Annotated in this window: 60 protein-coding genes, 1 pseudogene and 1 riboswitch (1 of these 62 cut by a window edge); of the genes and pseudogenes, 16 read left to right on the top strand and 45 right to left on the bottom strand. The window is 74.6% G+C overall.

Annotation, left to right across the window (positions count from 1 at the left end):
* The 4 genes in view from LWC35_RS26855 to LWC35_RS26840 are tightly spaced (at most 31 nt apart) and all read right to left on the bottom strand, a layout consistent with a single transcriptional unit that may run on beyond the window.
* Window positions 1-111, bottom strand: partial view of a hypothetical protein gene (locus tag LWC35_RS26855; protein ID WP_232873043.1) — the 5' portion only. Its footprint begins 54 nt before the window's first position; the window shows 111 of its 165 coding nt (coding positions 1-111); it begins with the start codon at window positions 109-111; the stop codon falls past the left edge of the window.
* Window positions 108-593, bottom strand: coding sequence for a hypothetical protein (locus LWC35_RS26850; protein ID WP_232873042.1), 486 nt, complete (start codon window positions 591-593; stop codon window positions 108-110). Before LWC35_RS26850 ends, LWC35_RS26855 begins: the two co-directional genes overlap by 4 nt.
* Entirely contained in the window at window positions 590-1,378 is a 789-nt protein-coding gene (locus LWC35_RS26845) for an ABC transporter ATP-binding protein (protein WP_232873041.1), read from the bottom strand. The genes LWC35_RS26850 and LWC35_RS26845 overlap by 4 nt, the downstream gene beginning before the upstream one ends.
* A 31-nt stretch (window positions 1,379-1,409) precedes the next feature.
* Entirely contained in the window at window positions 1,410-2,054 is a 645-nt protein-coding gene (locus LWC35_RS26840; protein WP_232873040.1) for an FMN-dependent NADH-azoreductase, read from the bottom strand.
* A gap of 91 nt (window positions 2,055-2,145) precedes the next feature.
* On the opposite strand from LWC35_RS26840, the gene LWC35_RS26835 reads away from it, so the two are divergent.
* Complete coding sequence (locus tag LWC35_RS26835; RefSeq protein WP_232873039.1) at window positions 2,146-2,634, top strand: MarR family winged helix-turn-helix transcriptional regulator; 489 nt, start codon at window positions 2,146-2,148, stop codon at window positions 2,632-2,634.
* Window positions 2,635-2,645: 11 nt separating this feature from the next.
* Here the strand turns inward: LWC35_RS26835 and LWC35_RS26830 are convergent, their stop codons facing one another.
* On the bottom strand, window positions 2,646-3,104 hold the full coding sequence (locus tag LWC35_RS26830; RefSeq protein ID WP_232873038.1) for a nuclear transport factor 2 family protein: 459 nt from the start codon (window positions 3,102-3,104) through the stop codon (window positions 2,646-2,648).
* A gap of 114 nt (window positions 3,105-3,218) precedes the next feature.
* Window positions 3,219-3,785: a TetR/AcrR family transcriptional regulator gene (locus LWC35_RS26825; RefSeq protein WP_232873037.1), complete on the bottom strand. Its 567-nt coding sequence runs from the start codon at window positions 3,783-3,785 to the stop codon at window positions 3,219-3,221.
* An 86-nt stretch (window positions 3,786-3,871) separates the two neighbouring features.
* On the opposite strand from LWC35_RS26825, the gene LWC35_RS26820 reads away from it, so the two are divergent.
* The gene (locus LWC35_RS26820; protein WP_232873036.1) at window positions 3,872-4,777 is read left to right on the top strand and encodes a cation diffusion facilitator family transporter; all 906 of its coding nucleotides are present in this window, start codon (window positions 3,872-3,874) and stop codon (window positions 4,775-4,777) included.
* 27 nt (window positions 4,778-4,804) lie between these two features.
* Here the strand turns inward: LWC35_RS26820 and LWC35_RS26815 are convergent, their stop codons facing one another.
* Together LWC35_RS26815 and LWC35_RS26810 are read right to left on the bottom strand one after the other, a co-directional pair.
* A complete protein-coding gene (locus LWC35_RS26815) occupies window positions 4,805-5,209 on the bottom strand; it encodes a VOC family protein (protein WP_232873035.1) in 405 nt (134 codons plus the stop codon).
* A 293-nt stretch (window positions 5,210-5,502) separates the two neighbouring features.
* Entirely contained in the window at window positions 5,503-5,976 is a 474-nt protein-coding gene (locus LWC35_RS26810; protein WP_232873034.1) for a group II truncated hemoglobin, read from the bottom strand.
* A 137-nt stretch (window positions 5,977-6,113) separates the two neighbouring features.
* On the opposite strand from LWC35_RS26810, the gene ctaD reads away from it, so the two are divergent.
* Together ctaD and LWC35_RS26800 are read left to right on the top strand one after the other, a co-directional pair.
* Window positions 6,114-7,868, top strand: a complete 1,755-nt coding sequence (gene ctaD / locus LWC35_RS26805; RefSeq protein ID WP_232873033.1) for an aa3-type cytochrome oxidase subunit I — start codon at window positions 6,114-6,116, stop codon at window positions 7,866-7,868.
* A gap of 58 nt (window positions 7,869-7,926) precedes the next feature.
* Entirely contained in the window at window positions 7,927-8,244 is a 318-nt protein-coding gene (locus LWC35_RS26800; RefSeq protein ID WP_232873032.1) for a hypothetical protein, read from the top strand.
* A 222-nt stretch (window positions 8,245-8,466) separates the two neighbouring features.
* Here the strand turns inward: LWC35_RS26800 and LWC35_RS26795 are convergent, their stop codons facing one another.
* From LWC35_RS26795 to LWC35_RS26765, 9 genes and pseudogenes are all read right to left on the bottom strand, one after another.
* Window positions 8,467-9,543, bottom strand: coding sequence for an aromatic acid exporter family protein (locus LWC35_RS26795; RefSeq protein ID WP_232873031.1), 1,077 nt, complete (start codon window positions 9,541-9,543; stop codon window positions 8,467-8,469).
* A 206-nt stretch (window positions 9,544-9,749) separates the two neighbouring features.
* Window positions 9,750-10,814: an LLM class flavin-dependent oxidoreductase gene (locus tag LWC35_RS26790; protein WP_232873030.1), complete on the bottom strand. Its 1,065-nt coding sequence runs from the start codon at window positions 10,812-10,814 to the stop codon at window positions 9,750-9,752.
* Between the two features lie 82 nt (window positions 10,815-10,896).
* A complete protein-coding gene (locus LWC35_RS39610; RefSeq protein ID WP_269804856.1) occupies window positions 10,897-11,136 on the bottom strand; it encodes a nitroreductase family protein in 240 nt (79 codons plus the stop codon).
* Window positions 11,137-11,261: 125 nt separating this feature from the next.
* Window positions 11,262-11,411, bottom strand: a pseudogene (locus LWC35_RS41065) (nitroreductase family protein); the annotation flags it as partial.
* A 23-nt stretch (window positions 11,412-11,434) separates the two neighbouring features.
* On the bottom strand, window positions 11,435-11,737 hold the full coding sequence (locus LWC35_RS26785) for a DUF6092 family protein (protein ID WP_232873029.1): 303 nt from the start codon (window positions 11,735-11,737) through the stop codon (window positions 11,435-11,437).
* Between the two features lie 431 nt (window positions 11,738-12,168).
* On the bottom strand, window positions 12,169-12,372 hold the full coding sequence (locus LWC35_RS26780; RefSeq protein WP_232873028.1) for a hypothetical protein: 204 nt from the start codon (window positions 12,370-12,372) through the stop codon (window positions 12,169-12,171).
* A complete protein-coding gene (locus tag LWC35_RS26775) occupies window positions 12,369-12,848 on the bottom strand; it encodes a DUF1707 SHOCT-like domain-containing protein (protein WP_232873027.1) in 480 nt (159 codons plus the stop codon). Before LWC35_RS26775 ends, LWC35_RS26780 begins: the two co-directional genes overlap by 4 nt.
* Window positions 12,849-12,868: 20 nt before the next feature.
* Window positions 12,869-14,326 (bottom strand): HAMP domain-containing sensor histidine kinase, encoded by a 1,458-nt coding sequence (locus tag LWC35_RS26770; protein ID WP_232873026.1) that lies wholly within the window; start codon window positions 14,324-14,326, stop codon window positions 12,869-12,871.
* The gene (locus tag LWC35_RS26765; RefSeq protein WP_232873025.1) at window positions 14,323-15,015 is read right to left on the bottom strand and encodes a response regulator transcription factor; all 693 of its coding nucleotides are present in this window, start codon (window positions 15,013-15,015) and stop codon (window positions 14,323-14,325) included. Before LWC35_RS26765 ends, LWC35_RS26770 begins: the two co-directional genes overlap by 4 nt.
* Before the next feature lie 292 nt (window positions 15,016-15,307).
* Here LWC35_RS26765 and LWC35_RS26760 point away from each other — a divergent pair, with 292 nt between their 5' ends.
* Window positions 15,308-16,246 (top strand): chitosanase, encoded by a 939-nt coding sequence (locus LWC35_RS26760; protein ID WP_232873024.1) that lies wholly within the window; start codon window positions 15,308-15,310, stop codon window positions 16,244-16,246.
* Window positions 16,247-16,266: 20 nt separating this feature from the next.
* Here the strand turns inward: LWC35_RS26760 and LWC35_RS26755 are convergent, their stop codons facing one another.
* The 3 genes from LWC35_RS26755 to LWC35_RS26745 form a co-directional block, all read right to left on the bottom strand.
* Complete coding sequence (locus tag LWC35_RS26755; protein ID WP_232873023.1) at window positions 16,267-17,559, bottom strand: FAD-dependent monooxygenase; 1,293 nt, start codon at window positions 17,557-17,559, stop codon at window positions 16,267-16,269.
* Window positions 17,556-19,457, bottom strand: a complete 1,902-nt coding sequence (locus LWC35_RS26750; protein WP_232873022.1) for an ABC transporter ATP-binding protein — start codon at window positions 19,455-19,457, stop codon at window positions 17,556-17,558. Before LWC35_RS26750 ends, LWC35_RS26755 begins: the two co-directional genes overlap by 4 nt.
* 138 nt (window positions 19,458-19,595) lie before the next feature.
* Window positions 19,596-19,760, bottom strand: a complete 165-nt coding sequence (locus LWC35_RS26745; protein ID WP_232873021.1) for a hypothetical protein — start codon at window positions 19,758-19,760, stop codon at window positions 19,596-19,598.
* A 529-nt stretch (window positions 19,761-20,289) separates the two neighbouring features.
* Between LWC35_RS26745 and LWC35_RS26740 the strand changes: the two genes are divergently transcribed.
* Entirely contained in the window at window positions 20,290-21,234 is a 945-nt protein-coding gene (locus tag LWC35_RS26740) for a M56 family metallopeptidase (RefSeq protein WP_232873020.1), read from the top strand.
* A 97-nt stretch (window positions 21,235-21,331) separates the two neighbouring features.
* Window positions 21,332-21,691: a BlaI/MecI/CopY family transcriptional regulator gene (locus LWC35_RS26735; RefSeq protein WP_232873019.1), complete on the top strand. Its 360-nt coding sequence runs from the start codon at window positions 21,332-21,334 to the stop codon at window positions 21,689-21,691.
* A 44-nt stretch (window positions 21,692-21,735) separates the two neighbouring features.
* Here the strand turns inward: LWC35_RS26735 and LWC35_RS26730 are convergent, their stop codons facing one another.
* From LWC35_RS26730 to LWC35_RS26720, 3 genes are all read right to left on the bottom strand, one after another.
* Window positions 21,736-23,076: a sensor histidine kinase gene (locus LWC35_RS26730; RefSeq protein WP_232873018.1), complete on the bottom strand. Its 1,341-nt coding sequence runs from the start codon at window positions 23,074-23,076 to the stop codon at window positions 21,736-21,738.
* Window positions 23,077-23,095: 19 nt separating this feature from the next.
* Window positions 23,096-23,845, bottom strand: coding sequence for a response regulator transcription factor (locus LWC35_RS26725; RefSeq protein ID WP_232873017.1), 750 nt, complete (start codon window positions 23,843-23,845; stop codon window positions 23,096-23,098).
* A gap of 72 nt (window positions 23,846-23,917) precedes the next feature.
* Window positions 23,918-24,796, bottom strand: a complete 879-nt coding sequence (locus tag LWC35_RS26720) for a MerR family transcriptional regulator (RefSeq protein ID WP_232873016.1) — start codon at window positions 24,794-24,796, stop codon at window positions 23,918-23,920.
* Window positions 24,797-25,192: 396 nt separating this feature from the next.
* On the opposite strand from LWC35_RS26720, the gene LWC35_RS40495 reads away from it, so the two are divergent.
* From LWC35_RS40495 to hypF, 4 genes are all read left to right on the top strand, one after another.
* On the top strand, window positions 25,193-26,038 hold the full coding sequence (locus LWC35_RS40495) for a phosphatase PAP2 family protein (RefSeq protein ID WP_232873015.1): 846 nt from the start codon (window positions 25,193-25,195) through the stop codon (window positions 26,036-26,038).
* A gap of 87 nt (window positions 26,039-26,125) precedes the next feature.
* Window positions 26,126-26,545 (top strand): helix-turn-helix transcriptional regulator, encoded by a 420-nt coding sequence (locus LWC35_RS26710; protein WP_232873014.1) that lies wholly within the window; start codon window positions 26,126-26,128, stop codon window positions 26,543-26,545.
* A complete protein-coding gene (locus tag LWC35_RS26705; protein WP_372463107.1) occupies window positions 26,484-26,759 on the top strand; it encodes a HypC/HybG/HupF family hydrogenase formation chaperone in 276 nt (91 codons plus the stop codon). The genes LWC35_RS26710 and LWC35_RS26705 overlap by 62 nt, the downstream gene beginning before the upstream one ends.
* Window positions 26,760-26,833: 74 nt before the next feature.
* Window positions 26,834-29,095, top strand: a complete 2,262-nt coding sequence (gene hypF / locus LWC35_RS26700) for a carbamoyltransferase HypF (RefSeq protein ID WP_232873013.1) — start codon at window positions 26,834-26,836, stop codon at window positions 29,093-29,095.
* Here the strand turns inward: hypF and hypB are convergent.
* The 12 genes from hypB to LWC35_RS26640 all read right to left on the bottom strand — a co-directional run bounded on the left by hypB (window position 29,052) and on the right by LWC35_RS26640 (window position 39,535).
* On the bottom strand, window positions 29,052-29,894 hold the full coding sequence (gene hypB, locus LWC35_RS26695; RefSeq protein ID WP_269804842.1) for a hydrogenase nickel incorporation protein HypB: 843 nt from the start codon (window positions 29,892-29,894) through the stop codon (window positions 29,052-29,054). The genes hypF and hypB overlap by 44 nt on opposite strands.
* Window positions 29,894-30,268, bottom strand: coding sequence for a hydrogenase maturation nickel metallochaperone HypA/HybF (locus LWC35_RS26690; protein ID WP_232873012.1), 375 nt, complete (start codon window positions 30,266-30,268; stop codon window positions 29,894-29,896). The genes hypB and LWC35_RS26690 overlap by 1 nt, the downstream gene beginning before the upstream one ends.
* A gap of 5 nt (window positions 30,269-30,273) precedes the next feature.
* Window positions 30,274-31,344, bottom strand: coding sequence for a hydrogenase expression/formation protein HypE (gene hypE, locus LWC35_RS26685; RefSeq protein ID WP_308194677.1), 1,071 nt, complete (start codon window positions 31,342-31,344; stop codon window positions 30,274-30,276).
* Window positions 31,345-31,457: 113 nt separating this feature from the next.
* Window positions 31,458-32,585: a hydrogenase formation protein HypD gene (gene hypD / locus LWC35_RS26680; protein ID WP_232873011.1), complete on the bottom strand. Its 1,128-nt coding sequence runs from the start codon at window positions 32,583-32,585 to the stop codon at window positions 31,458-31,460.
* Window positions 32,586-32,597: 12 nt separating this feature from the next.
* A complete protein-coding gene (locus LWC35_RS26675) occupies window positions 32,598-32,885 on the bottom strand; it encodes a HypC/HybG/HupF family hydrogenase formation chaperone (protein ID WP_232873010.1) in 288 nt (95 codons plus the stop codon).
* Between the two features lie 129 nt (window positions 32,886-33,014).
* Window positions 33,015-33,527, bottom strand: a complete 513-nt coding sequence (locus LWC35_RS26670; RefSeq protein WP_232873009.1) for a hydrogenase maturation protease — start codon at window positions 33,525-33,527, stop codon at window positions 33,015-33,017.
* Window positions 33,524-34,891, bottom strand: a complete 1,368-nt coding sequence (locus tag LWC35_RS26665; protein ID WP_232873008.1) for a hypothetical protein — start codon at window positions 34,889-34,891, stop codon at window positions 33,524-33,526. The genes LWC35_RS26670 and LWC35_RS26665 overlap by 4 nt, the downstream gene beginning before the upstream one ends.
* Window positions 34,884-35,513: a DUF6084 family protein gene (locus tag LWC35_RS26660; RefSeq protein ID WP_232873007.1), complete on the bottom strand. Its 630-nt coding sequence runs from the start codon at window positions 35,511-35,513 to the stop codon at window positions 34,884-34,886. Before LWC35_RS26660 ends, LWC35_RS26665 begins: the two co-directional genes overlap by 8 nt.
* 1 nt (window position 35,514) lies before the next feature.
* On the bottom strand, window positions 35,515-36,120 hold the full coding sequence (locus tag LWC35_RS26655) for a DUF5947 family protein (RefSeq protein WP_232873006.1): 606 nt from the start codon (window positions 36,118-36,120) through the stop codon (window positions 35,515-35,517).
* 21 nt (window positions 36,121-36,141) lie between these two features.
* Complete coding sequence (locus tag LWC35_RS26650; protein ID WP_232873005.1) at window positions 36,142-36,645, bottom strand: NifU-related iron-sulfur-binding protein; 504 nt, start codon at window positions 36,643-36,645, stop codon at window positions 36,142-36,144.
* Between the two features lie 11 nt (window positions 36,646-36,656).
* On the bottom strand, window positions 36,657-38,405 hold the full coding sequence (locus LWC35_RS26645; RefSeq protein WP_232873049.1) for a nickel-dependent hydrogenase large subunit: 1,749 nt from the start codon (window positions 38,403-38,405) through the stop codon (window positions 36,657-36,659).
* A gap of 59 nt (window positions 38,406-38,464) precedes the next feature.
* Window positions 38,465-39,535, bottom strand: coding sequence for an NADH-quinone oxidoreductase subunit B family protein (locus tag LWC35_RS26640; RefSeq protein ID WP_232873004.1), 1,071 nt, complete (start codon window positions 39,533-39,535; stop codon window positions 38,465-38,467).
* A 203-nt stretch (window positions 39,536-39,738) separates the two neighbouring features.
* Here LWC35_RS26640 and LWC35_RS39600 point away from each other — a divergent pair, with 203 nt between their 5' ends.
* Together LWC35_RS39600 and LWC35_RS26635 are read left to right on the top strand one after the other, a co-directional pair.
* Complete coding sequence (locus LWC35_RS39600; RefSeq protein WP_269804841.1) at window positions 39,739-39,867, top strand: hypothetical protein; 129 nt, start codon at window positions 39,739-39,741, stop codon at window positions 39,865-39,867.
* Window positions 39,868-39,906: 39 nt separating this feature from the next.
* Window positions 39,907-40,608, top strand: a complete 702-nt coding sequence (locus LWC35_RS26635; protein ID WP_232873003.1) for a YoaK family protein — start codon at window positions 39,907-39,909, stop codon at window positions 40,606-40,608.
* 3 nt (window positions 40,609-40,611) lie between these two features.
* Here LWC35_RS26635 and LWC35_RS26630 read toward each other — a convergent pair whose 3' ends face one another.
* The 6 genes from LWC35_RS26630 to LWC35_RS26605 all read right to left on the bottom strand — a co-directional run bounded on the left by LWC35_RS26630 (window position 40,612) and on the right by LWC35_RS26605 (window position 48,209).
* Entirely contained in the window at window positions 40,612-40,992 is a 381-nt protein-coding gene (locus tag LWC35_RS26630; RefSeq protein ID WP_232873048.1) for a hypothetical protein, read from the bottom strand.
* Between the two features lie 207 nt (window positions 40,993-41,199).
* On the bottom strand, window positions 41,200-41,355 hold the full coding sequence (locus LWC35_RS26625; RefSeq protein ID WP_197040831.1) for a DUF6131 family protein: 156 nt from the start codon (window positions 41,353-41,355) through the stop codon (window positions 41,200-41,202).
* Window positions 41,356-41,450: 95 nt separating this feature from the next.
* The gene (locus LWC35_RS40490; protein WP_232873002.1) at window positions 41,451-43,622 is read right to left on the bottom strand and encodes an FUSC family protein; all 2,172 of its coding nucleotides are present in this window, start codon (window positions 43,620-43,622) and stop codon (window positions 41,451-41,453) included.
* Complete coding sequence (gene zwf, locus LWC35_RS26615) at window positions 43,619-45,094, bottom strand: glucose-6-phosphate dehydrogenase (RefSeq protein ID WP_232873001.1); 1,476 nt, start codon at window positions 45,092-45,094, stop codon at window positions 43,619-43,621. The genes LWC35_RS40490 and zwf overlap by 4 nt, the downstream gene beginning before the upstream one ends.
* Complete coding sequence (gnd, locus tag LWC35_RS26610) at window positions 45,091-46,110, bottom strand: phosphogluconate dehydrogenase (NAD(+)-dependent, decarboxylating) (RefSeq protein ID WP_232873000.1); 1,020 nt, start codon at window positions 46,108-46,110, stop codon at window positions 45,091-45,093. Before gnd ends, zwf begins: the two co-directional genes overlap by 4 nt.
* A 35-nt stretch (window positions 46,111-46,145) precedes the next feature.
* On the bottom strand, window positions 46,146-48,209 hold the full coding sequence (locus LWC35_RS26605; protein ID WP_269804846.1) for a glycoside hydrolase family 15 protein: 2,064 nt from the start codon (window positions 48,207-48,209) through the stop codon (window positions 46,146-46,148).
* Here LWC35_RS26605 and LWC35_RS26600 point away from each other — a divergent pair.
* The gene (locus LWC35_RS26600) at window positions 48,135-48,548 is read left to right on the top strand and encodes an SRPBCC family protein (protein ID WP_232872998.1); all 414 of its coding nucleotides are present in this window, start codon (window positions 48,135-48,137) and stop codon (window positions 48,546-48,548) included. The genes LWC35_RS26605 and LWC35_RS26600 overlap by 75 nt on opposite strands.
* A 5-nt stretch (window positions 48,549-48,553) precedes the next feature.
* On the opposite strand, the gene LWC35_RS26595 is transcribed toward LWC35_RS26600, so the two are convergent.
* Window positions 48,554-49,150, bottom strand: a complete 597-nt coding sequence (locus tag LWC35_RS26595) for a QsdR family transcriptional regulator (RefSeq protein ID WP_232872997.1) — start codon at window positions 49,148-49,150, stop codon at window positions 48,554-48,556.
* A gap of 122 nt (window positions 49,151-49,272) precedes the next feature.
* Here LWC35_RS26595 and LWC35_RS26590 point away from each other — a divergent pair, with 122 nt between their 5' ends.
* Window positions 49,273-50,352, top strand: a complete 1,080-nt coding sequence (locus LWC35_RS26590) for an alpha/beta hydrolase (RefSeq protein ID WP_232872996.1) — start codon at window positions 49,273-49,275, stop codon at window positions 50,350-50,352.
* Between the two features lie 52 nt (window positions 50,353-50,404).
* Here LWC35_RS26590 and wrbA read toward each other — a convergent pair whose 3' ends face one another.
* The 3 genes from wrbA to LWC35_RS26575 all read right to left on the bottom strand — a co-directional run bounded on the left by wrbA (window position 50,405) and on the right by LWC35_RS26575 (window position 53,637).
* Complete coding sequence (gene wrbA, locus LWC35_RS26585) at window positions 50,405-51,028, bottom strand: NAD(P)H:quinone oxidoreductase (protein ID WP_232872995.1); 624 nt, start codon at window positions 51,026-51,028, stop codon at window positions 50,405-50,407.
* A 129-nt stretch (window positions 51,029-51,157) separates the two neighbouring features.
* Window positions 51,158-52,348: a xylose isomerase gene (xylA, locus tag LWC35_RS26580; protein ID WP_232872994.1), complete on the bottom strand. Its 1,191-nt coding sequence runs from the start codon at window positions 52,346-52,348 to the stop codon at window positions 51,158-51,160.
* A 77-nt stretch (window positions 52,349-52,425) separates the two neighbouring features.
* Window positions 52,426-53,637 (bottom strand): ROK family transcriptional regulator, encoded by a 1,212-nt coding sequence (locus LWC35_RS26575; RefSeq protein ID WP_232872993.1) that lies wholly within the window; start codon window positions 53,635-53,637, stop codon window positions 52,426-52,428.
* Between the two features lie 273 nt (window positions 53,638-53,910).
* A riboswitch (SAM riboswitch) is annotated at window positions 53,911-54,003 on the top strand.
* 121 nt (window positions 54,004-54,124) lie between these two features.
* On the opposite strand from LWC35_RS26575, the gene LWC35_RS26570 reads away from it, so the two are divergent.
* On the top strand, window positions 54,125-54,673 hold a 549-nt coding region (locus LWC35_RS26570), incomplete at its 3' end, for an LLM class flavin-dependent oxidoreductase (RefSeq protein WP_232872992.1).

The raw sequence follows: 54,673 nt of genomic DNA, 5'->3' as shown, positions 1-54,673 counted from the left end.
CAGGGCCAGTGCGGTCGGGAGGACCAGGGCGCCGGGTCCCGCCCCGTCGGCGAGCGCCTGCACCGTACGGCCGACGGGCGGCAGCCACGGCTGCACCGCCGTCGCCGTCACGACGACGGCGCCGACCAGCAGGGAACGCCCCGCCCGCCGGATCCACGGCCGCGCGCACAACAGCCCGACCGCCGTACCGGTCGCCCCGGCCGCGAGATGCGCCAGCAGGCCGTCAGGACGATCGACGGCGGCGCGGGGTAGGGGGTGACGATTACCGGCCACACCACGCTCAGCACGGCCAGTCCGAGGTCGCTGGCCAGGGCGACCAGCAGGGTCCCGGCGGCGACGGGGCCGACCCCGCCCGCCGCCGCGACGGTGACGTCGCGCTGGACGGGGTCCTCGGTGTGCGCGACGGTGAGCGCGAGCCATGCGGCGATCGGATAGAGCGTGAGCACCGAGGCGCCCCACGGCTCGGGGAGGCGTCCCGGGTCGCCGCCGAACAGCACGGCGAGCACCGCCACCTGCAGCACGACCGGGAGCACCACGCGCTGCGCGCGCACGGCGTCGGCCAGCAGGTAGCGGGCCACGGCGACCGCGGTCACGCCGGCCCCACCGACTCGACCGAACACCCCAGCCGCAGCGCGGTGAACAGCAGCGGATCGGAATCGCTGGGGACGGCGCGCAGGTGCAGCCGCCCGTCCTCGACCCGCCCCGGCACCCCGAGCCGGTGCCGCACCTGCTCGGGATCCTGGCAGCGCAGCACGATCGCGACCGCCGGCACGACGGGTGTCGGCGCGGGCGCGTCCTCGACCCGTCCGTCGCGCAGCCGCAGGTGCCGTGCGCCGGCGAGGCGCGCCGCGCGGCCCGTGTGGTCGGTGACCAGCACCGTCGTCCCCGCGGAGGCCTCGCCGAGCACGTCGGCGAGGGTGTCCGCGGCGGCCGCGTCGAGCCCGGCCCACGGCTCGTCGAGCACCACCAGGCCCGCCCCGGCGCCGAGCGCCTGCGCCAGCCCGACCTTCTGCGCGTTGCCCTTGGACAGCCCGGCCATCGGCTCACGGCGCGGCCCGGTGAAGCCGAACCGCGCGAGCAGGCCCGGATCCGGGCGCGTGCCGCGGATCCGGGCGAGGTGGCGCAGGTAGGCGTCGGCCGGCAGGCGCAGCTGGGCCGGGAAGCGGTCCGGCAGGTACCCGACGACCGCCGGCCGGCCGGTCACCCGGCCCGCGCTGGGCAGCGCGCACCCGGCCACGATCCGCAGGAGCGTGGACTTGCCGGACCCGTTGCCACCGGCGAGCACCGTCGGCCCGCCGGGCGCGAGGGCGAGATCGACCCCCGCCAGCACCGGCGGCCCGTTCCGGTACCGCTTGTGGACCCCCTCCACCCGCACCACGGGCGTCAGGTTTCCACGGCGGACGGAACGGTCAGGCGGCGGTCCGACCGAAGTCCTTCCCGACGGTCTCGGCCTGCTCGTGCGCCTGCGCCCGGACCTGCGCGGCGAGCGGGCGGAGCTCGGCCATCGCGGGCTGCACGTCGGCCAGGGTCAGCTCGGCCTCGATGAGCGTGACGTCGGCGCCCCAGACTTCGGCCAGGATGCGGACGATCCAGCCGGTGGCGTGGTCCCAGCCCTCGCGGGGCGTGCCCGGACCGTAGCCGCCGCCGCGCGCGACGACCAGGGCGACCGGCCGGCCGGCGAGCGGCGAGGTGCCGGGGGCGAAGCGCGGGTCGGTGATGAGCAGGTCGATCCAGCCCTTGAGGTGCTGGGACACGCCGAAGTTGTAGAGCGGCGTGGCGAGGACGAGGGCGTCGGCCGCCAGCACCTCGTCGGCCAGCCGCGCGGCCAGGCCGAGCGCGGCCCGCTGGGCCTCGGTGCGCTGGTCCTCGGGGGTGAACCCGGCCAGCGCGGCGGTGGGCCAGGCGTCGACCGGGATCGGGTCGGCGACCAGGTCGCGGCGCACCACCGCACCGCCGGGGTGCTGGTCGAGGTACGCCCGCTCGAGGGTGTCGGCGACCTCGCGGCTCACCGAGCCCTCGGTGCGGATGCTGCTGTCGAGGCGGAACAGGGTCACGGGGTCCTCCCATAAAGTGCGGTCGACTAGATGTTCTGCTTCACAGACTATCTTGTCAACAGAGCGGCCCGTGGCCGGTAGGCTCGTGGTCGTGACCACCCCGCAGCGCGTCGACGCCGACCTCGGCTGGGCGCTGGGCCGGGTCACCCGCGCGCACCTGCACACGGCGCAGGAGGTGCTGTCCGGGCTGCCCGGTGGCCCGCGGGGCTACCAGGTGCTGGCCGCCGCGAACGACGGCGAGGTCAGCACCCAGCTCGCGATCGCCCGCATGCTGGGCGTCGACCGGACGGTGATGACCTACCTGCTCGACGAGCTGGAGGGCGCCGGACTGGTCGAGCGCCGGCCGGACCCGGCCGACCGGCGCGCCCGGCGGATCGTGCTCACCGCCGCCGGCCGCGAGCGGCTCTGCGACCTCGACCGCCGGCTCCGCGAGGCCGAGGAGCAGCTCCTCGCCCCGCTCCTGCCCGCCGAGCGCGACACGTTGCGGGAGCTCCTGCGCCGGCTCGCCACCGGCGCGGCGCAGGACGGTGCCTCGGCCTGCCAGGTCGCCGAGGAGATCGCGGCGACGGACGGCTGCTGACGCCGTCCCTCCTACCGGAGGGGGATCTCCAGGTCGCGGTCGGCCTCGCCGCGCGGGCCGAAGATCCGCCGGTCGGACTCGTCGATCACGAGGTCGTTGATGCTGGCCTCGCGCCGGACCATCAGCCCGTGCTCGTCGAACTCCCAGTTCTCGTTGCCGTAGCTGCGGTACCAGGTCCCGGCGGCGTCGTGGCACTCGTACTGGAAGCGCACCGCGATGCGGTTGCCGGCGAAGGTCCACAGCGACTTGCGGAGCGCGTAGTCGAGCTCGCGCTCCCACTTCTCGGTGAGGAACGCGACGATCTCCGCGCGGCCGCGCACGAAACGGTCGCGGTTGCGCCACACGGAGTCCTCGCTGTAGGCGAGCGACACCCTCTCCGGGTCGCAGGTGTTCCAGGCGTCCTCGGCGGCCTGGACCTTCTTCCGGGCGGTCTCGAGGGTGAACGGGGGCAGGGGCGGTCGGTCGGCCACGGCGTCTCCTGACGGATCGAGAACGTGCGTTCTCGCGGAACGCTAGAGAAGGATCGTTCTCCGATCAACGCCGGTCACACGGTGTTGTCCGTCGGTAACCTCCCGGACATCCCGTCAGGCGCGGGCGGACCGCAGCAGGGCCGCGGCGGCGGTGCGCGCCTGGGCGGCCGGCGCGTCCGTGCCGAAGATGCCGGCCGTGACCATCGCCCCCTCGGCGAGCAGCAGGAGCTGCGGGCCGACGTCGGCGGGCAGCCCCGCCGCGGCGACCAGGCCGTCCAGGTAGTCGGCGAACGCCTGCTTGTGTGCCCGCGCCTGGCGGGCCATCACCGCCGACACCGCGCCCAGCTCGCCGAAGCCGTTGATCCACGCACAGCCGCGGAAGCCGGGCTCGCGGAACCACGCGCCGAGCCAGTCGAACACGGCGAGGATCCGCTCGTCCGGGTCCGCCACCTCCTCGACGGCGGCGGCCAGCCGGCCCCGCCACCGCACGTCGCGACGCTCCAGGTAGGCCTCGACCAGGTTCTCCTTCGCCGGGTAGAGGGCGTACACGCGCTTGAGCGGCAGGCCGGCCCCGGTGCGGATGTCGTCCATGCCGACGGACCGGATGCCGCGTGCATAGAAGAGCTCCTCCGCGACGTCGAGCAGGCGTGTGCGGGCGGCCTCGGTGTCGAACGGCGGCATGGCGTCCTCGCGGGCGGGAAACGGGCGCTCGCCACGCTACCGCGGCGTCCCTTCCGCCGAGGTCGTCCGGCTTTGTACGCTCGATCATGACCTCCTCGCCCGACCACCGCGTCCTGGCGATCTCGCTGTGGTCCTCGGCCGGGTTCGCCGTGCTCGCGCTGGTGTGGGGCGCGCTCACCGGATCCCGGCTGATCGTGTTCGACGGCCTCTACTCCTTCGCCAGTGTCGGGCTCACCCTGCTCGCCGTCCTGGCGCTGCGCACCGCGCGCCGCGGGCCGGACGAGCGCTACCCCTGGGGGCGGGAGGCGTGGGAGCCGCTCGCGGTCGTCCTCAAGGCGGCGGCGATGGCGGGGTTGTGCGTGTACGCCCTGGTCGGCGCGGTGCTCGAGCTGATCGAGGGGCCCACGGGGATCGCCGTGCGTGCCGCCCTGGTCTACGGCGTGGTGTCGACGGTCGGTGGCGTGGTGGTCACGGTCCTGCTGCGGCGGATGTCCGCGCGCGGCTCCGACCTGGCGCGCGCCGAGGCGGCGGAGTGGGCGGGGGACACGCTGCTCAGCGTGGGCGTGCTCGTCGGGTTCGGCGTCGCCTGGGCCCTGGAGGCGAGCGGGAGGGCCGCCGCGGCCGCCTCCGTCGACCCGGTCATGGTCGTGCTCGCCTCCGCGGCGTTCCTCCCGGTCCCGGTGCGGCTGATCCTGCGCAGCGGCCGCGAGATCCTCACGATGGCGCCGCCCGCGGAGGTCCTCGACCGCATCCGGGCCGAGGTCGGCGCGGTCGAGGAGGCGTACGGCTTCGCCGAGTCGTTCGTCCGGGCGGGCAAGGTCGGCGGCCGGCTCGACCTGGAGGTCGACTTCGTGGTCGACGGCGGCTCGGCGGCCCGCACGGTCGAGGACCTCGACGGCGTGCGGGCCGAGCTGGACCGCCGGCTGCGCGATCTCGACCCGCCGCCGTCGATGTCGGTGGGGTTCACCGCCGACCGCGGCTGGGTCAGCTGAGGACCCGGGGACCGAGCGCTCGCGGACTCAGCCCTGGGAGGCGTTCGGGTCCATCCACACGACCTCCCAGTGGTGGCCGTCCGGGTCGAGGAACGAGCGGCCGTACATGAACCCGTGGTCCTGCGGGTCCTGGGCCTTGGTCCCGCCGTGCGCGAGCGCGGCGTCGGCGAGCCGGTCCACCTCGTCGCGGCTGTCCACGCCGAGGGCCAGGATCGTCTCGGTGGCGCTGCCGTCGGCGATGGGCTTGACCGTGAACTCGCCGAAGTGCGAGTGGGACAACAGCATCGCGGAGATCCCCGGGCCGATCTCGAGCGCGAGGGAGTGCTCACCGGAGAAGTCGGCGTTGAACGTGTAACCCAGGGCGGTCCAGAAGGCGCGGGTGGCCGGCAGGTCCGTGATCGGCAGGTTGACGAAGATCTGGGTGGTGGCCATCGGAGTGCCTCCTCGCTGCGGTCCGGTCGGTCCGGACGGGGTGCGCGCTCGGGGTGCGCGCTCGGTCGGTGTGCCGCAGGGGAGACCCGGCGCCCACGCGGAACTCATCGCCTGCGGCTACGGCCGATCGGGTGATCGTCGATCAGGGCGGGGTCCGGCCCGACGTGCGGGCCGGGCCCCGCCCGGTCGACAGCCGACGGGAGCGACCGGGCGGGCGACGGCGCGGCGCAGGCCGACTTGTCGCCGGAGACGGGGCCGGGTCCGTAGAGACGCCGGACCTCGCCCCAGTCGGTTCAGGGCCGGTACGGCGGTGCCACCCCCCACCCCCACCGGGGCACGGGGGCGTGGGCGACGACGTCGCCGGCACCGGGTCGGGAGTTGTGCAGGGCCAGGCGCGTGCCCCACTCCACGTAGCCGACGAAGGCGGCCCGGAACTCGGGGTCGTCCGGGAGGCCGGCGTCGTCGGCGGCGAGGCTCATCAGCGAGGCGAAGCGGAAGCGCTGCTCGGGCGTGATGCCGAGGTCGCGGTGGTGCGCCAGCATGGCCTCGTACCCGCCGTGGTCGCGGGTGTAGCGCGGCTCGCCCCCGAACACCTCGATCCACCACGTGGTGACGTGGGCGCGGTGCGGTTCCGTGACCCCGCCGGGGAAGAGGGGCGCGAGCAGGTCGTCGCGCTCGACGCGGTCGTAGAAGGCGTCGATCAGCGCGCGGAAGGCGGCGTCGCCGCCGGCCCAGGCGTGCAACGTGGGGGTGTCGACCTCAGTCATCTGCAACAAGGTAATCAGTCGATCTCCTGACGGAAGGGGTTTCGGCGGGTCCCACGCCGATCGGCCCTACCCGCGCAGGTCCGGACAGCAGTACGTTGACCTCCCACCGAAACCGGCACCGCCGCCGAGGGGGAGCGATGACCGCAGTTGCGCCGCGCCCGATCGAGACCCGGCCCTATCCCGCGCGCCGTACGGGCAAGGGGTCGACGTTCCTCAAGATGCTCAAGACGACGGACCCCAAGGACATCGCGATCCTGTACCTGGTCACGTCGTTCGGCTTCTTCATGGCGGGTGGCGCGATGGCGCTGCTGATCCGCGCGGAGCTGGCCCGGCCCGGGCAGCAGTTCCTGTCGGGGGAGCAGTACAACCAGCTGTTCACCATGCACGGCACGATCATGCTGCTGCTCTACGCGACGCCGATCCTGTTCGGTTTCGCGAACTACATCGTCCCGCTGCAGATCGGCGCCCCGGACGTCGCCTTCCCGCGACTGAACGCCTTCTCCTACTGGCTGTTCCTGTTCGGCGGGCTGATCGTGCTGTCCGGGTTCCTCACCCCGGGCGGCGCGGCGGACTTCGGCTGGTTCGCCTACACCCCGCTCTCCGACGCCATCCACTCGCCGGGGGCCGGCGGCGACCTGTGGATCGGGGGCCTGATCGTGGCCGGCCTCGGGACCATCCTGGGCGGCGTCAACTTCATCACCACGATCATCTGCCTGCGGGCGCCCGGGATGACGATGTTCCGGATGCCGATCTTCACGTGGAACATCTTCGTGACGGCACTGCTGGTGCTGATCGCCTTCCCGATCCTCACCTCGGCGCTGTTCGGGCTGCTGATGGACCGGCACCTGGGCGCGCACGTGTTCGACCCGGCCAACGGCGGCGCCATTCTCTGGCAGCACCTGTTCTGGTTCTTCGGCCATCCCGAGGTCTACATCGTGGCGCTGCCGTTCTTCGGCATCGTCACGGAGATCTTCCCCGTGTTCAGCCGCAAGCCGATCTTCGGCTACAAGACGCTGGTGTTCGCCACGATCGCCATCGGGTTCCTGTCGGCAGCGGTGTGGGCGCACCACATGTATGCGACGGGTGCGGTGCTGCTGGCCTTCTTCTCCTTCACGACGTTGCTGATCGCGATCCCGACGGGCATCAAGTTCGTCAACTGGATCGGCACCATGTGGCGGGGCAAGCTGACCTTCGAGACGCCGATGCTGTTCGCCCTGGGCTTCCTGTTCACCTTCCTCTTCGGCGGGGTCACGGGTGTGCTGCTGGCCTCGCCGCCGATCGACTTCATGGTCTCGGACACGTACTTCGTGGTGGCGCACTTCCACTACGTGCTGTTCGGGACGATCGTGTTCGCGACCTACGGCGGGATCTACTTCTGGTTCCCGAAGATGACCGGCCGGATGCTCGACGAGACGCTGGGCAAGTTCCACTTCTGGCTCACCTTCATCGGCTTCCACACCACGTTCCTGGTGCAGCACTGGCTGGGCAACGAGGGCATGCCGCGCCGCTACGTCGACTACCTGCCGAGCGACGGCTTCACCACGCTCAACATGATCTCGTCGATCGGCGCGTTCGTGCTCGGCTTCTCGGTGCTGCCCTTCATCTGGAACGTCTTCCACAGCTACCGCTACGGCCGGGTCGTGACCGTCGACGACCCGTGGGGTCACGGCAACTCGCTGGAGTGGGCCACCTCCTGCCCGCCGCCGCGGCACAACTTCACCGAGCTGCCCCGGATCCGCTCCGAGCGCCCGGCGTTCGAGCTGCACTACCCGCACCTGGTGGAGCGAGCCCGGGCCGAGGCGCACAGCGGGGGCCACGCGGCGCCCTCGGAGCACGTCGCGCAGTCCGTGGGGCGCGAGCAGCAGCCGGACGAGGACCCACGCTCCCGCTGACCACCACGGCCCCGGCCACGCGGGGCCGACCCATCCACGCAGTGTCGGGGAGGCGACGATGACCCTCGACGACCGGGGCGTCCGGCCGCTGACCTCGGGGGAGCGGCGGATCCTCGCCCGCCTCGAGGAGAGCCTGACGGGGGGCGCCCGTCCCGTCCGGGACCCCGCGCCCGCCCGGAACCCCGAGCCCGCGAACCCCGAGCGTGCCGCGATGCACCGGGCGGACCGGGTGGCGGCGGTGGTCGGCCTGCTGATCCTCTGCGGGCTGACCGCGGAGGCCGCGTTCGCGGGCGGTCCGGTGCTGGCGCTCGGGGTCGGTGCCGCGTTCCTGTGCATGGTGCTGGCCTTCGTCTGGGTCGTCTGCCGCGGCCGATGACGCCAGGACCGGCCGCCCCTGCGCGAGCCGCGTCGCGACGGCCGCGCCGATGCTCTCGCCCAGCACCACGAGCCGCGACGGGCGACGCCGGGCTTCCCGGTGAGGTGCGGGTGCGCGGCGAGGGCGTCGGCCGTCCCTCCTCGCTCGGCGATCCCGGGGTGCGGACCACGGGCCCGGGGGCAGGAGGGTCTCGGCGGGGATGGCGCCGGAGGAGTGCCGGCGTCATCCCGCGCTGCCCGGCCCGTCACGTCCGGCCAGCTCCTCGAGCAGCCGGACCGTGCGGCGCAGCGGGCGCCTGACCAGGCCGCCCAGCGCCGAGTGGTCCGCCGCCGAGTGCGCCGCGACGGCCTCCGCGGCCTGCGCGAGCGCCTCGCGGTCCGGGGTGCCCCGCAGACCGGCAGCGACCGCGTCGGCGAGCGGCGTCACGACCGCCCTCGTCCGCGGGGCCGTGGCGGCCCACCATGCGCAGGTGTCCGGGCGCCGGCCGAGCTCGACGACGTCGGCGACGTGGGCGCGCACCAGCATGGTGACCTCCGGCGCGGCGGCTGCCGGCTCCACCAGCGCGGCCAGCTCGGCGGTGTGGCGCCGGCGCCAGAGCGGGTGCAGGCGGACCGCGCGGCGGGCGGTGGCGAGCTGGTCGGGGAGCCTGCGGGCGGCGTCGTCGCGGCGGTGGGTCCGGGCGGTCAGCCGGGCCGCCAGGTCCTCGCGGGCCGGGTCCGCCGGATCGGTCGGCAGGTCCGCGGCCAGGAGCAGGTCCGCGGCCGCGCCGTCGGCCACCTCGTGGAGCGCGGCGACGAAGGAGCGCGCCGGGTTCGTCGGCAGCAGCAGCGGCGAGAGGACGACGGTCACCACCGCGCCGACCGCCGTCTCCCAGAGCCGCGCCACGGCGTACGACGCGGGGTCCGCGTTGGCGAAGACGAGCAGGGCGGACACCGCGACCTGCGTGTTCAGCGTGTCGCCGATGCGCAGCACCATCCCGATCAGCAGGGCCGCGGCGAGGACCAGTGCCACCGTGAGCGCCGAGGGCTGCAGCCAGGCCAGCACCCCGATGCCCACGGCGAGCCCGGCGACCACGCCCACCAGCCGGGCCAGCGACACGTTGAGGGCGGAGCCCGGCGCGTCCCGGATGGCCACCAGTGGCACGATCACGGCGTAGACCGGGGGCTGGGTGGCGCCGAGCCACACGCAGACCTGCCAGCTCACCGCCGCGGCGACCACGATCCGCACGATCGACGGGCCCTCGCGGGGCAGTGCGGCCCGCACGGCGCTCCACGGGTGGACCTCGCGCAGCACCGGCACGTGCCGAGCAGACCAGGTGATCGGCCCGCGGTCATCCCTTCCGGCGGAGGGTTGACGCCCCGTGGCCGCCCTGATCACCCTGCGTCGCAGGGTGGCCGTGACGACCCGGGCCGTGTGGGCCGACGTCGCGCCGAGCAGGGCGGGCAGGCGGGGGACCAGCGGGAATCACCGTCTTCCGGTGACCGCTCCGGTGACGCGGCCGGTGGTCAGACCGCGATGCCGTCGGGCTGCTCGTCCTGCTCCGCGGCGAGCAGCTCGCGCACGCGCGGTGCGACGACCGTGCCGTACAGCTCGATCGACTTCATGAGCTCGGCGTGCGGCAGCGTGCCGGTCGTGTACTTGAGGTCGAAGCGCTGCAGGCCCAGCGCGCGGACCGTGCGGGCGATCTTGCGGGCCACGGTCTCCGGCGACCCGACGTGCTGGGCGCCCTCCCGGACGTCGGCCTCGAACCGGGCGCGGGTCAGCGGCGGCCAGCCGCGCTCGCGGCCGATCCGGTCGAGCGCGATCTTCGCGTGCGGGAAGAGCGTGTCGACGGCGTCCTGGTCGGTCTCGGCGACGAAGCCGGGCGCGTGCACCGCGATCGGCAGCGGGTCGCGGCCGAGCTGCTCCAGGCTGCGGCGGTACAGCTCGGCGTACGGCGCGAAGCGCGCCGGGTCGCCGCCGATCACCGCGAGGACCAGCGGGAAACCGTGGCTCGCCGCGCGCACCACGGACTGCGGGCTGCCGCCCACGCCGACCCACGCCGTGATCCGGCCGGACTCGGTCTTCGGGTACACCTGCTGGTCGCGCAGCGCGGCGCGGACCGTGCCCTCCCAGGTCACCGGGCCCTCGTCGAGCAGGTGGGCCATGAGGTCCAGCTTCTCCTCGAAGAGGGTCTCGTAGTCGGCGAGGTCGTAGCCGAACAACGGGAAGGACTCGGTGAAGGAGCCGCGCCCGAGCGTGATCTCCGCGCGGCCGTCCGACACGGCGTCGAGGGTGGCGAAGCGCTCGTAGACCCGCACCGGGTCGTCCGAACTGAGGACGGTCACGGCGGTGCCGAGCTTGATCCGCTCGGTGCGGCCGGCGATCGCGGCGAGCACGACCTCCGGCGCGGAGATCGCGTAGTCGTCGCGGTGGTGCTCGCCCACGCCGAACGCGTCGACCCCGACCTGGTCGGCGAGCACGGCCTGCTCGACGACGTCCCGGATCACCTGGGCGTAGGGCGTGCGGTCACCCTGCCCGTCGACCGTCACGTCGCCGAACGTGTCCAGCCCCAGTTCCACCCTGTCCATGCGGCCCTCCCCATCTCGTCGTCGACGGTACCGCCAACGATTGAGGGCTCAACCTTATGCCCCGGGGCCGCCGCGCGAGGGGTCAGGGCACCCAGGTCGTCAGGTCCTGCCAGGTCAGGCGCGGGCGGGCGCGCATCGGCGCCGGACCGACGGCTGCGGGGTGCCCGAGGCACACGATCATCTCCGGCACCCAGCCCGCCGGCAGCCGCAGTACCACGCCGACCGCGGCCCGGCTGAACGACGTGACGGGCCCGGCGCCGAGGCCGAGCGCGTGCGCCGCGAGCAGCAGCGTGGCCGCGGCCGTACCGACGTCGACGTGCAGGCCCGTGGCATCGGGCGGGAAGCCGAAGGCGGCGGCCCCGGGCGGTCGGTGCAGATCGTGATCGCGGCCGTCGGGCGCTGCAGCATGCCGGGCGAGACCATCCGCAACACGCGCAGCGTGGCCGGGTCCTCCGTGGCGACGAAGCGCTGCAGGTGCCGGTTGCCGGCCGTCGGGGCCCAGCGCCCGGCGTCGAGCACGGCCTCCAGGTCCTCGCGCGCGACCGGCTCGTCGGTCAGGGCCCGCACCACACGCCGGCTGCGGATCGCGTCGAGCACGGCCCTGCCCTGCGGCGTGCCGGTCACGAGGTGTCCCGGGTGAAGTGGCCGGCGAGGTGGCCGGCGAGGGCCCGGCACAGCTCGTCGAGCGCGGCGGTGTACTCCGCCCGGCCGTCGCGCGGCACCGCCAGCTCCGGCACGGCGGACAGCGGTCCGGCCACGAACTCCGCGGTCGCGGTCGACGCCTTCGGCGCGATCGCCGCGCCCAGCCGCCGGGCGGCGGTGAGCAGGCGCAGCGGCCCGTACTCCGCGGCCTCGTCGACCTGCGTGCGGGCGGCGGTGACGAGGTAGGCGAGCAGCTCCAGCGCCTGGTCCTCGTCGAGCACGGATGGACTCCCGGGGGCCGGCCCACTGCTGATCTCCACGGGCCGGGGCTCGCTCGGCGGGGCCGGGGGGTTACGGGGAGGGTGGTGCATGATCGACGGCGAGGGGAGTCTGCCTACGCCGGGCGGCTGCGCGAGGCCGGCGTGCCTGCCGGCTCGACGTGGCCCCGGCGCCTGTCACGCGTTCGGCGCGGTCGAGGCCGGCGAGTGCGGCGGCCACCAGCCGGCCGCGCGGGCGACGCCCCGGGTCCGCGCCGGAACCGGCTTCCGCAGCGCGCCGTTCGGCCCGACGCGACCACCGGCGCCGCGCGGCGACCAGCACGACGACGGCCAGGCCGTCGGCCCTCGGGCGCAGCGTGTGCGCTTGTTCGGGGCGCTGGGGGGGGGGAGCGGGGCCCGGGGGAGCGGGGGAGCGGGCGGCGGGTGCCGGCGGATCAGTCGTCGTCGAACTGGTCGTGGTGGTGGTGCCAGTAGTGGACGGGCCCGGGCGACGTGCCGGACGAGTCGGACACCCGGTCCGACACCGCGGCACCGATGCCGCCGAGCGCCATCCCGGTGAGCCCGCCGGCCGCACCCAGCCCGAGCACGGCGGCGGTCAGCACGATCACGGGCCGGCGGACCACCCGAGCGGCGTTCACGCGGCCACCACCGCAGCGCCGACGACCATGCAGAGCAGCACCCAGGCCACGGCGCCGGCCAGTAGCGCGACGGCGGCGCGGCAGTGCCGGGCGGTCGGGCGGCCGGCCTCGGGACCCCACACGACCCGGCGGCCGCGCCAGACCACGGACTCCCAGATCGCCGACCACGGCTCGACGCCGACGGCCCCGCCGGGCAGGTCGACGAGCAGCGGGTCGAGCTCGTCGCGGAACCGGGCGGCGTACGCGGCGGCGGTCCGCTCCTCGGCCTCGGCGAGGTCGAGCCGGCCCTCGCCGACCGCCTGGTGCAGCCGCACGACGACCCGCTCGCGCTCGGCGTCGGAGGCCCGCACCCGGGTTCCGGGGGTGGCTGCCGTGACGGCGTCGGGGGGCGTGGCGTCGGGGGGCGTGGCGGAGGTGGGCGTGGCGGCGGTGGTCGCCTCGGAGTGGTCCGGGGCCGGACCGGCGGGGGAGGTCATGGGGCTCCCGGGTTCGTCGTTCAGGTGCCGCCCATGCTGGGGGCCGCCGGTGAGTCCTCGACGTGGCCCGGTTCGGAGCCGGGTAAGAACCGGCCCGCACCCACGGTGAGGCCCACGCACGCCCCGCCGCCCTCGCGCGCCTCCGCGAAGACCGCGCCGTCGTGCCTCTCCGCCACGTCGCGCACGATCGCCAGCCCGAGCCCGGAGCCGGGCAGGCCGCGGGCCGCGTCGGCGCGGTAGAAGCGGTCGAACACCCGCTCGGCGTCCCGCGGCGCGATCCCCGGCCCGCGGTCGGCCACGGTGACCCGGCCCCCGCCCACCCACACCTCGAGGCGCTCGCCGCCCTCGTCGAACTTCGCCGCGTTCTCCAGGAGGTTGGTCACGGCCCGGTCCAGTGCCCGCGGTCGCCCGCGGACCGGCACCGTCCCGTCCTCGACCCGCACCTCGATCCGCCGCCCGGTTCGGCGCCGGACCCGCTCGGCGGCCCGCTCGGCGAGGGCGCCCAGGTCGACGGGCTCGTCGACCTCGTTCCCCTGCCGCGACAGGGCGAGCTCGACCAGCTCCTCGACCAGCGTGCTGAGCTCGCGGGTCTCGCCCTCGACGTCGTCGATCAGCCGGGCCCGTGCCTCCGGGGACAGCTCGTCGAGCCGCCGGAGCACCCGGGCGTTGGTCCGCAGGCTGGTCAGCGGGGTGCGCAGCTCGTGCGCGGCGTCCTGGACCAGGCGGTCCTGGGCCTCGCGGGCCGCGGCGAGCCGGCCGAGCATCGTGGTGAACGAGGCCGACAGCCGGCCCACCTCGTCCTGCCCGCGGACGGGGACCTCGCGCTCGACCACCCCGCTCGCGCTGACCTCCTCGGCGATCGCGGTCAGCCGCACCAACCGCCGGGTGATCCGCCGGGCGAGCAGCCAGCCCGCCGCCGCGGCCACGACCACCACGGCGGCGGTGACCCAGAGGATGCTGCTCGCGGTCCCCGCCAGGACGCGTTCGCTCTCGTCGGCGTCGGTCGCCACCTGCAGCGCGCCCCGCCCGCCGCCGAGCGCGGTCGTCAGCAGGCGGTAGTCCTCGCCGTCGACGTGGACGTCGCGGCTCGCCGTCGCGCCCGCGACCAGGGACACGGCCAGGGTGCGGTCGGTCGCGGACACCGGCAGCGTCTCCGGCCGACCACCGAGGAACCGGACGGTCCCGGCGGGGCTCACGATCTGGCCGACCAACGGCTGGTCGTCGTCGTGCGCGTGGTCCCCGTCGAGGTCGTCGTCGGGACCGTGCCCGCCGTCGTGTCCGTGCCCGCGCGGCGCGACGACGGGCTCGAGCACCTCCGTCTGCCCCGCGGCGACGGCCGCGGAGGTCGCGCGCAGGGAACGGTCGATCTCGTCGGTGGTGCGGTCCGCCGCCGCGCGGTAGCTGAGGAAACCGACCAGCCCGGCGACGACGGCCGCGACCAGCGCGAAGGCGAGGGCGAACCGCGTCCGCAGGCTCATGCCGCACGCACCGTGTAGCCGACCCCGCGGACGGTGTGGATCAGCGGGGGAGCGCCGGCCGCGGCGAGCTTGCGGCGCAGGTAGCCGATGTACACGGCGAGGTTCTTGGAGTCGGCGCCGAAGTCGTAGCCCCAGATCCGCTCGTAGACCGTGGCGTGGTCGAGGACGATGCCCTCGTTGCGGACCAGCAGCTCCAGCAGGTCGAACTCGGTCTTCGACAGCTGCACCTCGACGTCGTCCCACCACACCCGGCGGGCCGCCGGGACGACCCGCAGCGCGCCCGTCTGCAGGGTCTCCGCGGGGCGCTGGGTGTCGCCGTGCACCGCGGCGCGGCGCAGCAGGGCCCGCAGCCGGGCGAGCAGCTCGTCGAGCTCGAAGGGCTTGGGCAGGTAGTCGTCGGCGCCGGCGTCGAGCCCGGCCACCCGGTCCGGGGTCTCGATCCGCGCCGTGAGCATGAGGATCGGCGTGTGGTCGCCGTCGTTGCGCAGCACGCGGCACACGGCCAGGCCGTCGACGCCGGGCATCATCACGTCCACGACCAGCGCGTCGAACGACTCGCGGCGGACGAGCGACAGCGCCTCGACCCCGTCGACGGCCGAGACCACGGCGTAGCCCTCCAGCTCGAGGGCGCGCGCGAGGGACTCCCGGATCGCCCGGTCGTCGTCGGCGACCAGCACACGACTCGGCATGTCCCCATGGTGCCCGGTGCGGCGCCGAGCGGGCCCCTTCCCGTCGGTGGGCGGGCCCCCGGCACGTCGATGCCCGCTGCGAGGACGCTGCGCGGATGTCCGGGGCGCTCCGGCCGCAGCGCGAGGCGTTCAGGGCGATCAGCCGCGACCCCGACCACCTGCTCGTGCACGGCCGCGCTTCGATTTGAGGTTCCCGTTACACGGATCTGCCGAACCGTTGGCAGGCTCCTTCGTAGGGTCGTGGACGACCCGGCCGGCACGCCCGGCCTCGCCCCCACGACCATGGACAGCGATGCAGCGGACCCTGTTCCTCTCCCGGGAGGCCCGCCCCGCCAGCGGACCCTCCCGGCCCTCCGGGCGTTCCCGGTTCCTCGCCGTGCTCGGCGCCGTCGTCGCCGGCGCCGTGCTCGTCACGGCCGCGCTCCTCCTGCTCCTCGGCGGGGCGGGAAGCCCGGGGACCGCGGGCACAGGCGGTTCCCCGGGCGGGACCTCGGGCGGCGCCGCCGCGAGCGAGCGCGACCTCGACCGGGTGATCGCACAGCTGGTCAGCGTGTTCGAGAACGGCACACCGGACATCCAGTACGCCTATGTCGAGGACCTCCACGACGGTCGCGGCTACACGGCGGGCCGCGCGGGCTTCTGCACCGCCTGCGGCGACCTGCTCACCGTGGTGAAGAGCTACACCACGCGGGTCCCGGACAACCCGCTCGCCGGGTACGTCCCGACCCTGACCGAGCTCGCCGGGGCGTACGACGACTCCACCGGCACGCTCGGCGGCTTCGCGGACGCCTGGCGCACCGCCGCCGACGACCCGGTGTTCCGCCAGGTGCAGGACCAGGTCACGGACGCGCTCTACGTCGCCCCCGCGCGGAAGCTCGCCGACGCCAACGGCGTGCGCTCGGCGCTCGGCCTGGCGGCTCTGGTCGACACCGCGGTCGAGCACGGCACCCAGGACGGCCCGGACGGCCTGCCCGCGCTGGTCGCGAAGACGAACGAGGACATGGGCGGCCCGCCCGCCGACGGCCACGACGAGACCGCGTGGCTGCGGGACTTCCTCGACATCCGCCGCAGCACCCTGGAGAACCCGAGCTCCGCGGACACCAGCGAGGTGTGGAGCGAGTCGGTCGGCCGCGTCGACGCCCTCGACACCCTGCTCGACGCCGGCAACCTCGACCTGGCGACACCGTTCACGGTGAACCCCTGGGGCGACCCGCAGACGATCACCGGCTAGGTCGGGCCCTCCACCGCGGCTCACACCGCGACCGATCGTGCCTGGGGTGCCGGCAGGTCCTCCGTCCGCGGACGGGCTGCCGGCACCGTGCCCGCCGGTGCGCGACGGGGCGCGAAGGAGGTGGAGCGCAGAGGTTCGCCCCTTCGCCGCGCGAGGAAGAAGCGGTGCCCGGTCTCGTAGCACCGGTGTGCGGCCCGGGCGGGCGCGAGCTGCTCGAGCAGGTGCAGCTGGTGGCGCCACGGCGGCAGCGAGCCCTGCCGCGCGGCCATGGCCGCGGCGAAGGCGACGCTGTCCCGGTCGGTGTACAGGTCGACGCGCTCGAACCAGGCCATGCTGCTGCGTGCGGCGGCCTGGGTCCGCATCATGGGCCGGCGGCGCCGCTTCTCGTACAGGTCCAACGCGCGGGGCAGGCTGTCGCCGCGCTCGTAGAGGCTCTGGGCGAGGGCGATCGCGTCGAGGATCGCCAGCCGGGTACCGGAGCCGATCGTGAAATGGGTCGTGTGGGCGGCGTCGCCGAGCAGGACGACGCCGTCATGGTGCCACCGGTCGTTGACGACCTCGGTGAAACGCAGCCAGCGGGCCGGTCGGCCGCGCGACTCGCTGATCAGGCGCCGGCCCCCCAGCACGTCGGAGAAGATCTCCTCCAGCGCGCTCGTGCTCGCGTCGCCGGCCGGGCCGTCGAGCCCGAGCCCGTTCCAGGTCCGCTCCTGACACTCGACGATGAAGGTGCTGATCCCCGAGGTCGAGGGATAGGCGTGGCACCACACCCAGCCGGCCGGGGTCTCCCGGAAGTCGAAGAGGAACTTGGAGAAGACCTTGTCGGTGCCCAGCCAGATGTAGGGATTCGCGCCGGTCGACAGCGTCGTGCCGAAGTGCTCGCCCTGCTGACGGACCCGGCTGCCGGCACCGTCCGCGGCGACGACCAGGTCCGCGTCACGGAACCCGGAGAGGTCGTGGACCTCCTCCTGGTAGCGGACGCGGACCCCGACGTCCGCCGCGCGCCTCCCGAGGATCTCGAGCAGGGCGGCCCGCTCCACGCTGTAGCCGTAGCCGGCGTAGAAGGCGGTCTCCCCGCGCAGCCGCACCTCCTGCTGCTGCCAGAGCACCGACGCCGCGCGCAGCTCCCGGGCGCTCTCGGCGTCGTTGCTGTACAGGGCGTCGAGCAGGTCGTCCCAGTAGACGACGCCCCAGCCGTAGGTCGCGCCGGGCGGGTCGCGCTCGATGACGGTGATGTCGTGGCCCGCGTCGCGGAGCTTGGCCGAGATGGCGAAGTACAGGGCTCCCGGCCCGCCGCCGATGACGACGATCCTCATGAGACTCTCCCCTCCGAGACTGTCTGCGGTTCCGGCACCGGGAGCGGCCGCGCAGGTGCGGTCCGCCCCGTGGTGCGGTGGTGGAGCCGGTAGAGATGGGCGTAGCGGTCGTTGTTGGCCAGCAGCTCGTCGTGCGTCCCGATCTCGGTCACGCGTCCCTGGTCGAGGTAGAGGATCTGGTCCGCGTCCGCGACGGTCAGCAGGTTGTGCGAGATGACGATCGTGGTGCGTCCGGTCATGAGCCGGCGCAGGGGAGCGAGGATCCGCTCGCCCGCGGCCGCGTCGAGGCCGGTGGTCGGTTCGTCGAGCAGGAGGACGGGCGCGTCGCGGATCATGGCCCGGGCGATCGCGAGACGCTGGCGCTGCCCCCCGGACAGCAGGCGCCCGCGTTGGCCGACCCGTGTCCCGTAGCCCTCCGGCAGGCCCTCGATGAACCCCGCCGCGTCGGCGGCCCTCGCCGCCGCGAGCAGATCCGCGTGGGTCGCACCGGGACGGCCCGCCAGGATGTTGTCCTCGATCGTGCCGTCGAGGAGCAGGGTCTCCTGGAGCACGATCGCGATGGCGCTGCGCAGCTGGGCGGGATCGAGACGGCGCAGGTCGTGGCCGTCGAGGGTGACCCGGCCGGCGGTGGGGTCGTAGAACCGCAGGAGCAGTTTGAGCAGGGTCGTCTTCCCGGCCCCGCTCGCCCCGACGATCGCGGTGATCCGGCCGGGGCGGGCGGTGAGGCCGACGTCGTGCAGGACGTCGTGGGACGTGCCCGGGTACCGGAAGGAGACGTGCTCCAGGTCGATCACCCCGGACACCCGTGGCCGGGGAGAGGGAGCGGACCGGTAGAGGCGCACCGGCTGCGCGGGCGCGCGCACGTCCGGCTCCTGGTCGAGCAGCTCGATGATGCGCTCGGCACCCGCCGCCGCGGCGAAGACGGTGTTGGACAGCTGTCCGAGGCTCCGTACCGGTCCGTAGAGCTGCGAGATGTAGACGAGGAAGACCAGGAGGCCGCCGAGGGTGATCCGGCCGAGCGTCAGCTGCCACACCCCGGCGCCGACGATCGCCATGACCGCCACGACCTGGAAGAGGTCGGTCAGCGGCGGGAAGAGGGCCGCGAGCCGGGTGGCGGCGAGGGCGGCCCGCACGCTGCCCTCGGCCTGGGCGGTGAACCGGGCCTCCTCCGCCTGCTCGCGCCCGTAGGCCTGGACCAGCACCGCGTTGCCCAGGCTCTCCTCGGCGACCGCGTTGATCGACCCGCTGCGCTGGCGGACCTCCCGCGACGCCGCCTTGATCCTGCGGCCGAAGACCCGCGCCATCGACCAGAAGAACGGCACGGCGATCAGCGCGACCAGGGCCAGCTGCCAGTCGAGCACGAAGAGGATGCCGGCGAACAGGCCGATCTTGACGAGCGCCGAGAGGAACTGGGCGACGCCGGCGAGCACCAGGCTCTCGATGGCGGCCACGTCGCCGGTGAGCCGGCTCAGGAGGTCACCGAGCGGCCGGCGGTCGAAGAAGCTGACGGAGAGGGACTGCAGGTGCGCGAACACGCGGCTGCGCAGGCGTCGCAGGAAGTTCTCGCCGATCCAGGCGGCGAGGTACTGGTCGCAGAAGCCGACCGCGCCGCCCAGGAGGGTCAGGCCCGCGTAGGCCGCGGCGACCCACCAGAACGCGCTGAAGTTCTGCGGGGTGAGCACGTCGTCGACCAGGATCTTGTACATCCAGATCTCGGCGGCCTCGAGAAGGGGCGACACGAGCACGAACACGAGGCTGAGCCCCAGCCAACCGCGGAAGGGGCGGACGTCGGGCCAGAACCTGCGGAAGATCCGGCGGACGCTCACCGCCGGCGCGGCCTCGACGAGCCCGTCGGCCACCGCGGCGGGGAAGAACGTCGTTCGGACTCGGTTCCACACCGGTCATCGACCTCACCTTCACCGGGTTGCGACAGGGGTTGCGGCAGGGGGTGCGGCAGGGCTTCCGACAGTGGCCCCGCCTCCCGTGCCCGGGCGGCGAGGCCACCGGTCCTCACACCGACGTGAGGCAGCTACCGGTCAGTCCTTGTGGTCCCAACCGCCGTGCCAGCCGCCCCAGCCCCAACCCCACTTGTGGTCGTGGTCGTTGTTGTCGTGGTCCCAGCCGTTCCAACCACCCCAGCCCCAACCCCACCTGTGGTCGCGGTCGTGGTCGTGGTGGTCGTGCCCGTCCCAGCCACTCATGTGAGCTCCCCTCCTCGTGCGGATCCGACCGGGGAGCGCTCCGCGCCTCCCGGGTGGCAGCCGGTTCCCCCTTCAGACCCCTCCGGCCGAAGGCCCCGGTCCCGATCGTCGATCGCGGTCCGCCCGCCGTCCCGACGAGGACAGGGCCGCCTGCCACGGCGGGGTAAGCGGCGCCCACGGGGCGGATGTTGCGGTCTCGGGAACCGGACCACCCGGGTGCGCGTCGCGGCACCCGAATGTTGCACGTTGAAGTACGGAGCAATGTAGTACGTCGGAGTGACGTACTGAGTGGGATAGTACTTCCGGGGCACCGCTGCGCCGTCCGTGGCGGCCCCGGCGCCGGGGGCGGGGCGGCAGCACCGTGCCCGCGCGGACCTCGAGCCCAAGGGGCGCAGTGCCTCCGGCCCCCACGAATGCGGACCTCCGACCCGGGGAGGCCGCAGGGCGGGTCGCTAGCCTCGCGACCGCTGCCGACCGCGGGCCGGTTCCGCCGCGCGCGGACGGGTGTCGGAGCAGGGGGGATCCCGCCATGGTCCTTGCGTCCGTTCTGATCGTCGGTGCCGTCGTGACCAGCCTGCTGGCTCCTCGGCTGTTCCGGGGGCTCGAGCGCACGTCGGCGAGCCCGGTGGGGCTGCTGTACGTCTGGTGGTCGGCACTGGCGGGCGTCGGGCTGAGCGCGGTGGTCGCGCTCGGGGCCGTCCTGGTGCCCGACCGCGACGACGGGTCGACACCGGCCCACCGGTTCCTGACGGGGTGCTGGACGGCGCTGGCCTCGAGCCGGCTGCACCTCCACCTCGTCGCCGCTGTCGTGCTGGGCGCCGTGCTCGCCGTCGGTCTCCTCCGGCTGGGCAGGCGCGTCCGACGCAGTCGCCGCGCGGCCCGGGACAGGGCCGAGACCACGATCGGGCTGCTCGAACCGGCCGGCGACTGGGAGCAGGGTGTCCTCTGGGTCGAGCACCGGGAGCCGCTGGTCTTCACCATCGGGGGCCGGACGAGGGCGATCGTGGCCACCACCGGGCTGCGCGACCGACTCAGCCCTGCCGAGACCGACGCGGTCCTCGCCCACGAGCGGGCCCACCTGTCGGGTCGGCACCACCTGCAGGTGCTCCTCGCCGAGACGCTCGGCGCGACGTTCCCGATGCTGCCCCTGTTCCGGCAGGCGCCGGTGGCGGTCAGGCGGTTGATCGAGCTGGCCGCCGACGACGAGGCGGCGGGGAGCGTCGGCGCCGACGTCGTCCGCCGGGCGCTGGTGACGGTGGCCGCCCGGGGCAGGATCGGGCTCCCTCCCGCGGCGCTCGGCGCGGCGGCCGCCGCCACCGAGCTGCGGCTGGCCCGCCTGGCCCGTCCGGTGCGCCGGCCGGCACGGCCGGCCCGGCTCGGGGAGCAGGCGTGTTTCGTCGCCGCCGGTGCGCTGATCCCCGTCGTGGCGGGCACGGGTGCCCTCGCGGCACTCGCCCTCGTGTCCTGCCTGTGAGGCGTACGAGGGGTGGGGTGCGCTCCTCGCGAGCTTTATCCTGCTCCGGCAGGTCGTCGCTCCGCCGACTCGTCGGCCAGGGTGAACCGGAGGACTGGTGCGACAGCTCGGGGTTCTCGAGGGCGTGGTCATGAACGAGCTGTGGGCGGCCGGCGGCTCGGGCACGGTCCGGGAGATGGTGGGCCGGCTGCGCGACCAGCGCGATCTCGCCTACACCACGGTCCTGTCCACGATGAGCAACCTGGTCGACAAGGGATACCTGACGAGGACGTCCGAGGGCCGGGCGCACCGCTACCACGCGGTGATGACCCGTGCCGAGTACGCGGCCCGGTTGATGCGCGACGCGATGGGGCGCGGCGGGGATGCCGATCTGGTCCTCCTGCAGTTCGCCGAAGGGCTCACCACGGACCAGCAGGACCGCCTCAAGAAGGCGCTCGAGCATCCCTCGGGGGACTGAGCGCCGACCGAGCGCCGCCTCGCCCGGCCGGACGCCGGGACCGATCACCGGCCGAGGGAGAGCTCGTCGACCGGTTCGGGCTCGGCCGGCGCCGGCTCGACGGGGGGTTCGGGCCATGTCGCGGGCACGAACAACGTGAACACCGGCGGCACCGGCCGGCCGAGCACCAGCCGCCCGCCCTCCGCCTCGGCGAGCCGGCGGGCCAGCGGGAGCCCGATCCCGTGCCCGGCCGCCCGCCGCTCCGGCGGGGCGGCGAACGGGTCGGGGCCGGGGCCGGCGCCCTCGTCGGCGACGTCGACCGCCAGTGCCTCGCCGGACTCGCGCACCACGATCCGCACGGTGCCCGCGCCATGCACCTCGGCGTTGTCCAGCAGCACGCCCAGGACCTGCCGGATCGCCGCCGCCGACGCGGCCGCCGGCGGCAGCGCCGCGGCCACCTCGAGGACCAGCCCGCGCCCGGACGCCGCCAGCCGCTCGGCCCGCGCCGGCTCCAGCTCCCGGACCAGCGCACCCACGTCCGTGGGGCCGCCGCGCCCGGTGCGCTCGCGGGCGAGCTGGAGCAGCTCGTCGATCGTGCGCTCGAGGCGGTCGGCCTCGGCGATCCCCGCCACCAGGGCGGCCTTCAGGTCGGCGTCGGGCCGGTCGAGCGCGGCCTCCAGACGCAGCCGCAGCCCGGTCAGCGGGGTGCGCAGCTGGTGCGAGGCGTCCTGGGAGAACGCGCGCTCGCGCGCCAGGAGCGCGTCGAGCCGCTCGGCGGTGCTGTCCAGCGCGCCGCCCACCTCGTCGATCTCCGCGACGCCCGCCCGGCCGGTGCGCACGCTGAAGTCGCCCTCGCCGAGCCGGCGCGCGGCGCCCGCGAGGTCCTCCAGGGGCGTGGCCAGCCGCCGGGCCTGGCGCCGGGCCAGCAGCCACACCGTGACCAGCACCGCCCCTGCCAGCCCGGCCATCGCCAGCCAGACGGGGACGAGCCCGGCGTAGACCGCCGAGACCGGCATCGCGGCGCGGACGGCACCGTCCGGGTGCCGCCCGGTCACCGGGACCGTGACGACGATGGTCCCGTCGGCCGTGACGTGCGAGCCCCGCCCGTCGAGGGCCCGGCCGACCTCGTCGCCGGCCGGCTCTGGGCCGTCGCCGAGGACGAGGTCCCCGTCGCCGTCGTAGACCCCGAGGACGACGTCGGCCGGGAGGTCGGGCAACACGGTCGGGGCGTCGCCGTGCGCCAGCTCGTTCTGCACGGACCGCGCGGTGAGGCTGGCGGTCCGCTGCAGCACCGACTCCTGGTCCTCCAGGCTGTACTGCACCAGCCCGACGGCGAGCGGGATGCCGAAGAGCCCCACCGCGATCGCCGCGGTGACGAGGGTGAGGACGACCAGCCGCCGGCGCACCGGCTCGGGCCCTCCTCGGTCAGCCCGGCGCACCGGACCGGCCCTCCGGTGCCACCTCACCGGGACCGTCGCCGGGAGCGCGGTCGGGGTGCTCCAGCCGGTAGCCGTGCCCCCGCAGCGTGGTGATCCGCGGGACCCGGGCCCCGTCGCAGGAGGCGATGCGCCGGCGCAGCGAGGCGACGTGCACGTCGAGCGTGCGGGTGGGGCCGTGCCAGTGCTCGTCCCAGACGTCGGTCATCAGCGTCTCGCGGCTCACGGCGGTGTCGGGTTCGCGGGCCAGCCGCGCGAGCAGGTCGAACTCCTTGCTGCGCAAGGCCAGCTCCCGGCCCTGCACCAGCACTCGCCGGCCGCCGACGTCGAGGCTCAGGTCGCCCAGCTGCACCACCGAGGGTGCCGCGGGCGGCCCGGCGCGGCGCAGGTGGGCACGGATGCGGGCGAGCAGCTCGTGCAGCCGGACGGGCTTGGTCAGGTAGTCGTCGGCACCGGCGTCGAGACCGACGACGACGTCCATCTCGGCCCGCCGCGCCGTCAGCATCACGATCACCGCGGCGGGCAGGCGCTGCCGCAGCCGGCGGCAGACCTCCACACCGTCGAGGTCGGGCAGCCCGAGGTCGAGCAGGACGAGGTCGAAGCCCGGCCCGCGGGCCGCGGACTCGAGGGCCGCCGCCCCGGTCCGCGCCAGCTCCACCCCGTAGCCGTGCGACCGCAGGCTGGAGGCCACGACGTCGCCGATCGTGCCGTCGTCCTCCACCACCAGCACCGAGGCCATCCGGCGATGCTAACGACGTCCGCCCGCCGCGGTGCGGTTCCGCCCGGCGCGCACGGCCGCGGCGGAGCCGGGTCACCTGCTCCCCACCACGGCGAGGCAGTCGGCCAGGTCGTTGCAGACCCGCACGGCGGGGTCGAGGGGCACACCGTCCCAGGCAGGGCCGGCGGCGACCACGGCGGCGGGATCGGGCAACGAACGGATCGCGGCCTCCGGATCGTCGATCGGCAGGTGTGCATAGAGGACGATCCTGCCCGAACCGGGCATGCCGGCCGCGGCCACCAGCGTGGCCGCCGGGGTCCGGCCGCCGAGCAGGGTCGCCCGGACCGCGCGCTCCGCGAGGGCGGCCGCGAGCACCGCCATCGGCAGCTCGTGCTGCTCCGCAGGGGCGCAGGCCAGCACGACGGCGGGCCGGTCCCGCGGCTCGCGGCCGACCCGGGCGCCCAGCGTGCCGATCACGACGTGCGAGAGCAGGTGCTCGGCGCCGACCGTGCGGGCCGCGGGCAAGGGCAGGCGCTCCAGCGTGGTGAAGGCCGGTCTGACCAGGGACTCCCATGTCCGGATCACCCCGTCGGCGGCCAGTACCGCGCCGACGAGCTGGCGGGCGATGTGCCCGTCGAGCTCCATGCAGGCGCCGGCCAGCCGGCGGGCGGCGGACACGTCGGGTTCGGGCGCGGTCTGCGGCTGCCTGGTGCCTTGCACGGCGCGCACGGCCGTCGCGGTGGACTCACCCGCGGCGACCAGGTCCCGCACGGTCCGCAACCGGACCAGGTCGTCGAAGGTGTAGCGCCGATGGCCGCCGGGGGTCACCGCGCTGGCCCCGACGCCGTAGCGCCGCTGCCAGGCCCGCAGGGTCTCGACCGAGACCCCGACGTAGTCCGCGGCCGTCCCTATGGACACGCCTGCGGGGCCGGGACACGCCCCGCCGCCGACGTCACCGTCCACCTCGGTCACCCTCCTCGTGGGCCGGTGGCGTACCCAGGGCCTTCCGACCCGAACCTGGACGGCGCGGACCGCGAATCTACTGGTGCCTGGACAGGGCGGCCCCGCGGTGGCTACCACTGACACCAGGCCGGTGCGGAACCACCCCCAACCGGCGGAGACCACGGCATCGTCGCTGGGGAGCCGACGATGCCTGCCCCGCGTGCTGGGCCCGGAGGGAGGGGCACCCGGGCCCAGCACGCAATATCCGCGCCCCCGACCCGCCGTCGGCCTCCCCTGCCGGACGCTCGCGGTCGGTCTCAGCGGAGCCACAGCATCCTCAGCGGCGCTACAGCATCGGCGGCGCACACTCCTCGGCATCGGGTCCCGTCGAGCGACGGGACGGCGCGAGGACGAGGGGAGCACACCGTGCGGTTCGCCGATCTCCAGCAGGGCACCGGGGTGCTGGTCTGGGTGTGCTGGCTGCTGACCGCGGTCACCCTGTGCGCCCACCGTGTGGGCCTGCGGGGCTCCACCGGCGCCGGGGACGCCCCGCTGCCCGGGCTGCCCGCCCTCGGCGCCCTGGTCGCCCCGGCGCGGCGGGTGCTGCGCCGGCCGGCGGTCTGGGGGACCGGTGCCGCGTCGGCGCTGTTCACGGCGCAGGCGACGGTCGTCGACTCGGTCGCGGACCACGGCGGTCTGGCGGCCGCCGACCGGCCCGTGCTGTCCTGGCTCGTCGCGCACCGGGTGCCCGACTGGACCGCCGTCATGGAGACCGCGAGCCGCTACGGCGGCACCCTCGGTACGCTGGTGCTCGCCCTCGTCGCGGTGGCGCTGCTCGTGTGGCGGCGGCACTGGTGGGAGGCCGCCACGGTCACCGTCGCGAGCGCCGGGGTCGCCGTGCTCGTGCCAGCCTTCAAGGACTTCTACGCCCGGCCGCGGCCGCCCCTCGCCACACAGCTGGTGCCCCAGTTCGACCCGTCGCTGCCCTCCGGGCACGCACTGGGGTCGATCGTGATCGTCGGGGTGGTCGCGATCGTCGCGGCCCGGCTCGTGCGCCGGGTCCTGGTGCGCGTGGCGGCGCTCGGCGCGGCCGCCGCGACGATCGCCCTGATCGGGGTCTCGCGGCTCTACCTGGGCGTCCACTGGTTCACGGACGTGCTGGCCGGGTGGTTCCTCGGCGGGGCGTGGCTGGTCGTGTGCCTGGCCGCGTTGCACGCCCTCACCACCGGGCGCGCCCCGGTCCGGCGCGACGGGACCCCCGTGCTCGGCTGATCGCCCCGCACTCTTGTGCTCCAGGTCACAGGCGGCCAGTATCGGTCGTCGAAGGCGTCCACCGCCGCCGTCGTCCCGGGAGCCCGCATGGCCGTGCTCGAACCGCGCAACTTCCTGCAACCCTGCCTGCTCCTGCTGCTGCGCGAGCAGGCCGACCACGGCTACGAGCTCGTCTCCCGGCTCGGCCCGCTGCACGACGGGGAGGGCGACTCCGGAGGGGTCTACCGCGCGCTGCGCGGCCTGGAGCGGCGCGGCCTGGTGCGCTCGCAGTGGTCCATCCCGAAGGCCGGCCCCGCCCGCCGCACGTACCGGCTGACCGGGGAGGGCGAGGCCTTCCTCGACCTGCAGGCCGCCGAGCTGCGGCAGGTCGACGACGCCCTCCACCTCTTCCTCGACCGCTACGATCGCTCCACGGCCGGCCAGCCCGGCGCCGAGGGGGTGCCGGATGACGGGTTCGGACAGGACCGCACCCACGCCCGCCCGGGGGCCGGGCGCGCCGCCCGCTGAGCCGCTCCCGGACTGCTCCGGGCCGGTCTGCATCACGTGCTCGGACACGGCCGTGCCGGTGACCGTCCTGCGGCTGCTCGACGACGACCTCGCCGAGGTCCGTACCGCGGCCGGCACCCTGGAGGAGGTGAGCGTCGCGCTGGTCGAGGCCGCCGCCGGCGACGTCGTGCTCGTGCACGCCGGCGAGGCGATCGGGCGCCCCGACCCGCCGTGACGACCGGGTCCAGAGCGGGGTCCACATCGGGGACCACGTCGGGGTCGGCGGCGGGGCCCACGGGCGGCGCCGAGGTGGTCCGGGCGGCGATCCGGGTCACCGGGATCGTCCAGGGCGTCGGGTTCCGCCCGTACGTGCACGCCCTCGCCGGCACGCTCGGCCTGACGGGGTTCGTGGGCAACGACGAGCGCGGCGTCGTCATCGAGGCCGAGGGCCACCCCGCGGCGCTGGAGGCCCTGCTCACCGAGATCCGGACACACCCACCCGGGCCCGCCCTGGTCAGCTCGGTCACGGCGGAGCCCCGTCCGGTGCGCGGCGAGGACACCTTCACGATCGCGCCCAGCACGGCCCTCGGAGCCGCCGCGACGCTGATCTCGCCCGACCTCGCGACGTGCGCCGACTGCCTGCGCGAGCTGCGCGACCCCGACGACCGCCGGTACCGGCACCCGTTCCTCTCCTGCACCCACTGCGGGCCGCGGTTCACCATCGTGACCGGCGTGCCCTACGACCGGGCCACGACCACCATGGCCGGCTTCCCGATGTGCCCGGCGTGCGCCCGCGAGTACCACGACCCCGCCGACCGCCGGTTCCACGCCCAGCCGATCTGCTGCCACGACTGCGGTCCCGTTCTGCGGTTCCTCCCGGTCGACGCGTGGGCGGCAGGGGAGGAGGGCGACGCGCGGGACCCGATCGCCGACGCCGCCGCGGCGCTGCGGGAAGGTGCCGTCGTCGCGGTGAAGGGGCTGGGCGGCTACCACCTGGCCGCCGTCGCCGCCGACGAGCTCGCCGTCGCCACCCTGCGGACCCGCAAGCACCGCGAGGACAAGCCCTTCGCGGTGCTGGTCCCGGACCTGGCCGCGGCGGCCGAGCTCGCCGAGGTCGACGCGGCGGAGGCGGCGGAGCTGAGCTCCCGGCGCGCCCCGATCGTGCTGCTGCGCCGCCGACCCGGCGCGGCGGTGGCGGCGGCCGTCGCGCCCGGCGACCGGCATCTGGGGCTGTTCCTGCCCTCCACACCCGTGCACCACCTGCTGCTCGCGGCCGTCGGCGCGCCCCTGGTGCTGACCAGCGGCAACGTCTCGGACGAACCCATCGCCCACCGCGACGACGACGCCGCGGCCCGGCTCCCGGCCATCGCCGACGCCGCCCTGGTCCACGACCGCCCGATCCGCACCCGCGCCGACGACTCCGTGCTGCGGGTGGTCCGCGACCACCCGTACCTCGTGCGCCGCTCCCGGGGGTACGCCCCGGAGCCGATCCCGCTCGCCGTCCCCACCGGCGCGCCGATCCTCGGGTGCGGTGCCGAGCTGAAGAACACCTTCTGCCTGCTCCGGGGCGGCGAGGCCTTCGTGTCGCACCACATCGGCGACCTGGAGAACGCGGAGACCCTGCGCGCGTTCACCGACGGGATCGCGCACCTGGGCCGGCTCCTGGACGTCGAGCCGGAGGTCGTGGCCCACGACCTGCACCCGGAGTACCTGTCGACGAAGTGGGCGCTCGCGCACGCCGAGGAGGCCGGGGCCGAGCTCGTCGGCGTCCAGCACCACCACGCCCACCTGGCCGGGTGCCTGGCCGAGCACGGTGAGCCCGGGCCCGTCGTCGGCCTAGCCTGCGACGGACTCGGCTACGGCACGGACGGCACGCTGTGGGGCGGCGAGGTCCTCGACGTCTCGCTCACCGGCTTCACCCGGATCGCGCACCTGGAGCCGGTGCCCCTGCCCGGAGGCGCGACGGCGATTCGGCAGCCCTGGCGCACCGCCGCCTCCTGGCTGCGGGCGGCGGGGGAGGAACCGCTCGGACTCGCCGACCGCGTCGGACCCGAGTGGGCGACCGTCCAGCGGTTGCTGGACTCCCGGCTGGACCTGCCGGTCACGACCAGCGCCGGCCGGTTGTTCGACGCCGTGGCGGCGCTCTGCGGGGTCCGGGACCGCGTGACGTACGAGGGGCAGGCCGCGATCGAGCTGGAGCGCTGCGCCGACCGGTGCGTGCGGGAGGGCTACCCGGCCGGGTGGGACGGCGGGCTGCTGCGCGGTTCCGAGCTGGTCAGGGCCGTGGTGGCGGACCTGCGGGGCGGCACCGCCCCGGCCGTCGTCGCCGCGCGGTTCCACCTCGGCCTCGCCGGGCTGCTCGTCGGCGCCGCGGCCGACGCCGCGGGGATGCTCGGCCGGGACACCGTCGCCCTGTCCGGCGGGGTCTTCCAGAACCTCCTGCTGCTCGACGCCGTGCGGTCCGGATGCGCGGCGGCCGGGCTGCGGGTGCTCGTGCACTCCCGGCTGCCGTGCAACGACGGCGGGATCAGCCTGGGGCAGGTGGCGGTGGCGGCGACCCGGCGGTCGTGACCGAGCCCGTCACAGGGCTCGTGACCGGGCTCGTGACCAGCCCGCGGAGCCAGTCGAACCATCCGTCCAGCCCGTCCCCACGGGTCGCGCTGACCTCCAGCACCGCGACGCCCGGTCGCGCCCTCTGCGCGTACCCGACCCAGCGGGCGACGTCGAACTCCACGTACGGCAGCAGGTCGACCTTGGTGAGGAGCACGAGGTCGGCGGTGCGGAACATGTGCGGGTACTTCAGCGGTTTGTCGGCGCCCTCGGTCACGGACATGATCACGACGCGGGCGTGCTCGCCGAGCGCGAAGAGCGCGGGGCACACCAGGTTCCCGACGTTCTCCACGAACACCAGGCTCCCGGGCGGCGGGTCGAGCGCGTCGAGCCCGCGGGCGACCATGGCGGCGTCGAGGTGGCACCCGGCACCGGTGTTGATCTGCACCGCCCGGGCGCCGGCCGCGGCGATCCGGTCGGTGTCGAGCGCGGTCTCCTGGTCGCCCTCGAGCACGGCGCACGGCACCTCGGCACCCAGCTCGCGCACCGTCCGTTCGAGCAGCGTGGTCTTGCCGGAGCCCGGCGAGCTCATCAGGTTGAGCGCCCGGACCCCCGCCGCGTCGAGCCGCCGCCGGTTGCGCCCGGCCAGGGCGTCGTTGCCGGCGAGCAGGTCCACCTCGAGCTCCACCCGCCGTGAGTGGGACTGATCGCCGGAGCGGCCATCGTCGCTCACGACGGACTCGGGATGCCCGTGCCCGTGGCCGTGCTCCGCTTCGCCGATCCGGACCCCGTCCCCGCCGCACCCGCAGGTCGCGCACATCAGTCCACCTCCGCTCCCCGGACATCTCCCGGGTGGCCTTCCCGCGCGACGAGCTCCACCTCGCGGATCCGCAGCGACGCCCCGCCCAGCACCTCGACGTCCGCGCTCCCGCAGGCGCACAACGGCAGCACCTCGGACGTGGCGAACGCGGTACCGCAGGTGCGGCAGCGCGCCTCGCCCTCCGGCTCGTCGATCTCCAGCACGGCCCCCTCCAACGTGGTTCCGGCCGTGACCAGCTCGAAGCAGAAGCGGACGGCGTCGGGCACCACGCCCGACAGCCGCCCGATCTCCAGCCGCACCCGGCGCACGGGCGAGGGCCCGAGCCGGTCGGTGACCGCGTCGACGACCGACTGCGTGATCCCGAGCTCGTGCATGCCCGTCAGCAGATCCGGGGCAGCGGGTCGCCCACCAGCAGGTCGACGATCCGCGTGCCGCCGAACCCGGTGCGCAGCAACACCAGCCCGGGCGGGTCGTCGCCGACCGTGCCGATCCGGGCCGCGCCCTCCCCGAGCGGATGTGACCTCAGCGCGGCCAGCGCGGCGTCGGCCCGATCGGGCGCGACGACGGCGACGAACCGGCCCTCGCACGCGACGTACAGCGGGTCGATGCCGAGCAGCTCGGCGGCCCCGGTGACCACCGGACGGACCGGGATCGCCCGTTCCTCCAGCACCACCGCCACCGACGAGCTGGTCGCCACCTCGTTGCAGATGGTCGCGACCCCGCCGCGGGTCGCGTCGCGCAGCAGCCGGACGCCGTCGCCGGCCACGTCGAGCAGGGCCGCGGCGATACCGTGCAGGGGCGCGGTGTCCGACACCAGGTCCGCGGAGATGTCGAGCTCGCCGCGGGCCAGCATGACCGTGATCCCGTGGTCGCCGACGGGGCCGGAGACCAGCACGACGTCGCCGGGCCGGGCGTTCGCGGCGGACAGGGCGACGTCGCGCTCCAGCAGCCCGACGCCCGCCGTCGTCACGTAGCAGCCGTCGGCCTTGCCCCGCTGCACGACCTTGGTGTCCCCGGTGACGATCGTGACGCCGGCGGCCTCGGCGGCCGCGGACATCGACGCGGTGATCCGGCGCAGGTCGGCGACCGGGAAGCCCTCCTCGAGGATGAACCCGGCCGACAGGTGCATCGGCCGCGCCCCGCACATCGCGAGGTCGTTGACCGTGCCGTTCACGGCGAGGTCCCCGATGTCGCCGCCCGGGAAGAACAGGGGCGACACCACGAACGAGTCCGTGGTGAAGGCCAGCCGGCCGGCGGGGGTGGACAGGGCGGCGCCGTCGTCGAGCGGTTCGAGCAGCGGGTTGCGGAAGGCCTCCAGGAACACCGCCTCGATCAGCGTGTGGGTGGCCTTGCCGCCGGCCCCGTGCGCGAGGGTGATCCGCTCGTCGCGGATCCGTGGCGCCCGGGCCCGCGCGCGGGCGATCCGCTCGAGCACCTGCTCCTCGGTCACGCCGTGTCCGTGCGGCCGGGCGGACCGCACCGCCTCCTCGGCCCAGCCCGCCCTGGTCTCCCTGTCCTTCACCGCAGGGTCCTGCACAGCAGGGTCGCTCACAGCAGGGTCGTTCACCGCAGCGTCGCCTCCTTGACGCGCGCCCGGCTGAACCGGCCGAAGTTGTAGTACGCCGCGCAGGCGCCCTCGCTGGAGACCATGCAGGTCCCGATCGGCGTCTCCGGGGTGCAGGCGGTGCCGAAGACCTTGCACTCCCACGGCTTGATCAGTCCGCGCAGCACCTCGCCGCACTGGCAGGCCGACGGGTCTGCGACCCGCACGCCCGGCACCGCGAAGATCCGCTCGGCGTCGAACGCGGCGTACTCCTCGCGCAGCCGCATCGCCGACTCGGGGATCCAGCCCAGCCCGCGCCACTCGAAGGTCTCGCGGACCTCCATGACCTTGTCGATCACGGCGAGGGCCCGCGGGTTGCCCGCCCACGGCACCACCCGGCCGTACTCGTTCTCGACCTCGCAGCGGCCCTCGGCGAACTGCCGCAGCAGCCGGTGGATCGAGTCGAGGATGTCCAGCGGCTCGAACCCCGACGTGACCAGCGGCTTGCCGTAGTCCCGCGGCACGTACTCGTAGGGCGCGCAGCCGATCACCGTGGACACGTGGCCGGGGCCGATGAAGCCGTCGAGGTTCAGGTCGGGCGACTCCAGGATGGCGGTGATCGCCGGGCACACCCGCACGTGGTTGCAGAACACCGAGAAGTTCCCGAGCCCCTCGGCCTCGGCGCGCAGGATCGTCATCGCCGTCGACGGGGTGGTGGTCTCGAACCCGATCGCGAAGAACACCACGCGCTTGTCCGGGTTCTGCCGGGCGATCTTCAGCGAGTCGAGCGGCGAGTAGACCATCCGGATGTCCGCGCCGGCGGCCTTGGCGTCGAGGAAGGACCCGCGCCCGCCGGGGACGCGCAGCATGTCCCCGAACGACGTGAGGATGACGTCCTCGTGCTCGGCCAGCGCGATCGCGTCGTCGACCCGGCCCATCGGGATCACGCAGACCGGGCAGCCCGGCCCGTGGACCAGCGAGATCGCCTCCGGCAGGTGGTCCTCGAGCCCGTGCTTGTAGATGGTGTGGGTGTGGCCGCCGCAGATCTCCATGAAGGAGTAGCGGCGGCCCGGCTCGCAGAGCGCGGCGATGGCGGTGGACAGGGCGCGGGCGGTGTCCGCGTCGCGGTACTCGTCGACGTACTTCATCGCTGCGCTCCGCTAGGTGATGTCCGACGCGGCCAGCGCGTCGAGTTCGTCGGTGTAGGCGTCGCCGACGCCCGTCAGCCACTCCAGCGAGGCCTTCGCCTCCTGCTCGTCGATCTTCGACAGGGCGAAGCCGACGTGGATGAGCACCCAGTCGCCGGGCACGAGGTCCAGCGGGCCGTCGCTCTCCTCGCGCAGCAGCCCGATGTTCACGGCCCGCTGCACCCCCTCGACGCTGACCATGGCGAGGTCGGAGTGCTCCTCCAGGAGCGCGACCACCTCACCGGGGATCCCCAGGCACATCGTCCGAACTCCGTTCCCCGTCCTACATCCGGCTGAGCTTGCGGTAGCGGGCGATCTCGTCGCGGGACCGGACCGTGAGCACGGCGGCGGCTCCGGCGACGGCGGCGAGCAGGGCCACCAGCACGACCTTCATCGGGCGACTCCCTCCGGGACCAGCAGGGTGAGCAGGTCGTCGACGGCGGCGAGCGCGGGCTCGACGGCCGCGGCGACCGGGGGCGAGAGCCCGATCCCGTCGCCGAGGTCGGCCGGCTCGCAGCCGAGCACCAGGACCCGGCCCACGGGATCGGCGACGCCCGTCGCCGCGGCCAGGTCGCGGACCAGCCCCAGCACGCGGTCGGGGCTCATGTCGTGCCCGTCGAGGGCGATGCCCTCCGGCCGGGCTTCCGGCTGGGGGTCGGCGAGCGTGTGCTCCAGCTGGTAGAGCGTGCCGGGCGGGCCGTCGCGGTGGACCACGTCGACGAGCAGCAGGCCCGCGCACCCGTCGAGCAGCCGGTAGGCGAGGTGCACCCCGCGGATGCCGACGTCGAGCACCTCGACCCCGGCCGGCAGCCCGCCGCGCGCCACGAGCCGGCGGGCGACCTCGACGCCGAAGCCGTCGTCGGACCGGAGGACGTTGCCGACGCCCGCGACCAGCACCGTCACGGCACGACCTCCAGCTCGTCGGGCCGGAAGTACCGGAAGCGGCCGTGCGCGCGCTGCAGCTCCGCGGCCGGGTCGCCGTCGACCGAGACGGCCACGTGGACGGCTCCGTCGACGTCGTGGACCACGGCCTGGACGGTCGCGCGCAGCCCGGCGAGGAAGGCGTCCTGCGCGTCGGCGCCGGCCCGCGGGTGCAGGACCACCGCGCTGCCCCTCGCCACCGGCACGCCCCCGACCAGGGCGGTGTCGTGCTCCGGATCGACCTCGGCCTCGGCGGCCGGGTCCCACCACGGGAGGCGCTCCGGCACGACGTCTGGACCGTCGCTCCCGGTGGGGGTGTGCAGCGTCGGGACCGGGGACCGGATCGCGCCGTGCAACCGTTCCAGGTACTCCGGCGGCAGCGCGTCGACCGCGTCGAGCAGCGCGGCGGCCCGCGGGTCGGTCGCGCGGGCCTCGGCCTTCTCGGCGTCGGTGAGGGTCATCGTGCGCAGGGTGAGCAGCTCGTCGTTCTCCGTGCCGTCGAAGAGGTCGACGGTGCTCTCCGGGGCGATCCTCGCGTGGTCGGCGAGGATGATCGGCGCGGAGAGCAGCAGGTCGGAGCGCCCCTCGGGGCCGGCCAGCGCCGGCCAGGCGTGCGCGCTGCGGCACTCCGCGACGTACGGCGCGGCCCACTCCGGCGGGTCGGTCGGGGAGAGGAAGGCGGCCCGTTCGACGGCGAGCAGCAGGTGGGTCCCGATCAGCGCGCGGCCCAGCGCCTCGTCCCGGGCGGCGCCGGGCGGGGGCCACGCCTGGTTGCGGACCTCGATGCACAGGCGCAGCACCGGGTACGGCCCGGGCGGCTCGTCCACCCGTACGCGGATCTCCGCGTCGAGCGGCTCCCGGACCCTGACCACCCCTCCGGCGGCGGTGCCGTCGGGGTGGTGCAGCGTCTCGACCGACTCGGCGCCCGCCACCTGCACCGGTACCTCCAGCGGCCCGGCGCCGGCGACCAGGGGGAGTGTCGCGTCGACGTGCCTCGGAACGCCCTCCTCGAAGGGGACGTGCCGCAGGCCGCCCACCTCGACGACACCGACCTGCATGCCGTCGGGGCCGTGCACCGTGCGCCGCTCCCGCTGCAGGAAACGCAGCCGGAGGTGGAGCACGGGATCGGGGCCGCGGGTCTCGACCACGCACTCGGTCCGGCTGGTGGAGGTCTCGCCGGAGTCGGTGCCGAACCCCTGCGGCACGAGCACGCCCCACTGCCACCGGATCCGGTTCTTCTGCGCGGAGGCGCGGTAGGGGTAGAGCAGGTAGCCCTCGAACAGCACGGCGTCGGCGACGGCGGCCGCGTCGGCGAAGAGGACGTCGTGCGCGTCGGCCTCAGCCACGGTCGGCCTCCTTCAGCAACCGCTCGACGGCGTCGTCCCAGGTGGGGAGGGTGTTCGCCGAGCGGAAGGCGGCCAGCCGGTCGAGGGTGCCGCGACGCAGCCGCACCCAGCCGGCGCCGGGGAAGTGCTCGTCCATCGCCGCGCGCCAGACCGCGACCGGGAGCCGGTGGTGCGCCTCCTCCTGCCAGGGCACCGGGCCGACCTGCACGCCGGTGTCGCCGGCGTAGAAGAGCGTGCCGGAGAACAGGAGGAGCAGCGGGATCTCGCCGACGTCCAGACCGTGGAGGTACCGCGCGGCGGCGACGTCGAGGTCGTAGGTCAGCGGGACCGTGACGGGCACGGTGACGCTCCCCGTGAACGCCGGCGTGAGCACCGGGACCGTGGCGAGCTGGAGTGGGGTGAGCGTGTCTCCCCAGCGGTCGGGTTCGCCGAAGAGGTCGGTGAGCCGCGCGGTCTCCCCGGACGTGTAGCGGCGGGGCCGCGGGTCGATCCGGATCTGCACCCGCAGCGCGACGGTGTGCACCCGGCGGCCGGTGCCGTCGTCGACCCGGAGGTCGAGGCGCAGCGCGGGCCCGGCCGCGTGGGGTTCGGGCCGGGATCCGGTGCAGGCGAAGCGGAGCACGTCAGACCCTGCTCCCGATCGGCCGGGCCCGCGTGTGGAGCTCGGCGAAGAACGCGTCGATCGCCTCGCGCGCCTCCGGTCCGCCGTCGAAGCCGCGCCAGTGCAGCCGGACCAGACCGACGAGCCGGTAGCAGGCGTCGATCGGGACCAGCAGGCAGGCGGTGGGCTCGCGGCGCACCAGCAGCGCCTCGACGTCCGGGCGCAGCTCGGCGGCCAAGGGGCTCGCGCCCGGGCCGCCCGCCCACGCGTCGAGCGTCAGCTCGCTCTCGGTCGCCCCTGCCGGGCTGGGGTAGCAGGCGACGACGGCCTCCCGCACCGAGTTGCGCAGGAAGAACGCGATCCCGACGGGGATCTGCAGGGCGTCCCACTCCGGCCCGGAGGGCGCGGCGCCGGGGTCGGTGAGGTAGCGGTCCGGTACCCGCGCGTACCCGCCCGCGCCGGGGGCGTCGAACAGGAAGGCGCAGGGCCCGCACGCGCACAACAGGCGGCGCTCGGCCACGTGCACCAGGTGCGGGTGCTCCTCCGGCACCGGGGTGGCGCACAGCTCGCAGCGCTCCACCGCCGCCTCGGCCGGCGGCATGGAGAGGAACCGCCGCAGCCCCGTCACCGCAGCTCACCCGCACTGCCCCTACGGACCACGGCGGACCCCGATCTGCAGGAGGGCCGGGCCGGGATCGCGTTCGACGAACGCGACCCCGGCCGTGTCCGGCGCCGCGGCCGCGACCTCGTCGGTGACGATCTCGCGCATCGTCCCGGTGCTGCAGCCGTTCGCCGGCACCGCGACCCGGACGGTGCCATCCGGGTCGATGCCGAGCAGTTCGACGTCGCCGCCGTGGGAGCCGAGCTTGCGCGTCGCGACGGCCATCGCCTGCTGCACCCGCACCCGCAGTTCCACGGGATGCAGGTCGTGCAGCGCGAGCAGGCCGCCCACCAGGGGGTCCGCCGCCAGCCGGTGGACCAGCGCGTCGCCGCCCGCGGCGCGCGCGACCGTGACGACCTGTTCCAGCCCGGCCCCGTAGAACTGCATGAGCAGCCGGACGAGCTCCTCGCCGGCCGGGCGGGTACGCGGGTCGAGCCGGTCGAGCACCTCCTCCAGCCGCTCGGCGACCCGCGCCGGGTCCCAGTCGCCCATCTCCGCCGTCCCTACAGGACGTTCAACGAGCCGGGGGAGTGCGTCTTGTGCAGTTCCTTCCCGTCGCCGAGGTACATGTGCACGCCGCAGGGCAGGCACGGGTCGAAGCTGCGGACCGCGCGCATGATGTCGATGCCCTTGAAGTTCTCCCGCCCGTTCTCCTCGAAGATCGGCGTGTTCTGCACGGCGTCCTCGTACGGGCCGGGGGTGCCGTAGGTGTCGCGGACGCTGCCGTTCCACGGCGTCGGCGGGTAGGGGTGGTAGTTCGCGATCTTCCCGCCGCGGATGACCATGTGGTGGCTGAGCACGCCGCGGACCGCCTCGGTGAACCCGCAGCTGTTCGCGTCCTCCGGGACCGTGAACTTCTCCCAGGTCTTCGTGTTGCCGGCGCGGACCTCGGCCAGCGCCTGCTCCACGAAGTGCAGCGCGACGGCGGCGGAGTAGGCCTGGAAGTAGGTACGGGCGCGGTTGCGCTCGATCGCGTTGGACAGCGGCCTGCCCTGCTTGTCCATCGGGGGCTTCCACTCGAAGCTCACCCCGGGCTTGAGCGCCGTCCGCGGCAGGTCGATCTGCACGCTGTCCCCGGTCGCCTTGACGAAGCCGCAGTCGACCAGTCCGGACAGCGCGGTCGCCCAGAGCCGGGCCAGCGGACCGCCCCCGGTGTCGAGCGGCAGGTGGTCGGTGCCGTCGAACCAGCGCGGCGACATCGTCCAGGAGTACTTGTCGTCGAAGTCGCGCTTCTGCGGTGCCGGGATCGTGTGCTGGTTCCACGGGTGCCGCCGGTCCACCGGGTTGCCCAGCGGATCGTGCGTCACGAAGGTCTCCTGGTCCTCCCAGTCCCGGTAGAAGCTGTGCCCCAGCAGGATCCGGATGCCGAGGTTGATCTCCACCAGGTCGTTCGTGACCAGCTGCCCGTCGACGACGACGCCGGGCGTCACGAACATCCTCCGGCCCCAGTCGGTCATGTGCCGGTAGTCGAAGTCGCAGTGCTCCGGGTCGTTGAGCGAGCCCCAGCAGCCCAGCATCACCCGGCGCCGGCCGACCTCCTCGTAGCCGGGGAGGGCCTCGTACACGAAGTCGAACAGGTCGTCGTGCATCGGGACGACCTTCTTCATGAACTCCACGTACCGCATGAGGCGGGAGTAGTAGTCGGTGAACAGCTGGATCGTCGCGTGCGTGCCGACGCCGCCGGGGTAGAGCGTCGACGGGTGCACGTGCCTGCCCTCCATGAGGCAGAACATCTCGCGGGTGTACCGGCTGACCTGCAGCGCCTCGCGGTAGAACTCGCCGGTGAACGGGTTGAGCGCCCGCATGATGTCGCCGACCGTGCGGTAGCCGTGGTCGGCGGCGTGCGGCGCCTCGGTACGGTTCGCCTGCTCGAGCACGCCGGGGTTGGTCTCCGCGATCATCTTCTCGCAGTAGTCCACCCCGACCAGGTTCTCCTGGAAGATGTTGTGGTCGAACATGTACTCGGCGGCCTCACCGAGGTTGATGATCCACTCGCCGAGGTGCGGCGGGCGCACCCCGTAGGCCATGTTCTGGTTGTAGACCGAGCAGGTCGCGTGGTTGTCGCCGCAGATGCCGCAGATCCGGCTGGTGATGAAGTGGGCGTCGCGCGGGTCCTTGCCCTTCATGAAGATCGAGTAGCCGCGGAAGATCGACGACGTGGAGTGGCACTCGGCCACCCGCTTCTGCGAGAAGTCGATCTTCGTGTAGATCCCGAGGCTGCCGACGATGCGGGTGATCGGGTCCCACGCCATCTCGGTGAGGCCGGTGGCCTCGGTCGGGGCGCTGCGGGGTTCGGTGGCGGTCACGTCGGTCACCAGACCTTCCGGTAGCCGGTGGTCAGCTCCTCGCCGCGGTGCCGCCACTTCGGCTCGGCGTCGAGCTTGGACTCGGTGATGGCGCGCAGCTTGCGGATCACGCCGCCGTACGCCTTGCTGGCCGTCCCGGAGACGAGGCTGCCGGGCGGGGCGTCCATGAACGGCATGAACTTGTCCGGGAAGCCCGGCATGGTGCAGCCGATGCAGATCCCGCCGACGTTCGGGCAGCCGCCGACGCCGTTGATCCAGCCCCGCTTCGGGACATTGCACTTCACGACCGGGCCCCAGCAGCCGAGCTTGACCAGGCACGTCGGCTGGCCGTACTCGCTCGCGAACTCGCCCTGCTCGTAGTAGCCGCCCCGGTCGCAGCCCTCGTGCACGGTCTTCCCGAACAGCCAGGTGGGGCGCAGGGCGTCGTCGAGCGGGATCATCGGTGCGGCGCCGGTGGCCTGGTAGAGCAGGTACAGGATCGTCTCGGAGAGGTTGTCCGGGTGGGTCGGGCAGCCGGGGACGCAGACGATCGGGATGCCGGCCTTCGACCTCCAGTCCCAGCCGAGGTAGTCCGGCACGCCCATGGCGCCGGTGGGGTTGCCGGCCATCGCGTGGATGCCGCCGTAGGTGGCGCAGGTGCCCGCCGCGAGGACGGCGAGGGCCTTCGGCGCCAGCCGGTCCAGCCACTCGCTCGTCGTCATCGGCTGACCGGTGAGGGGGTTGTTGCCGAACCCGCACCAGTAGCCCTCGGGCTTGATCGCCTCGTTCGGGATCGACCCCTCGACCACCAGCACGAACGGCTCGAGCTCCCCCCGGTCGGCCTTGAAGAACCACTCGATGAAGTCGTTGGCGCCCCCGACCGGCCCGTTGTCGAAGTCGATCAGCGGCCAGTGCACCGCGACCTTCGGCAGACCCGGCAGCGCGCCCAGGGCGATCTCCTCGATGGTCGGCTGGGTGGCGGCGGTGAGGGCGACCGAGTCGCCGTCACAGCTCAACCCGGCGTTGATCCAGAGGATGTGGACGGGTGCCTCCTCGGTCGCCTCCGTGGGCTCGGGTTCCGTGGTCGGTGCTGACATCGGTGCCACCCCCAGGGACCGGCCGGCGCTGCGCCGCAGGGCCGACGTGCGGACCAGATCACCGTTGTAGCGGCGACGTCCTTGCGGAGTAAGTGCACCGAACACATAGGCGCGCGGCGCAGGGGGACGAGCAAGATCGACTTGCGGGCCACCTGCATCGCCCCGAGGCTCGAGGCTCGAGACGTCGGGAGGCGGTGGCGCGGGTGGCGCGGATACTGAAGGACCTGAGCGGCCCCCGGCGCGGGCCGCGACCGCCGGGCGGGCCGCTCGGCCGGGTGCTGGTGCTGGTGCCGCTGTTCGGTTCCCTGGTACGCCGGGGCCCGCGGGGCTGACCCTTCCCCGCCCGCGCGGGGCCTGCTTCACTCGTCGGAATGACGAGCCGGCCGCGGTTGCTCCTCGCCGGCGAACGCCACGGGTCCCTCCCGGTGCTACTGCTCGTCCTCACCCTGGTCACCGGGGTGATCGATGCGATCAGTCTGCTCACCCTCGGCCGGGTCTTCGTCGCCAACATGACCGGCAACGTCGTGATCACCGGGTTCGCGATCGGGGGTGCGCCCGGGTTCTCCCTCCGTACCTCGCTGAGCGTGCTCGTCGCCTTCCTCCTCGGCGCCGGTGCGGCCGGGTTCCTCATCGACCGGATCGAGGGGCGGGGTGCTCTGCTGCGGGCCGCGGTGCTGATCGAGTGGGTGCTGCTGGCGGTCTGTCTCGTCCTGGTGGTGGTCCACCCGCCGGTGGTCGACTCCGCCGCGACCCTGGCGGTGGCCGTGATCGCGGCCGTGGCGATGGGCATGCAGAACGCGGTGGGCCGCCGCATCGCGGTGCCGGACCTCACCACCAGCGTCGTCGGGATGTCGATGACGGGGCTCGTCGCGGACCGCACCCACTCGAGCCGGCAGGCGGTCCTGCGCCGGGCGTGCGCGGTGCTCAGCCTGCTCGCCGGCGCGGTCGTGGGGGCCGTGCTCGTCCGGACCGTGGGCGACGCGTCGGCGTTCGGGCTGATCCTCGTGCTGCTCGCGGGGGTTGGGGCCGCCGCGCACACCATGCTGCGGCGGGGCCCGGACTGGGAGGGGTGACCCCTACCGGACGACCGCGAACGCGGCGAGCCCGAGCACGACGAGCCCGGCGACCTTGAGGAGCTCCAGCGCGATGTAGGCGAGGTGGGCCCGCGATCCGATGTGCGGGTCGCCGGCGAGGACCCGCCGGGTGCGGGCGTTCAGGGCTGGCCGGACCGCCGCGAGCTGCACGGCGAGCAGGAACGCGACCGCGGCCGCGGTCCACCCGGTCGCCGCGGTCCGGGTCCCGGCGAGCAGCGCGACCCCGACGCCCACGACGAGCACGACCTCGACGACGTTCAGGGCCCGGAACACGAGCCGTCCGATGCCCAGTCCCAGCGGGACCGTGATCCCGGGGGCGCGGAACTTCAGGGGCGCCTCCAGGAACGACAGGGCCAGCACCATCCCGAGCCACACGAAGGCGATCGCGCCGATCGCGAGGTTCACCGCACCGCTCCTCCCGGTCGTCCCGGCGCCCCCAATCCTGCACCTCGGGCAGGCCGGCGGGACGCGGAGGTGCGGTGGCGACACGACCGCGGCCGTGCCCACGCACGAGGCGTGGGCTGGCCACGGCCGCGGGGGAACTCGGACCGGGTCGGGAGGACCGGTCCGTCAGAAATAGTGCTTCCGGCCGCCGACCGCACGGCCGGCCGCGCCGAGGATCGCCAGCACGGCGCCGACGACCAACAGGATGATCCCGAGGATCCACAGCAGGGAGATCTTCAACAGGAATCCCAGCACCAGCAGGATCAGGCCGAGAATGATCATGGTGTTCCGTTTCCTCCAGAGTGTCGCCCCCTTGCGGGAGTCGGCAGAGGACGGCCCTCTTAATCACGCGGCGGGGATCCGATATGGAACCGTGATCACCCGTCCGAGGGCGTCGAGGGGCTGGAACGGTCCGGCGTGGACGGGTGATGGTCCCCCGCGACCGGTGGCCCGGCGTCGCCGGCAAGGGCGCGGCGGACGCGGGAGAGGTTGTCGCACAAGGCGTGCAGCCACCCCCAGCCGTCGAGCAGTCGGGCGTCGCCCTCGGGCGGGAGCGCCGGGAACCGTTCCCGGCACCCCTCGGCGAGGGCGTCCGGCACGCGGTTCCCGTCGACGGCCTCGGCGGTCTGCCGGTACGCGCGGGCGATGTCGGCGGCAGCCTCCTGCAGCGCGTCCGGGCCGGCGGGGCCCGCGGCGGCGGTGGGCTGTGCGGGATGGCGGTCGCGCAGGGCGCTGTCGTAGGCGTCGAGCCGGTGCACCACGAGCACGACGGTCAGCCAGTCCGGCCCGGCGGCGCCCCGCGGCATCGGCTCGGTGCGGTACTGGACGTACGCGTGCTCCAGCAGGACCGCCGTCGTGTGCAGCCGGCCGGGGTCGTCCGCGCCGACCGGGACAGGGGCCCCGGCGAGCACCGCGGCGACCTCCTCGGCGTCGTCGGCCACCGCGCGCAACGCGTCCGCCGCCACCTGCCGGACCTCCGCGCCGCCCCCGCGCGGCCACACCGCCGCGCCGATGAGCGCCCCGACCAGCCCGCCGACCAGGACGTCGACGAGCCGGACCTCGGCGAGGTGCCACGTCGCCGGGGAGAGCTGGGCGAACAGCGCCGCGACCAGCACCGTGAACCCGGCCTGGGCCGCGCCGATCCCCAGCAGCGGGCCCGCCGCGAACGTCGCGACCATGACGACCGGCAGCAGCCAACCGTAGACGGAGCGGTCGTCGCCGACGAGGACCAGCACCCCCGCGGCGAGGACGGCGCCGACGAGCGTCCCGGCGAACGCCCGGGCCAGCACCGACCGGTCCGCCGACGCCGACGTGCGCATCAGGCTGAGCGTGGCGAGCAGCACCCAGAAGCCGTGCTGCAGGTCGAGGACCCCGGCCACGACCCGGGCGACGGCGAGGCCGAGCGCGAGCCGGACGGCGTTCTGCAGGTAGATCGAGCGCGGGGTGAGGTGCGACCGCAGCCGCCGCCACCAGAGCTCCACCGGGCCGGCGTGCAGGAACCACAGCATCGGCGGCGTCTGCGCGGGCGCCGGACGGGGCGCGCCCGACCAGCCGGAGACGGCGAGCGCGCCGAGCCGGGCGTCCTCGGCGAGGGCGACGGCGGCCAGCCCGGACCGCAGCGTGGTGGCCGGTCCGGGGACGCGGGCGGCGCTGTGCGCGGCGAGCGCGGCGTCGAGCCCGGTCGCGTCGACCGGCAGCGCCTGTCGCCCGGCGCGCAGGGTCCGGGCCACCCCGGCGAGGACCCGTCCGGACTCCGCGACGAGGTCGGCGGTCCGCGGGTGCGGGGGTTCGCCCGGCCCCGACATCAGGTCGGCCAGCGCGACCGAGCGGTCCGCCGACGCCCGGATCGCCGCGGCCGTCGCGAGCAGGCTGCGGTCGTGGCGCCCGGGCCCGAGCGGCCGCTCCTCCCGGGGGAGCCGGGTGATGCGCAGGTCCTCCGCCGACTCCAGGATCTCGCGGTGCCGGGCGACCTGCGGCGCGGTCGGCGCGGGGGTCCGGAGGGAGTCGGCCAGCGCGCCGGCGAACCGCGCGACCTTGTCGGCGAGCACGGCCATCTGGTCCGGCACCGGCGTCGGCACCGACCGGGGCAGCAGCCACCGGTCGGCGGCGATCAGCAGCGCACCGCCGAGCACCAGCCCGAGCAGCCGCTGGTCGAGGGTGTCCGGCTGGAAGGGCGGGAAGCAGGGGAGCACGTAGAGCAGCTGCAGCCCGTTGACGACGCCGACCACCCGCGGGCCGCCCGTCCCGGCGTAGGCCACCACGAACCCGACGACGAGCATCCCGGCCGCGGCGGCCCAGGTCGACACGGCGAGCAGGGTGCCCAGGGTGACCAGCACGACCCCGGCGGCGACGGCGGCCAGGAAGGTCCGGAGCCGGCGGTCGGGCGGGCCGGTGACCTCGGACAGCGCGCCGAGCGCGATCACCGTGAACAACGCGTAGATCGCGACGACCGAGTTCCCCAGCCCGTACAGGCCGCCGTAGAAGCCGACGAGCGCCGGCACCGACACCCGGATCGACCGGCGCAGGGCCGGCCCGACGGGCGGCCTCACCGGGCAAGGGCTCCCTCCGGCCGGACCGGGGTCACGGGCGCTGTCGAGGCCGGTGCCGAGGGCGCCGAGGGCGGGAGGGGCACCCAGCCCTCGGGCCCGGGCAGCCGCTCGGCCGCCTCCGGCCCCCACGTCCCCCGGGCGTACGGCGACGGCGGGGTCGCCGGGTCGAGGATCGGCTCGACCACCCGCCAGGCCTGCTCGATGGTGTCCATCCGCGCGAAGTGCGCCGGGTCCCCGGCCAGCGCGTCGGCGAAGATCCGCTCGTAGGGGGCGTGGACGGGCCCGAGCACCTCACGGAAGTCCACGGCGAGGGGGATCCCGGTGGGCACGTCGCCCTGCCCCGGCTGCTTGGCGAGCAGGGTGATGGTGATCCCGGCCCGGGGCTGCAGGCGCAGCCGGATCCGGTCCGGCCGCATGGTGCCGAGGCCGCCCGAGAACAGGGCGCGCGGCGGCGGCCGCAGCACGGCGACGACGTCGAGCAGCGTGTCCGGCAGCGCCTTGCCCGCCCGCAGGTGCACGGGCACCCCGGCCCACCGCCAGTCGTCGACGTGGAACGTGGCGGCCACGAAGGTCTCCGTGGTCGAGTCCGGCGCGACGCCCGGGGTGTCGAGGTAGCCGTCGTAGCGCCCGCGGACCACGTCGGTGGGGTCGAGCCGGCGCACGGCCCGCAGCAGCCGGGCCTTGGCGTCGCGCTGGTCGTCGGCGGCGTCGGAGAGCGGCGCGTCCATCAGCAGGTAGGCCATGACCTGCAGCAGGTGGTTCTGCACGACGTCGCGGACCGTGCCCACGGCGTCGTAGAACGAGCCGCGGTCGGCGACGTCGAAGTCCTCGGCCATGGTGATCTCGAACCGGTCGATCCAGTGCCGGCTCCACAGCGGCTCCAGCAGCGTGTTGGCGAACCGCAGCACCAGCAGGTCCTCCACCGGCTCCTTCCCGAGGAAGTGGTCCACCCGGAAGATCCGGTCCTCCGGGTAGTGCTTCGCCAGCAGGGCCTGCAGCGCCCGGGCCGAGGCGAGGTCGCGCCCGAAGGGCTTCTCGACCACGAGGCGGGACCGGGTGTGCAGGCCGACCCCCGCCAGGCCGTCGGCGACCGTGCCGAACAGCGAGGGCGGCACGGCGAGGTAGTGCACCGCGAACGCCGTGGGGCCGGCCGCCGCGGTGATCGCGTCGGCGAGCCGGGTGAACACGGCCGGGTCGGCGTAGTCGCCCGACACCAGGTGCGTCGAGCGCTGCAGCCGCTCCAGGGCGGACTCGTCGACCTCCTGGTCGGTGTCGGCCAGGGCGGCGCGGACGCAGTCGGCCATGTGGGCGCACAGCCGGTCGTCGTCCCAGTCGGTGAGCGCGACACCGAGGACCGGCACGGTCAGCTCGCCCCGCCGGACCAGCTGGTACAGCGCCGGAATGATCATCTTCTTGGCGAGGTCGCCGGTGATGCCGAACAGCACCAGGACGTCGCCGGCGGGAGCGGTCACGCGGGTCCCTTCTCCAGGTGGCCGCCGAACTCCAGCCGTTGCGCGGACTCGACCTTGTCGGCGAACAGCTCGCTGCCGCGGGAGGCGAAGCGGCTGTACAGCGCGGCGGTGAGCAGCGGCGCCGACACGCCCTCCTCGATCGCGGCGATCGACGTCCAGCGGCCCTCGCCCGAGTCCGACACCCGGCCCGCGAACTGCTCGAGGACCGGGTCCTCGGCCAGCGCCTCGGCCGTGAGGTCCAGCAGCCACGAGCCGACCACGCTCCCGCGCCGCCACACCTCCGCGACCTCCGCCAGGTCGATGCCGTCGTAGGGGTAGTACTTCGGGTCGCGCAGCGGGGCGGTCTCCGCGTCGGCCTCCGGCGGCCGGACGCCCGCCCCGGCGTTGCGGATGACGTTGAGGCCCTCGGCGTAGGCGGCCATGAGGGCGTACTCGATGCCGTTGTGCACCATCTTCACGAAGTGCCCGGCGCCCGACGGGCCGCAGTGCAGCCAGCCCTGCTCGGCCGGGCTCGGGTCGCCCGTGCGGCCCGGGGTCCGCGGGGCGGCCGCGACGCCCGGGGCGAGCGAGGAGAACACCGGCCGCAGCCGCGCGACGGCCCGGTCCGGGCCGCCGATCATCAGGCAGTAGCCGCGTTCGCGCCCCCAGACCCCGCCGCTCGTGCCGCAGTCGACGTAGTCGACCCCGCTCGCCGCGGCCCGCTCGGCGCGGTCGATGTCGTCGCGGTAGGAGGAGTTGCCGCCGTCGACGATCGCGTCGCCGGGGTCCAGCGCGCCGAGCAGCGTGGCCACGGTGTCGCCCGTGATCGCGGCGGGCAGCATCAGCCACACCGAGCGCGGGGCGTCGAGCCCCGCGACCAGCTCCTCGAGCGAGCCGGCACCCCGCGCGCCCTCGGCCACCAGCCCCGCCACCGCGTCGGGGGAGACGTCGTACACGTGGCACTCGTGCCCGGCGCGCAGCAGCCTGCGCACCATGTTGGCGCCCATGCGGCCGAGCCCGATCATCGCGATCTGCATCCCGTGGTCCTTCCGTGGGTCGGATGAGCCGTGCGTCAGACGAGCCGGTGCCGTTGGGAGGCGGGCGCGACCCGCCCCGGCCCGTGGTCGAGCTGGTGGTCGAGGTCCACCGCGGCGCTGATCAGCGCGAGGTGGCTGAAGGCCTGCGGGAAGTTGCCGAGCTGCTCGCCGGTCGCCCCGACCTCCTCCGAGTAGAGGCCGAGGTGGTTGGCGTAGGTCAGCATCTTCTCGAAGGAGGTGCGGGCGTCGCCGAGCCGGCCGGAGCGGGCCAGGGCGTCGACGTACCAGAAGCTGCAGAGCGAGAACGTGCCCTCGGTGCCGGTGAGACCGTCGGGGGAGGCGGCCGGGTCGTAGCGGAACACCAGGCCGTCGGAGACCAGGGTCCGGTCGATCGCCTCCAGCGTGGAGCGCCACAGCGGGTCGCTCGGCACCACGAACCCGGCGCGCGGCATCATGAGCACCGCCGCGTCGAGGACGTCACCGCCCAGGTACTGCACGAACGCCTGGCGGCCGGTGTCGAACCCCTTGGCCATCACCTGGTCGTAGATGGCGTCGCGGCGGGCGGTCCACCCGGGCACGTCGCCGGGCAGCGCGCGTTCGCGGGCCATCCGGATCGCCCGGTCGAAGGCCACCCACGACATCAGCCGGCCGTAGACGAAGTCCTTCGCCCCGCCGCGGGTCTCCCAGATGCCCTCGTCGACCCGGTCCCAGTTCTCGCAGAGCCAGGACACCATGTCCCGCACGGCCTGCCAGCCACGGTGGTCGAGCCGCACGGCGTGCCGATCGGCCAGGTGCAGCGAGTCCAGCGCCTCGCCGACGATGTCGAGCTGCAGCTGGTCGGAAGCGCCGTTGCCGATCCGCACGGGCCGGGAACCGCGGTACCCCTCGAGGTGGCCGAGGGTCTCCTCGGTGAGGTCGGCGCTGCCGTCGACCCGGTACATGATCCGCAGCGGGCGGCCGTCGGGCCCGTCGTGCTCGCCGACGCGGTCGGCCAGCCAGCGCCCGAACGCCGCGGCCTCCTCGGTGTAGCCCAGGCTGAGCAGGGCGTGCACCGAGAACGACGCGTCGCGGATCCAGGTGTAGCGGTAGTCCCAGTTCCGCTCCCCGCCGACCTGCTCGGGCAGCCCGGCGGTCGGCGCGGCGACGAGCGCGCCCGTCGGGGCGTAGGTCATCAGCTTCAGCGACATGGCCGAGCGGTGCACCGTCTCGCGCCAGCGGCCGACGTAGGTCGAGTGCTCCAGCCAGGTCCGCCAGAACTCGACGGTCGCGTCGAACCGCTCGTCGGCCTCCCCGATGGGGATCCGCCGGGGCCGCAGGCCGGGCCCGGACTCCAGCACCGTCCCGACCGCCTGCCCCGCCGTGAGCGTGACGGTGGCGCGGACGTCCGGCCCGTCGCGCTCCCACTCGGGCGCGCCACCGCCGTCCACGACGGTGTGCAGGCAGAGGTCCATGTCGGGCCCGTGGAACACGACGCCCTCGGCCTCGACCTCGGTCGTGTGGCCGGCGCGGCCGTAGTCGAAGCGCGGTCGGCACTCCACGGTGAACCGCATGGTGCCGCGAACCACCCGCAGCACCCGGACGATCTCGTGCCGGTCGGTGGCCGGGCCGTTGCGGACGGGCATGAAGTCGTAGAGCGCGCCCACGCCGTCGGCCGTCATGAACCGGGTCATCAGCACGGCGGTGTCGTGGAAGTACCACTGGCGGCGGGTGACCTCGCCGTCGGTATCCGGCGCGATCCGGAAGAACCCGCCGCGCCGGCGGTCCAGCAGCGCGCCGAACACGCTCGGCGAGTCGAACCGCGGGCAGCAGAACCAGTCGACGCTGCCGTCGGTGGTCACCAGCGCCGCGGTCTGCAGGTCGCCGATCAGCCCGTGCTCGGCGATCGGGGGGTAGTCGTCGGGGTAGGCCACGCCACGCCGCTCCTCCCTCGCCCGGACGCGGGCGACCGTGATCGCGCTCGTCCTGATCACGCCGGCCGTTAACGGCGCCCGTGACGGGGGGCGGGTTCGGGGTACTGCGTAGACATGACCGAGTACGAGGCCGAGCGCCGGCTCCACCACCCCGCCGAGACCGTGTTCGCCGCCGTGGCCGATCTGCATCACGCGGACGAGTGGGGTCCGGGCGACCTGCACGTCCGCGGCCACGACGGCGATCTGACGACCGTCGACAAGGGCGGGAGCGAGGAGGGGGACGGCGGCGTGCGCGGGCTGGCCCGGATTCGGCCCGAGCAGATGCGGGTGGAGTGGGGTGTGGAGGGCTCGCCGGACTACACCGGCTGGATCCAGGTGATGCACGCCGACGAGGGGCACTCGCGGGTCGTGGTGCACCTGTCCTTCCTGGGGCACCGGCGCGAGGCGCACCCCGGGCCCGCGGCCGACGCGGTGCAGCGGCGGCTCGAGGACGGGCTCGACCGGCTCGCCGACCGGCTCGGCGCCTGACGCGGTCAGCCGGCCGGCAGCAGCGCCTGCAGCACCCGCGCGGCGCGGCTGCCGTCCGGCTCCTCCCCGGTGATCGTGCGCAGGTAGACGTAGGACTCGACCACGCGCACCAGGGTGTAGGCCAGGTCGTCGAGCGGGATCGGGCTGGCCAGCCGGCCCGCCGCCGTCTCCGCCGCCGCCAGCTCGCGGACGAGGGCGACCAGCCGCGGCTGGAAGCCGCCCGAGGACAGGGTGAGCAGCCGGAGCGCGAACTCGCCCTCCTCCTCGAGGAAGCGGCGCATGCCGCGGTGGGCGAGGGTGTCGGTGACGAACCGGCTCAGGACCGCCGCCAGCCGCGACCCAGACCCGTCGCCTGCCGGCGGCGGCCGCCGGAGGGTGCGCTCGGTGAGGGACCAGACGACCTCGCCCAGCAGCAGCTCGCGGGAGCCGACCCAGCGGTAGAGCGTGGCCCGGTTGACGCCCAGCTCCGCGGCGAGCGTCTGCATGTCGACCCGCTCGCCCGCCTGGAAGCGGTGCCGCGACAGCAGGAAGGCGTCGAGCGCACCGGGACGGTCTGCGGCCCCGGCGAGCCGCCGCTGCAACGGGGTCGGTGCTCCGGCCACGATCCCTCCGTTGACGACCCGATGTGACGCGGACCATAGTAGGCGACATCTGCCGGATCTGTCGCACTGCCGCGACGACCCGGCTCCGTGTCTCGCAGACGATCTCGACGAGGAGAACGCCCATGACGACGGACGTGTCGACGCCCCACACCCCGCCCGGCCGGCTGGGGGACCCCGCCCTGACGATCGGCACGGATCCGCGGGCCGACCCGCGGATGGTGGCGGTGCTGGGCGAGCTCGGGCTCCTCGACCACGCCGACGGCGCCCCGCTCGGACCCGACGCGGGCCGGGACGCGCTGCTGCAGTTCGTCGACGCCGTCGAGGAGGGCTTCGAGGGGCTCTTCGCCACGCTCGCCGACGGCCTGCCGCCGATCCACGGCGTCACCTCGGAGCTGCGCACGATCACCGGCGACGGCGGCCACGAGATCGGCCTGCACCTCCACCGGCCCGACGGTGTCGAGGGCCCGCTCCCGGTGATCTACCAGGTGCACGGCGGTGGGATGGTCATGCTGGCCGCGAAGGGCGCGCTCTACACCCGCTGGCGGGACGAGCTGGCCGCCGCCGGCGCCCTCGTCGTCGGGGTGGAGTACCGCAACGGCGGCGGTGCCCTCGGCCCCCACCCGTTCCCGGCGGGGCTGGAGGACTGCGCGACCGGGCTGCGCTGGGTGGCCGAGCACCTCGGTGAGCTGGGCGGGTCGCACATCGTGGTCACCGGCGACTCCGGCGGCGGCAACCTCGCGCTCGCCCTGCCGATCAAGGCGAAGCGAGAGGGCTGGGCGGACGCGATCGCGGGCGTCTACGCCCAGTGCCCGTACATTCTCGGTGACTGGACCGAGGCCTCGTTGCCGTCGCTCGTCGAGAACGACCGGTACTGGCTCAACCGCAGCCTGTTCCCGCTGCTCTCCGAGGTGTACGACCCGGGAGCCGGCAACGCGACCGAGGCGACCTGCTGGCCGTACCACGCGACGGAGGCGGACCTGCGCGGCCTGCCGCCGCACGTGATCTCGTGCAACGAGCTGGACCCGTTGCGGGACGAGGGGATCGCCTACCACCGCGCGCTGCTCGCGGCCGGGGTGCCGTCCGTCGGGAAGGTCAACCTGGGGCTCTGCCACGTGGGCGAGCTGATGTTCCGCGCGGCGATGCCGGACGTCTACGCCGAGGCCGTCCGGGACGTCCTCGGTTTCGCCCGGTCGCTCGGCTGAGACGCCGACGGGCCGGCCGGCGGCCACCCACCGGCCGGCCCGGCGCCAGGCCTCAGGCTGCGGCCAGGCCCGTCTTCAGCGCCTTCCCGATCTCGACCGCGCGGCGGGCCTGGAAGGACACCGCCTCGAGCTCGACGTCGCCGGGCGGGTTGGCGCCGTTCTGCGACACGTGGCTGGTGCCGTACGGGTTGCCCGCCCGGAACTGGATCTGGTCGGCGTAGCCGGGCGGCACGATGATGCAGCCCCAGTGGTAGAAGGTGTTGTTCAGCGCGGTGATCGTCGTCTCCTGGCCGCCGTGCGCGGTACCGGCCGAGGTGAAGGAGGTCGCCACCTTGTTCACCAGCTTCCCGGCCGCCCACAGCGGACCGGTGGTGTCGATGAACTGCTTGAGCTGCGCCGTCGGGAGGCCGTAGCGCGTCGGCGAGCCGAGGATCACGACGTCGGCCCACTCGAGGTCGTCCAGGCTCGCCTCGGGGACGTCCTGGGTCTGCCGCGCGTGCGTCGCCCAGCCCTCGTTGCTGGCGACGGCCTCCTCGGGCGCCAGCTCGTGCACCTTGCGCAGTCGCACCTCCGAGCCCGCGTGCTCGGCGGCCTTCGCCGCGGCCTGGGCCAGCGCATACGTGCTGCCGGTGGCGGAGTAGTAGATGACGGCGGTCTTCAGATCGGTCACGTCCATGCCGCTTCCGGTCGGGATCACTGACCCTGACGGCCTACCCCCTGGCGACCGCGCCATGCCTCCGGTGTGCGCCGGAGAACATGGCGGACCACCTTGCGCTGCCGTGCGTCCCGGCCGGGCGGCGGCCCCCTACCGGGCGCCCATGAGGTGCTCGACGGCGAGCTGGTGCAGCCGGACGAACCCGTACCCCCGCTGCCCGGCCGCCTCGGCGTCGAAGTCCTCGAACGAGGTGCGGTCGGCCAGCAGCTCCGGGTAGCCCTCGCCGGGCGCGAGCGTCGGGGTCGACAGCTCCGGGACGCCCGCGGTGGCGAGCGCCTCCTGCACCTCGGGGTCGGCGCGGAAGGCGACGGCCCGCTCCTTGAGCAGCAGGTAGGTCCGCATGTTGGCGGCGGCCGAGTCCCAGACGCCCGTGTAGCTCTCGGTCCGCGAGGGCTTGTAGTCGAAGTGCCGCGGACCGTCGTAGGCCGGGCCGCCGCCGGGGCCGCCGTGCTCGAGCAGGTCGACGAGTGCGAAGGCGTTGAGCAGGTCGCCGTGGCCGAACACGAGGTCCTGGTCGTACTTGATCCCGCGCTGCCCGTTGAGGTCGAGGTGGAAGAGCTTCCCGGCCCACAGCGCCTGGGCGATGCCGTGCACGTAGTTCAGCCCGGCCATCTGCTCGTGGCCGACCTCGGGGTTCACGCCGACCAGCTCGGGGTGCGCGAGCTTCTCGATGAAGGCCAGCGCATGCCCGACCGTGGGCAGCAGGATGTCGCCGCGGGGCTCGTTCGGCTTGGGCTCGAGCGCGAAGCGGAGATCGTGGCCGCGGTCGAGCACGAATCCGCACAACAGGTCCATCGCCTCGCGGTAGCGGTCGAGCGCCGCCGCGACGTCCTTCGCCGAGTCGTACTCCGACCCCTCGCGCCCGCCCCACAGCACGAAGGTCCGCGCGCCCAGCTCGGCGGCGAGCTCGACGTTGCGCAGCACCTTGCGCAGCGCGAACCGGCGCACCGAGCGGTCGTTGCTGGTGAACCCGCCGTCCTTGAAGACGGGGTGGGTGAACAGGTTGGTCGTGACCATCGGGACGGTCATGCCGGTGGCGTCGAGCGCCTCGCGCAACCGCGTGACCTGCTTGTCCCGGGTGCCCGCGTCGGGGCCGAAGCCGAACAGGTCGTCGTCGTGGAAGGTCAGGCCCCAGGCACCGAGCGCGGCCAGCCGCTCCACGGCCTCCACGACGTCGAGGGCCGGTCGGGTGGCCTCGCCGAACGGGTCCCGCCCCTGCCAGCCGACCGTCCAGAGGCCGAAGGAGAAGCGGTCGGCCTGCGACGGCGTCGGTGCGGACATCGGGCGCTCCTTGTTTAGTCCAGATCGCGAACTAAAGCGGGACGGTAGCCGTGCCGCGGAACCGGGGCAAGGGGCCGTCAGGTCGGCAGGATCCGTACCGGGTCGGCGACGACCGCGTCGAGCACGCCCAGCGCGGCGCCGAGGACCGCGGCGTCGGTGCCGAGGGCGGAGGTGGTGACGGGCGGGGCGCTGCCGCGCAGCGCGCCGACCTGCGCGGCGAGGGCGTCGTCGAGCCGGGGGACCAGCACCGGGCCGAGGGCGGCGAGGGTCCCGCCGAGCACGATCAGCCCCGGGGCGAGCAGGTGCACCGCGGCCGTGAGGGCCAGGGCGAGGGCAGCGGCGGCCCCGTCGACGGCGCTGCGGGCGGCCTCGCCCGCCGGATCGGCCACGGGCCGGTCGAGGGCCGCGAGCAGCGGCGCGAGGCCGCCCTCGGGGTCGAGACCGGCCGCGCGCAGGAGGGCGGGCAGGCCCGCGACCGTCTCCAGGCAGCCGCGTCCGCCGCAGGCGCAGGGGGCGCCGCCCGGTACGACGACGACGTGCCCCAGCTCGCCCGCGAACCCGTCGGCGCCCGAGTACAGCCCGGATCCGACGACCAGTCCCGCGCCGATGCCGACCTCGCCGGTGACCACGAGGAAGGAGGGCTGCCCGTTCCCGGCGCCGAGGCGCAGCTCGCCCAGCGCGGCCAGGTTCGCCTCGTTGTCGACCGCGACCGGCAGGCCCGCCCGCGGCGGGAGGGCGGCGAGGTGCGGGTCGAGCGGTACGTCCCGCCAGCCCAGGTTCGGGGCGGCGACCAGGCGCCGCCGGGCGTGGTCGAGCAGGCCGGGAACGGCGAGGCCGGCGCCCACGAGCGTGAGCCCCTGCGCGTGGGCCCGCTGCTCGGCCTCGGCGGCCAGGGCGGCGAGCTCGGCGAACACGGCGGCGGGGGAGCGGTGGTTCGGCCCGACCCGCTCGAGCTGCACCCGGGTGCGCCGGCGGAGGTCGACGACCCGCACCGCCAGCCGGCGCGCGCCGATCTCGCAGCCGAGACCGGCGACGTACCCGCCGTCGAGCCCCAGCCCGATGCCCGGCCGTCCCCGCTCGCCCTCGCCGGTGCGACCCTCGGCCACCAGCAGCCGCGCCTCGACCAGCTCGCCGACCAGCGACGACACCGTCGACTTGGTCAACCCGGTCGCCACGGCCAGTCCGGCGCGGCTGATCGTGCCCCGCCGCGCGACCTCGCCCAGCACCGCGCCCAGGTTGTGGTCCCGCATGCTGCGATGCCGCATGCCGGGGGCCGGGCGGTCGGTCATGGGCGCATCCTGCCCTGCCCGGCGACGACGGTCAGCCGCGCGTGTCGTGAACGCCCTGCTCTGCCGGCCCCGGTGGGTCGCGCGGTGCTCGCCCGAACGCCGCCGCGCCGTTCGTCCGGACGTTCGTGGGCGCCTCGGGAACGGTGTTCTCCCTGGTGGACGCCGGGGCCGTCCTGTCCGGACAATCGCGCGCGGCCTCGATCACACTCGTCACCCGGAGGATTGACGGGGCCGCCCTCCTGATCCGTACAGTGAGGACCGGCCCCACGGGCCACACCATCCAGAGCGGCCGAGAGACCTGGCTCGACGACGCCGCAGCAACCCCCCGTCGACGGGTGCGGGTGCTCATGCCGGGAGCGATGGAGGAGCCATGTTTCTCGGGGTGCGGCGGCGCCACGTCGATCTCCTGCGGACGGCCAGCGCGGGCTGTCCGGCCTGACGAGGACCCGATCCCCCGTCCCTTCTCCCGCAGGAGAGGTCTGCCCGCATGGCCCCCCTTCACCTGGCCGTCGCGCTCGACGGCGCCGGCTGGCACCCGGCCGCCTGGCGCGAGCCCGGCGCCCGCCCCGATCTGCTCTTCACCGCCCGCTACTGGGCTGCCCTGGCCCGCGCCGCCGAGCGCGGCCTGCTCGACCTGGTCACGATCGAGGACGGTCTGGGCCTGCAGTCCGGCGACCACCTCGCGGCCGCGGACCGGCGCACCGACCAGGTCCGCGGGCGCCTCGACGCCGAGCTGGTCGCCGCGTTCGTCGCGCCGCTGACGCGGCACGTCGGGCTCGTCCCGACCGTCACGACCACCCACACCGAGCCGTTCCACGTCGCGTCTGCGATCGCCACGCTCGACCACGACAGCCACGGAAGGGCCGGCTGGCGGGTGCAGACCTCGGCCCGCGCCGACGAGGCGGCCCACTTCGGCCGCCGCACGCCGGCGGAGATCCGCCGCGAGACGCTCGGCACGCCGGAGGCCGCCGCGGCGGTCGCGGACCTGTTCGACGAGGCGGCCGACGCCGTCGAGGTCGTCCGGCGGCTGTGGGAC

Origin of the sequence: Pseudonocardia kujensis, assembly GCF_021283305.1 — a bacterium.
GTDB classification, from domain to species: domain Bacteria; phylum Actinomycetota; class Actinomycetes; order Mycobacteriales; family Pseudonocardiaceae; genus Pseudonocardia; species Pseudonocardia kujensis.
This window is presented reverse-complemented; position numbering and strand designations above follow the sequence as displayed.

Excerpts from the sequence above, each read along its gene's own strand:
- LWC35_RS26765 (WP_232873025.1), bottom strand. The coding sequence starts at position 15,015 with ATGCCGAGTCGTGTGCTGGTCGCCGACGACGACCGGGCGATCCGGGAG.
- LWC35_RS26635 (WP_232873003.1), top strand. The coding sequence starts at position 39,907 with ATGACGAGCCGGCCGCGGTTGCTCCTCGCCGGCGAACGCCACGGGTCC.
- LWC35_RS26740 (WP_232873020.1), top strand. The coding sequence starts at position 20,290 with ATGGTCCTTGCGTCCGTTCTGATCGTCGGTGCCGTCGTGACCAGCCTG.
- LWC35_RS26645 (WP_232873049.1), bottom strand. The coding sequence starts at position 38,405 with ATGGCGTGGGACCCGATCACCCGCATCGTCGGCAGCCTCGGGATCTAC.
- wrbA (WP_232872995.1), bottom strand. The coding sequence starts at position 51,028 with ATGGACGTGACCGATCTGAAGACCGCCGTCATCTACTACTCCGCCACC.
- LWC35_RS26725 (WP_232873017.1), bottom strand. The coding sequence starts at position 23,845 with ATGGCCTCGGTGCTGGTGGTGGAGGACGACGGCACGATCGGCGACGTC.
- LWC35_RS26690 (WP_232873012.1), bottom strand. The coding sequence starts at position 30,268 with ATGCACGAGCTCGGGATCACGCAGTCGGTCGTCGACGCGGTCACCGAC.
- LWC35_RS26820 (WP_232873036.1), top strand. The coding sequence starts at position 3,872 with ATGACCTCCTCGCCCGACCACCGCGTCCTGGCGATCTCGCTGTGGTCC.
- LWC35_RS26650 (WP_232873005.1), bottom strand. The coding sequence starts at position 36,645 with ATGGGCGACTGGGACCCGGCGCGGGTCGCCGAGCGGCTGGAGGAGGTG.
- LWC35_RS26710 (WP_232873014.1), top strand. The coding sequence starts at position 26,126 with ATGGCCGTGCTCGAACCGCGCAACTTCCTGCAACCCTGCCTGCTCCTG.
- LWC35_RS26810 (WP_232873034.1), bottom strand. The coding sequence starts at position 5,976 with ATGACTGAGGTCGACACCCCCACGTTGCACGCCTGGGCCGGCGGCGAC.
- LWC35_RS26705 (WP_372463107.1), top strand. The coding sequence starts at position 26,484 with ATGACGGGTTCGGACAGGACCGCACCCACGCCCGCCCGGGGGCCGGGC.
- hypD (WP_232873011.1), bottom strand. The coding sequence starts at position 32,585 with ATGAAGTACGTCGACGAGTACCGCGACGCGGACACCGCCCGCGCCCTG.
- LWC35_RS26760 (WP_232873024.1), top strand. The coding sequence starts at position 15,308 with ATGCAGCGGACCCTGTTCCTCTCCCGGGAGGCCCGCCCCGCCAGCGGA.
- LWC35_RS26600 (WP_232872998.1), top strand. The coding sequence starts at position 48,135 with ATGACCGAGTACGAGGCCGAGCGCCGGCTCCACCACCCCGCCGAGACC.
- gnd (WP_232873000.1), bottom strand. The coding sequence starts at position 46,110 with ATGCAGATCGCGATGATCGGGCTCGGCCGCATGGGCGCCAACATGGTG.
- LWC35_RS26755 (WP_232873023.1), bottom strand. The coding sequence starts at position 17,559 with ATGAGGATCGTCGTCATCGGCGGCGGGCCGGGAGCCCTGTACTTCGCC.
- ctaD (WP_232873033.1), top strand. The coding sequence starts at position 6,114 with ATGACCGCAGTTGCGCCGCGCCCGATCGAGACCCGGCCCTATCCCGCG.
- LWC35_RS26815 (WP_232873035.1), bottom strand. The coding sequence starts at position 5,209 with ATGGCCACCACCCAGATCTTCGTCAACCTGCCGATCACGGACCTGCCG.
- LWC35_RS26800 (WP_232873032.1), top strand. The coding sequence starts at position 7,927 with ATGACCCTCGACGACCGGGGCGTCCGGCCGCTGACCTCGGGGGAGCGG.
- LWC35_RS26605 (WP_269804846.1), bottom strand. The coding sequence starts at position 48,209 with ATGCAGATCGGCCACGGCGGCGAACACGGTCTCGGCGGGGTGGTGGAG.
- hypB (WP_269804842.1), bottom strand. The coding sequence starts at position 29,894 with ATGTGCGCGACCTGCGGGTGCGGCGGGGACGGGGTCCGGATCGGCGAA.
- LWC35_RS26775 (WP_232873027.1), bottom strand. The coding sequence starts at position 12,848 with ATGACCTCCCCCGCCGGTCCGGCCCCGGACCACTCCGAGGCGACCACC.
- LWC35_RS26790 (WP_232873030.1), bottom strand. The coding sequence starts at position 10,814 with ATGGACAGGGTGGAACTGGGGCTGGACACGTTCGGCGACGTGACGGTC.
- LWC35_RS26640 (WP_232873004.1), bottom strand. The coding sequence starts at position 39,535 with ATGTCAGCACCGACCACGGAACCCGAGCCCACGGAGGCGACCGAGGAG.
- LWC35_RS26575 (WP_232872993.1), bottom strand. The coding sequence starts at position 53,637 with ATGACCGACCGCCCGGCCCCCGGCATGCGGCATCGCAGCATGCGGGAC.
- LWC35_RS26625 (WP_197040831.1), bottom strand. The coding sequence starts at position 41,355 with ATGATCATTCTCGGCCTGATCCTGCTGGTGCTGGGATTCCTGTTGAAG.
- LWC35_RS26825 (WP_232873037.1), bottom strand. The coding sequence starts at position 3,785 with ATGCCGCCGTTCGACACCGAGGCCGCCCGCACACGCCTGCTCGACGTC.
- LWC35_RS26590 (WP_232872996.1), top strand. The coding sequence starts at position 49,273 with ATGACGACGGACGTGTCGACGCCCCACACCCCGCCCGGCCGGCTGGGG.
- LWC35_RS26770 (WP_232873026.1), bottom strand. The coding sequence starts at position 14,326 with ATGAGCCTGCGGACGCGGTTCGCCCTCGCCTTCGCGCTGGTCGCGGCC.
- LWC35_RS26630 (WP_232873048.1), bottom strand. The coding sequence starts at position 40,992 with ATGGTGCTGGCCCTGTCGTTCCTGGAGGCGCCCCTGAAGTTCCGCGCC.
- xylA (WP_232872994.1), bottom strand. The coding sequence starts at position 52,348 with ATGTCCGCACCGACGCCGTCGCAGGCCGACCGCTTCTCCTTCGGCCTC.
- LWC35_RS26675 (WP_232873010.1), bottom strand. The coding sequence starts at position 32,885 with ATGTGCCTGGGGATCCCCGGTGAGGTGGTCGCGCTCCTGGAGGAGCAC.
- LWC35_RS26745 (WP_232873021.1), bottom strand. The coding sequence starts at position 19,760 with ATGAGTGGCTGGGACGGGCACGACCACCACGACCACGACCGCGACCAC.